Origin of the sequence: Roseobacter sp. (assembly GCF_045106495.1) — a bacterium.
Classification (GTDB): domain Bacteria; phylum Pseudomonadota; class Alphaproteobacteria; order Rhodobacterales; family Rhodobacteraceae; genus Roseobacter.
On sequence record NZ_JBGCEQ010000036.1, the window covers coordinates 1 to 42,584 of the forward strand.

Annotated in this window: 44 protein-coding genes and 1 pseudogene; 9 read left to right on the forward strand and 36 right to left on the reverse strand. The window is 53.7% G+C overall.

Annotated features, from left to right (window positions below; all coding sequences use genetic code 11):
* From AB8B75_RS18645 to AB8B75_RS18700, 12 genes are all read right to left on the reverse strand, one after another.
* A partial coding sequence (locus AB8B75_RS18645) for an IS6 family transposase (protein WP_405364326.1) occupies positions 1-327 on the reverse strand: 327 nt, incomplete at its 3' end.
* Between the two features lie 319 nt (positions 328-646).
* Positions 647-1,669, reverse strand: a complete 1,023-nt coding sequence (locus AB8B75_RS18650) for a hydroxyacid dehydrogenase (RefSeq protein WP_405364327.1) — start codon at positions 1,667-1,669, stop codon at positions 647-649.
* On the reverse strand, positions 1,666-2,538 hold the full coding sequence (locus AB8B75_RS18655) for a PfkB family carbohydrate kinase (RefSeq protein ID WP_405364328.1): 873 nt from the start codon (positions 2,536-2,538) through the stop codon (positions 1,666-1,668). The genes AB8B75_RS18650 and AB8B75_RS18655 overlap by 4 nt, the downstream gene beginning before the upstream one ends.
* Positions 2,535-3,395 carry a MurR/RpiR family transcriptional regulator gene (locus tag AB8B75_RS18660; RefSeq protein ID WP_405364329.1) on the reverse strand — a complete coding sequence of 287 codons (861 nt, stop codon included), beginning with the start codon at positions 3,393-3,395 and terminating at the stop codon, positions 2,535-2,537. Before AB8B75_RS18660 ends, AB8B75_RS18655 begins: the two co-directional genes overlap by 4 nt.
* A 3-nt stretch (positions 3,396-3,398) precedes the next feature.
* Positions 3,399-4,364, reverse strand: a complete 966-nt coding sequence (locus AB8B75_RS18665) for an ABC transporter permease (protein ID WP_405364330.1) — start codon at positions 4,362-4,364, stop codon at positions 3,399-3,401.
* Positions 4,365-4,395: 31 nt separating this feature from the next.
* Positions 4,396-5,901 carry a sugar ABC transporter ATP-binding protein gene (locus AB8B75_RS18670; protein WP_405364331.1) on the reverse strand — a complete coding sequence of 502 codons (1,506 nt, stop codon included), beginning with the start codon at positions 5,899-5,901 and terminating at the stop codon, positions 4,396-4,398.
* A gap of 78 nt (positions 5,902-5,979) precedes the next feature.
* Positions 5,980-7,026 carry a substrate-binding domain-containing protein gene (locus AB8B75_RS18675; RefSeq protein WP_405364332.1) on the reverse strand — a complete coding sequence of 349 codons (1,047 nt, stop codon included), beginning with the start codon at positions 7,024-7,026 and terminating at the stop codon, positions 5,980-5,982.
* 52 nt (positions 7,027-7,078) lie between these two features.
* The gene (locus AB8B75_RS18680) at positions 7,079-8,062 is read right to left on the reverse strand and encodes a sugar phosphate isomerase/epimerase family protein (protein ID WP_405364333.1); all 984 of its coding nucleotides are present in this window, start codon (positions 8,060-8,062) and stop codon (positions 7,079-7,081) included.
* A gap of 520 nt (positions 8,063-8,582) precedes the next feature.
* Positions 8,583-10,292 carry a hydantoinase B/oxoprolinase family protein gene (locus AB8B75_RS18685; protein WP_405364334.1) on the reverse strand — a complete coding sequence of 570 codons (1,710 nt, stop codon included), beginning with the start codon at positions 10,290-10,292 and terminating at the stop codon, positions 8,583-8,585.
* A 5-nt stretch (positions 10,293-10,297) separates the two neighbouring features.
* On the reverse strand, positions 10,298-12,376 hold the full coding sequence (locus tag AB8B75_RS18690) for a hydantoinase/oxoprolinase family protein (protein ID WP_405364335.1): 2,079 nt from the start codon (positions 12,374-12,376) through the stop codon (positions 10,298-10,300).
* A gap of 1,083 nt (positions 12,377-13,459) precedes the next feature.
* Positions 13,460-13,774 carry a hypothetical protein gene (locus tag AB8B75_RS18695; protein WP_405364336.1) on the reverse strand — a complete coding sequence of 105 codons (315 nt, stop codon included), beginning with the start codon at positions 13,772-13,774 and terminating at the stop codon, positions 13,460-13,462.
* A gap of 180 nt (positions 13,775-13,954) precedes the next feature.
* The gene (locus AB8B75_RS18700; protein ID WP_405364337.1) at positions 13,955-14,107 is read right to left on the reverse strand and encodes a helix-turn-helix domain-containing protein; all 153 of its coding nucleotides are present in this window, start codon (positions 14,105-14,107) and stop codon (positions 13,955-13,957) included.
* 218 nt (positions 14,108-14,325) lie between these two features.
* Between AB8B75_RS18700 and AB8B75_RS18705 the strand changes: the two genes are divergently transcribed.
* The 5 genes from AB8B75_RS18705 (at position 14,326) to AB8B75_RS18725 (ending at position 18,511) form a co-directional block, all read left to right on the forward strand.
* A complete protein-coding gene (locus AB8B75_RS18705; protein WP_405364338.1) occupies positions 14,326-15,234 on the forward strand; it encodes an MBL fold metallo-hydrolase in 909 nt (302 codons plus the stop codon).
* Positions 15,235-15,240: 6 nt separating this feature from the next.
* Positions 15,241-16,185, forward strand: coding sequence for an MBL fold metallo-hydrolase (locus tag AB8B75_RS18710; protein WP_405364339.1), 945 nt, complete (start codon positions 15,241-15,243; stop codon positions 16,183-16,185).
* Positions 16,182-16,811 carry a Crp/Fnr family transcriptional regulator gene (locus tag AB8B75_RS18715; RefSeq protein ID WP_405364340.1) on the forward strand — a complete coding sequence of 210 codons (630 nt, stop codon included), beginning with the start codon at positions 16,182-16,184 and terminating at the stop codon, positions 16,809-16,811. Before AB8B75_RS18710 ends, AB8B75_RS18715 begins: the two co-directional genes overlap by 4 nt.
* Before the next feature lie 68 nt (positions 16,812-16,879).
* The gene (locus AB8B75_RS18720; protein ID WP_405364341.1) at positions 16,880-17,068 is read left to right on the forward strand and encodes a DUF2892 domain-containing protein; all 189 of its coding nucleotides are present in this window, start codon (positions 16,880-16,882) and stop codon (positions 17,066-17,068) included.
* 384 nt (positions 17,069-17,452) lie between these two features.
* Complete coding sequence (locus tag AB8B75_RS18725) at positions 17,453-18,511, forward strand: YeeE/YedE family protein (RefSeq protein ID WP_405364342.1); 1,059 nt, start codon at positions 17,453-17,455, stop codon at positions 18,509-18,511.
* A gap of 96 nt (positions 18,512-18,607) precedes the next feature.
* On the opposite strand, the gene AB8B75_RS18730 is transcribed toward AB8B75_RS18725, so the two are convergent.
* The 12 genes from AB8B75_RS18730 to AB8B75_RS18785 form a co-directional block, all read right to left on the reverse strand.
* Positions 18,608-19,042, reverse strand: coding sequence for a DUF302 domain-containing protein (locus AB8B75_RS18730; protein ID WP_405364343.1), 435 nt, complete (start codon positions 19,040-19,042; stop codon positions 18,608-18,610).
* Between the two features lie 90 nt (positions 19,043-19,132).
* Positions 19,133-20,398 carry an FCSD flavin-binding domain-containing protein gene (locus AB8B75_RS18735; protein ID WP_405364344.1) on the reverse strand — a complete coding sequence of 422 codons (1,266 nt, stop codon included), beginning with the start codon at positions 20,396-20,398 and terminating at the stop codon, positions 19,133-19,135.
* Positions 20,399-20,421: 23 nt separating this feature from the next.
* The gene (locus AB8B75_RS18740) at positions 20,422-21,129 is read right to left on the reverse strand and encodes a c-type cytochrome (RefSeq protein WP_405364345.1); all 708 of its coding nucleotides are present in this window, start codon (positions 21,127-21,129) and stop codon (positions 20,422-20,424) included.
* A 3-nt stretch (positions 21,130-21,132) separates the two neighbouring features.
* Entirely contained in the window at positions 21,133-22,455 is a 1,323-nt protein-coding gene (locus tag AB8B75_RS18745; RefSeq protein WP_405364346.1) for a c-type cytochrome, read from the reverse strand.
* Positions 22,439-23,701: a sulfite dehydrogenase gene (soxC, locus tag AB8B75_RS18750; protein ID WP_405364347.1), complete on the reverse strand. Its 1,263-nt coding sequence runs from the start codon at positions 23,699-23,701 to the stop codon at positions 22,439-22,441. The genes AB8B75_RS18745 and soxC overlap by 17 nt, the downstream gene beginning before the upstream one ends.
* A gap of 24 nt (positions 23,702-23,725) precedes the next feature.
* A complete protein-coding gene (gene soxB, locus AB8B75_RS18755) occupies positions 23,726-25,423 on the reverse strand; it encodes a thiosulfohydrolase SoxB (RefSeq protein WP_405364348.1) in 1,698 nt (565 codons plus the stop codon).
* A gap of 93 nt (positions 25,424-25,516) precedes the next feature.
* Positions 25,517-26,347 carry a sulfur oxidation c-type cytochrome SoxA gene (soxA, locus tag AB8B75_RS18760; RefSeq protein WP_405364349.1) on the reverse strand — a complete coding sequence of 277 codons (831 nt, stop codon included), beginning with the start codon at positions 26,345-26,347 and terminating at the stop codon, positions 25,517-25,519.
* Between the two features lie 31 nt (positions 26,348-26,378).
* The gene (gene soxZ, locus AB8B75_RS18765; RefSeq protein WP_405364350.1) at positions 26,379-26,708 is read right to left on the reverse strand and encodes a thiosulfate oxidation carrier complex protein SoxZ; all 330 of its coding nucleotides are present in this window, start codon (positions 26,706-26,708) and stop codon (positions 26,379-26,381) included.
* A 60-nt stretch (positions 26,709-26,768) separates the two neighbouring features.
* Complete coding sequence (soxY, locus tag AB8B75_RS18770; RefSeq protein WP_405364351.1) at positions 26,769-27,191, reverse strand: thiosulfate oxidation carrier protein SoxY; 423 nt, start codon at positions 27,189-27,191, stop codon at positions 26,769-26,771.
* Positions 27,192-27,212: 21 nt separating this feature from the next.
* A complete protein-coding gene (soxX, locus tag AB8B75_RS18775) occupies positions 27,213-27,689 on the reverse strand; it encodes a sulfur oxidation c-type cytochrome SoxX (RefSeq protein ID WP_405364352.1) in 477 nt (158 codons plus the stop codon).
* A 151-nt stretch (positions 27,690-27,840) separates the two neighbouring features.
* Positions 27,841-28,401, reverse strand: coding sequence for a thioredoxin family protein (locus tag AB8B75_RS18780; RefSeq protein WP_405364353.1), 561 nt, complete (start codon positions 28,399-28,401; stop codon positions 27,841-27,843).
* A 20-nt stretch (positions 28,402-28,421) separates the two neighbouring features.
* Positions 28,422-29,162: a cytochrome c biogenesis CcdA family protein gene (locus AB8B75_RS18785; protein ID WP_405364354.1), complete on the reverse strand. Its 741-nt coding sequence runs from the start codon at positions 29,160-29,162 to the stop codon at positions 28,422-28,424.
* 85 nt (positions 29,163-29,247) lie between these two features.
* Here AB8B75_RS18785 and AB8B75_RS18790 point away from each other — a divergent pair, with 85 nt between their 5' ends.
* From AB8B75_RS18790 to AB8B75_RS18800, 3 genes are read left to right on the forward strand one after another with little or no spacing between them, the layout of a single operon-like run.
* Entirely contained in the window at positions 29,248-29,610 is a 363-nt protein-coding gene (locus AB8B75_RS18790) for a hypothetical protein (RefSeq protein ID WP_405364355.1), read from the forward strand.
* Between the two features lie 18 nt (positions 29,611-29,628).
* The gene (locus AB8B75_RS18795) at positions 29,629-30,000 is read left to right on the forward strand and encodes an ArsR/SmtB family transcription factor (protein ID WP_405364356.1); all 372 of its coding nucleotides are present in this window, start codon (positions 29,629-29,631) and stop codon (positions 29,998-30,000) included.
* 38 nt (positions 30,001-30,038) lie between these two features.
* Positions 30,039-31,091, forward strand: coding sequence for a YeeE/YedE family protein (locus tag AB8B75_RS18800; RefSeq protein ID WP_405364357.1), 1,053 nt, complete (start codon positions 30,039-30,041; stop codon positions 31,089-31,091).
* Positions 31,092-31,279: 188 nt separating this feature from the next.
* Here AB8B75_RS18800 and AB8B75_RS18805 read toward each other — a convergent pair whose 3' ends face one another.
* The 5 genes from AB8B75_RS18805 to AB8B75_RS18825 form a co-directional block, all read right to left on the reverse strand.
* Positions 31,280-32,467, reverse strand: coding sequence for a phytanoyl-CoA dioxygenase family protein (locus AB8B75_RS18805; protein ID WP_405364358.1), 1,188 nt, complete (start codon positions 32,465-32,467; stop codon positions 31,280-31,282).
* A gap of 701 nt (positions 32,468-33,168) precedes the next feature.
* A complete protein-coding gene (locus AB8B75_RS18810) occupies positions 33,169-33,420 on the reverse strand; it encodes a PepSY domain-containing protein (protein ID WP_405364359.1) in 252 nt (83 codons plus the stop codon).
* Positions 33,421-33,437: 17 nt separating this feature from the next.
* Entirely contained in the window at positions 33,438-33,875 is a 438-nt protein-coding gene (locus AB8B75_RS18815; protein WP_405364360.1) for a hypothetical protein, read from the reverse strand.
* A gap of 30 nt (positions 33,876-33,905) precedes the next feature.
* Positions 33,906-34,877: a YVTN family beta-propeller repeat protein gene (locus AB8B75_RS18820; protein ID WP_405364361.1), complete on the reverse strand. Its 972-nt coding sequence runs from the start codon at positions 34,875-34,877 to the stop codon at positions 33,906-33,908.
* 12 nt (positions 34,878-34,889) lie between these two features.
* Positions 34,890-36,077, reverse strand: a complete 1,188-nt coding sequence (locus AB8B75_RS18825; RefSeq protein WP_405364362.1) for an ABC transporter substrate-binding protein — start codon at positions 36,075-36,077, stop codon at positions 34,890-34,892.
* A gap of 447 nt (positions 36,078-36,524) precedes the next feature.
* Here AB8B75_RS18825 and AB8B75_RS18830 point away from each other — a divergent pair, with 447 nt between their 5' ends.
* The gene (locus tag AB8B75_RS18830) at positions 36,525-37,283 is read left to right on the forward strand and encodes a quinoprotein dehydrogenase-associated SoxYZ-like carrier (protein WP_405364368.1); all 759 of its coding nucleotides are present in this window, start codon (positions 36,525-36,527) and stop codon (positions 37,281-37,283) included.
* A 9-nt stretch (positions 37,284-37,292) separates the two neighbouring features.
* Here the strand turns inward: AB8B75_RS18830 and AB8B75_RS18835 are convergent, their stop codons facing one another.
* From AB8B75_RS18835 to AB8B75_RS18865, 7 genes and pseudogenes are all read right to left on the reverse strand, one after another.
* Positions 37,293-37,847: a PQQ-dependent catabolism-associated CXXCW motif protein gene (locus AB8B75_RS18835; protein ID WP_405364363.1), complete on the reverse strand. Its 555-nt coding sequence runs from the start codon at positions 37,845-37,847 to the stop codon at positions 37,293-37,295.
* Entirely contained in the window at positions 37,844-38,689 is an 846-nt protein-coding gene (locus AB8B75_RS18840) for a substrate-binding domain-containing protein (RefSeq protein ID WP_405364364.1), read from the reverse strand. Before AB8B75_RS18840 ends, AB8B75_RS18835 begins: the two co-directional genes overlap by 4 nt.
* A complete protein-coding gene (locus AB8B75_RS18845) occupies positions 38,673-39,176 on the reverse strand; it encodes a c-type cytochrome, methanol metabolism-related (protein ID WP_405364369.1) in 504 nt (167 codons plus the stop codon). The genes AB8B75_RS18840 and AB8B75_RS18845 overlap by 17 nt, the downstream gene beginning before the upstream one ends.
* A 72-nt stretch (positions 39,177-39,248) precedes the next feature.
* Positions 39,249-41,051, reverse strand: a complete 1,803-nt coding sequence (locus tag AB8B75_RS18850) for a methanol/ethanol family PQQ-dependent dehydrogenase (protein ID WP_405364365.1) — start codon at positions 41,049-41,051, stop codon at positions 39,249-39,251.
* Positions 41,052-41,178: 127 nt separating this feature from the next.
* A complete protein-coding gene (locus AB8B75_RS18855) occupies positions 41,179-41,580 on the reverse strand; it encodes a c-type cytochrome (RefSeq protein WP_405364366.1) in 402 nt (133 codons plus the stop codon).
* A 36-nt stretch (positions 41,581-41,616) separates the two neighbouring features.
* Positions 41,617-42,441 (reverse strand): S-formylglutathione hydrolase, encoded by an 825-nt coding sequence (fghA, locus tag AB8B75_RS18860; protein WP_405364367.1) that lies wholly within the window; start codon positions 42,439-42,441, stop codon positions 41,617-41,619.
* 5 nt (positions 42,442-42,446) lie between these two features.
* Positions 42,447-42,584, reverse strand: a pseudogene (locus tag AB8B75_RS18865) (S-(hydroxymethyl)glutathione dehydrogenase); the annotation flags it as partial.

The window sequence follows — 42,584 nt, forward strand, 5'->3', positions numbered from 1 at the left end:
GCGGCGCTCTGACAGCATAAAATCAAGGGTTTGCCCGTCCCGATCTACAGCACGATACAGATAGGTCCACTTGCCGCGAACCTTGATGTATGTCTCGTCCATCCGCCAAGAGACGGCTGTCGGCTTCTTTCTGGCCTGCGCACTTGCAGCGATCAGAGGCGGGAATTTCACTACCCAGCGGTTCAGCGTGGCATGATCGATTTCAACGCCGCGTTCGGGCATGATCTCCTCAAGATCCCGATACGAGACACCGTAGCGGACATAGAAAAACACAGCGTAAAGGATCACGCTCTTAGGGAAATGGTTCCCTTTGAAATCAATCGTCACGGGTAGGCGCTCGCTTTCAAACTCAAAAGCCCGGACCTAACATGTGCGAGCCAGTCCAACCAACCGAGAAAACTTTGCGACAGAACCAGGCAAAGCGGGGACGACCGTGAGTAGGCGAGCCAGTACATCGGGAGACAACGTCCACCTTCCATCGAAATTGGATTCCTTCCAATCTGAAGACTTCCCGACAAACTTAGGGATGGGCAACAGCAACCTGTCAGCCTGAATTGTTACATCTGCCGACTGATTTGCAAAATGAGACGTTTTTGAGCCAGTGGAGTTTTACAAGATCCACGTCAAAAAATTTGCGATGACGACTTTAATTTGTCGTGACCGGCTTGGATCGCAGTCGAAATACGGTTTCGCGTTCGGCCCTTTTGCAGCGCATTGGTGGAAGATCTTGATCTATTAGAGACATGTCTTCCAGAACCATGTCGCCCATTCGCTTGAAGGCGCTGTCGAGGGCACCGGCCCTATGTGCTGATCGTAGAAAACCTTTCAGACCACGCACCGGGTGATCGGATGGTAATGGCTCTTCAGGAAAGACATCGCTTGCCGCCAGAATGTGACCAGAGCGCACAGCAGCCATCAAATCTGCGAAATCGACAACATCTGCGCGGCTGAGCAAGATCAACCGAGCGCCTTTGCGCATCTGCTTAAACGATACGGCATTCAGGAACCCCTGATTTTCCGCTGTCACGGAGGCCACTACAAAAATAGTGTCACTGGACTGGAGAACGGTATCAAGAGTTGCGGGATTAACGCCCGCATCTGTCAGCATGGAGGGCGGAATCCAGGGATCATAAACAGAGATCTCTGCTCGAAATCCGACCAGCAGGCGTGCAAGCGCTCGCCCGAGGTCGCCAAAACCAATGATCCCGATGTTCGAATGCGAAAGCAATTGCGATGATTGGTTGCCTGCACCGCCCCAAAGCTCGCTGCCTTCTCGAAAGGCAAGATCAGCCTCCAACACGTCACGGGCAAGGCAAAGCGCCATGGCGATGCCCAATTCGGCGACCGGTTCTGCAAAAACCGCACCGGTTGTGACCACGTGTATGCCACGTGCAAACAGATCATCGTAAGGCATGTTATCGATAAGGTTGCTCTCTACGTTAAAGATGCAACGCAGTCCGGTCATTTCCGCCAGAGTGGCGCGAGATAACGCAGGCTGGCCGATAATGTAGCGTGCATCTGCAAGATTCTCTTCATGGATACTGTCGATATCCTTGGGTGCGACGTCGAGCACGTCATAGCGGTCATGCAGCTCGTCGCGCGCGGTCTGTGAAAAAATGAGATCGAGTGATCTGGGTTCTGGGGCAGAAAGAACAAGGGGTCTTGTCATGATAATTTGTGTGAGGTTGAGATATGTTTGGCTGCGGCTTCGTTGGCTTGTGCAATCGCCATTGGCAGGGCGCGTCCTTTAGCCAATTCATAGCACAGCGTGCCAATGAACATGTCACCAGCACCATGGGTGCTGACGACAGACACAGGAAGGCTTTGCAATGCACCGGAGCCCGAGACCTGATCTGCCCACGCCACTCCGGCGGCACCTGCCGTGACAATCACGGTTGGAATTCCTTTGCTCAATGCGAGTGCGGCGCTTCTGGCGCTGGCAAGATCCGTGACGGGACGTGCTCCCATGTCTTCGGCCTCCAATGCGTTTACAACGGCAATATCGATGCAGGCAATCAACGAGGGAGGTAACGCGCGCCAGGGCGCGGCGTTGATGCAAACCTGCACGCCATGATCCCGCGCCGCCTGAGCAGCTGCCAAATTAACCGCCTCGGGCACCTCGTTCTGAAGGATCAGAACCTGCATGCCCTGCCAAAGGGCCTGTGCTCCGAATTGCGCGGTGTCTATATGCAAATTCGCACCTGACACGATGACGGCCCCGTAATCCCCCTCGGCGTCAATGATGGCGACGCTCATACCGGTGCCACAATTTGGAATGGTGGCCACATGATCTGTCAGGATACCTGCCACCTGCAAGGACGACAGCATCAGGTCTGCAAAATCATCAGCCCCCACTGCGCCAACAAAACGAACCTGAGCGCCGGCTTTTACTGCGGCTATTGCCTGATTGCCGCCTTTGCCGCCGAACTTTGGATACCACGCCTGCCCAGTGACCGTTTCACCCTTGCGCGGACGGTGGGGCGCTTCGACCATGAGGTCGTGGTGCAGGCTGCCAACAACGATGATGCCGGGAGTCATCCTTCACGTTTCGCGGCGACCGCGTTCATGGTTTTGCCAAGGTTTACTTCCGCTGATTTGAAGTCACGCTGGGCAATTGACACGTAAAGCGCATCCAGAATGTTGAGTTGCGCGATGCGAGCGGCGGCATTTTCGCCGAGCAATGGCGACCCTTGTGCGGTTGAGCACAAGACAACATCGGCTACTTCTGCCACCGGACTTTCGGCGTAGTTTGTGACCGCGATCGTGCGAGCGCCTTGTTTTCGCGCCAGTTTCATCGGCTCCAGCACTGTTGTGGTTGCCCCTGAATGGCTAAAAACCATCACCGCATCATCGGGTTTCAAGACCGAAGCCGACATCAACATCATATGGGCATCGTCGTATACATTCGCCCGCATTCCTATGCGGAGAAATTTATGAGCTACGTCGCGGGCGATTTGAGCCGATCCGCCAATACCATAGAAATCGCGGTTGTCGGCTCGGTACATGATATCCGCCGCGCGATCAAAGGCCTCGATATCAAGAATTGCAATTGTTTCTTCAAGTGCCTGCATTGAAGTCCGGAAAACCTTCTGGATGATGCTGGCTGAACTGTCGTCTGGGGAAATTTCGCTATAAAGGTTCGCTACATCAGATTGCTTGTATTCCACCAGGCCACCACGCAGGGCACGAAAGCCGCTAAAACCCAGTTTTTTGGCGATCTTGACGATCATCGCTTCTGAGACGGAGGCATCCTTCGCGACCTGTTTGATCGACGTCTCTTTGGTCAGGTCCTCGCGCGAAGTGATCGTGTCGACCACACGTAGTTCGAGCGGCGTCAATTGTGGCAATCGCATTCGGATTTGTGCACCAACAGCCCGAGCGTCTTGCCCACTCATAATCTATCTCCCTCTTGTGGCCCGGTCGATCAACATTGCGACGATGATAATGATACCAGTCGCTAGAAGCTGATAGAAAGCCTGAACATTCATCAGTGTCAAACCATTGCGCAGCGCACCCAGAATGATAGCTCCGATCAAGGTTCCAACAACGCTACCTTTCCCGCCCATCAGAGACGCACCTCCAATGGCAGCCGCGGCGATCGCGTCAAGTTCCCAAAGGTTTCCAATTGTGGGCTCGGCCGCGCCCAGGCGGCCGACAAGAATGAGGGCTGCAATGGACGCTAAAACTCCGGAAATAACGAAAGTGGCGACTTTGGTGCGTGCGACCGGCACACCTGCGATGCGGGCAGCCTCTTCATTGCCGCCGACCGCCAGAATATATTCGCCAAGTGGTGTTTTGTTAAGGACGAACCACAGGATCAAGGCGATGATCCCTACCACAATCACCGAGTTCGGAACCCCCATCACATTGCCGTTGGTCAACGCCCGGAACTCGGGCGGGATCCCGAAAATCGGGTTGCCACCGGTGTAAATAAGCGAAAGCGCCCTAAAGAGAGAAAGGCCGCCCAACGTTACGATAAAGGGCTGAAGTCCGGCATATGCCACAAGCACACCGTTGAAGAGGCCACACATGACCCCAACCCCAAGCGATGCCATGACGGCCAATGGAACTGGTATTCCAGCGACCATCAAACTGGCACCAATGACCGCTGAGAGGGCTGCGGTAGGTCCCACCGATAAATCGATCCCGCCAGAAATGATCACTAAAGTCATCCCAAGCGCGATCGCCGCGTTGATAGAGGATTGCTGCAAGATATTGATCAGGTTGGGTGCTGTCAGGAAAACCGGCGACAGCGAAGCAAAAACCACGACGATCAAGGCGAGCCCCAGCAGGGTTCCCGCGTCCCGCAGGTTGAATTTCAGTTTGAAGGCAGACGCCGTTGTGGCGGATGGTCCTTCGGTCATAGGTCGTCCTTTTTTTCTTGCCGGTCTGTGATCAGGCCGTGACTTGGTCAGTGCGGGGTATCGCATGATAGGCAATCTGCTCTTCAGAAATCTGGTCAGACGAAAGATCGGCCACGATCCGGCCTTCGCGCATCACCAACACGCGGTCTGACAAGCGCATGATTTCTGGCATTTCGGAGGATACAACAAGTATCGCGTTACCTGCGTCAGCCAGTTTCTCAATGAGGCCGTAAATCTCCGATTTTGCACCGACGTCAATCCCACGCGTGGGTTCATCAAACAGGAATATCTGCGTTGATGCTGCAAGCCATCTGCCGATGATGGCCTTTTGCTGGTTGCCGCCGCTGAAAGTGCCAACCGGCTGGCGGACGTTCAAAGGCCGCAAGCGCAGATCGGACATTACAGCCTCCGATCGTCTATGAAGGTTGGCGTGGCGCAAGAGGCCCGCACGCGTGTAGCTGCGCATTTTTGGCAATGCCATGTTGGAGGCGACGGATCTGGCATGAACTATGCCTTCTTTCTTGCGCTCCTCAGGGACGAGGCCGATCCCTGCGCGGATGGCGGCCCGGGGATCATTTTGACGGACGGGTTGATCGTTGACCCGCACCTCGCCCGATGTCGGGCGATCGATGCCCGCGATCAGCCGTAACAGTTCGGTTCGTCCAGCTCCTACAAGACCTGAAATGCCCAGCACCTCGCCTTGATGCAACGTCAGAGTCGCGTCGATGACAGCCGTGCCTCGGCTGAGCCCTTTGACGGTCAGGACCGGTTTGTCGGTAGCGTGGGATACATGGGCGGCATGCAACACTTCGCGACCGACCATCTTGGCAACAATGCTATCTTGAGTTTCATCCTTGATGTTGACAACCGCGACCAACTTGCCGTCTCGCAGGATTGTCGCCCGCTCACAGACCCGAAAAACCTCGTCCATCTTGTGAGAGACATAGATCACCGAGACCCCGCGGGCCGACAAGTCGTTGATCAATGCTGCCAGGTTTTCAAATTCAGCGGGGGTCAGGCTTGACGTCGGTTCGTCCATGGCGATGACCTTCGCCTCGTCGATCAGAGCGCGGGCAATCTCAACGATCTGTTGCTGGGCTACTTTAAGCGTGTTGATCTTTACCGAAGGGTCAATCGTCGGATCCAGATCAGCCAGAACTGTGCGGGCCTGGTGTTCCTGTTCGCGGCGTTTGACGACCGCACCGCCAAAACCGGTCAGGGGACGCCCCAGGAAGATGTTCTGCGCTACCGTCAATTCAGGCACCAATTGCAATTCCTGGTGGATCATCGCGATGCCTGCGGCACGGGCATCAAGCGGTGTGCGAATGGCGAGGGTCGTACCATCGACGGCCATCTCCCCTTTTTCGCCCGGGCGCACCCCCGATAGAATGTTGAGCATGGTAGATTTGCCCGCACCATTCTCGCCAAGCAAACCGTGCACCTCTCCTGGTGCAACTGAGAATGTCACATCATCAAGTGCAACAATACCCGGGTAGGTTTTCGTCGCGCCGGTGATGCTAAGGCGGTCAGGGGGCATAAAAGGGACATCCAGGTTAATAATCAGAACCTGCACGCATCCAGCCGGATGCGTGCAGATTTCGTAAGGACGCGGATGCTACTGCGCCAAAAGGACGCTGCGCAAGGCACCCATGTCGGAAGTCGCATATTGATCGACGTTGTCGGCTGTGATCAACGCTTGCGGTGTCGCCACAACACGTGGCAAATCTTGACCATCCAGCATGCGCAAAACAACTTCCATTGCGATCTCACCCGTCAGAACAGGGAAGCTGTCTACCGTTCCCGTCAAATCACCAGCGCGGATCGAGGCGTAGGCATCCGAGATACCATCTGTCCCAAAGACGGCTGTCTGCTCTTGCAACCCGGCCGCCTTGACCGCCTCCATCACACCAAGCGCCATGCCATCGTTGTTGGCGTAAAAGCCGATCAGGTCCGGGTGCTGCTGCAAGATCGTTGAGGCTGCATTGAATGCTTGTTCGCGGCTCCAATTTGCAGGCACGGAAGCCACCACTTCGAACCCATCGGCACCCTCTACCGTTTCGGTAAAGCCGGCGGTGCGCTGTCCTGCAGCAAAAACACCTGGTTGCCCTTCGATCACGGCAACTTTGCCGCCGTCCGTGTTGTCAACAAACCATTGCGCAACGCGGACACCGTTGTCCTTTTGAACATTGCCCACGTAGTTGGCGACGGATGGGATCACCGCATCATTGACGTTTAAAACAGGAACCCCCTGTGCGATCGCGGTTTCATAGGCAGGCAGCAAATTGGCGTCCGTTTGCGGCGACAAAAGCAACGCGTCGAAACCCTGAGTGATGAGTGTTTCTGCAATTGAGAGTTGACCAAGTTGATCGCCCTCGTTTGCGGCGGCTTGATAGACAAACTCTACGCCATGAGCGTCAGCCATGGAGGCGTAGCCTTCACCCAAAGACCTCCAGTATTCATTGGTCAGCGTTTTTGACACCCCACCCACACGGGTGCCCTCTGGCACGTCCGGGAAAGCGCCAAACTTTGCTTCCAGCTCGGACCAGTCCATGCGGTCTGGCTCACTGTCAGAATTGAGCGGCGCAAGATCTTGCGCCGGTACTGTGCCGGCTGTCAGTGCCAGCGCACCTGCTGTCAGTAACGCTTTGATTGAAATGTTCATGGTTTCCTCCCTTAGAACTTTTGATGGCGCGAAATTGCGTTGATCGTCTTTTTTATCGGCCTTCGAGGGCCGCGTTGACGATTTGCTGCGATGTGACTGCATCCTGGTGGCCGATTGCATCGTTCAGCCGGTTGTCTGCAGTCAGGCGGGCTGCTACGCGCAACAACCCTTCAACCGTTGCGATGTTCGCTTCACATTCCGCGACCGGGTCAAGCCCGCTCGCATCTGGAAAAGTGTCGAAATAGATCGCGCCTTCGTAGCCGTCTTTCTTGATCTGGACGAGCAGCTCCAGCGTCGCCTTGGTGTTCACCGAAGCCACCATCAAGCCGTCGTCCCGCTTGCCGTAGCCGTCGTTGAGGTGCACCCCCAACAGTTTGGAATGCCTGTTGATCATCGCCGCTGCGAAGGCTGGAACCTCATCCGCATAGAGCACGTGGGCAAAATCGAGCGTGACACCAAGGTTCGGCGACCCAGCCTCATTAATTGCCAGCAGTGTCGTGGCCATGTCGGGCAAAAGGCTGAAGGCGCGCGGTTCGTTGGGTTTGTATTCGATGCTAATCTGGCAGGCCGGGTCATGATCTGCGACCTCGCGGATCGCTTCGACCTCATCTGCCCACATGCGATTGTAGTCAGCCTGAAACGAGTAGTCGAACCCATCCTGCCCCAACCAGATTGTCATCAAGTCCGATCCAGTTTCGCGGGCTGCGTCAATTCCCCGTTTGGTTAGATCGATCGCTTCTTGCCGCACCTGGGGATCGGGGTGGGTGAATGCGCCCAACTTGAAACCCGGGTTGGTATAGTACCGCATTGCCAGGCCATTCACGCCAAGGCCCATATCGGCAAGGCGGCGGGTCTGCGCCTTTACGTCGTTTTCCGCGTGATCGGGATAGTTCAAATCCAGATCCGTGAGCCCTTTCGCTGTCGCTGCTCGTTCCGCCATTTGCATAGGTGTTGGCTTACCTTGCAACTCCGGCCAGTACGCATGCGCGTTCGACGCAAACGAGTTTAGCCTGGTCGCATATCTGTTCGATGTCATAGTTGCACTCCAGTAATTCACAGCTTCATATATTTTCGTAAAGTTTACAAGGTACGAATTTTATTACCCCAAGAAAACTCATTAGTGTTTTACAACATATACTTATCTTTTTTGGGAATCTCTTCCTGACGACCTTTGGACAATAGAGATGATCGTCAGACCACCGGTTTTCCAACCAAATCGCATACAGCGAACTTCATCATCAATGTGATTCTTGAATGTGCTCGGCTCAGGCATCTGCTCCAAGCGTCATGCTGGACCTGTCTCCGCTCACATTGAACAAAGGATCGACAAAGAAAGTTCGATGCGAAGCTTTTGACTCTGGGGTTACTCCGGGAGCACGCCACCCCGACTTAGATTTCAAGGCAAGCGATTTTCATCGAAGTGCGGTCCTGATCCGCTCGAGGCATCGACGAAATTATCTAGACCACAGCACTTTGGAACTCTCCTGTAACACTTACGCCGTCGTCAATAATCATGTGACAGTATAACGGCGTGGGTGCACGCGTTTGACAGGAAGTTATTTTGCCTCTCCTTTGCGCACAGCAGTTTCTACCGCTACAATGTCTTCAGATGTCAGCCCGTATTCGCCGGCTGCGGTTTCCGCACTGATATAGCCGCGCGCGAGATCACGCTTTACCAGTTCGACAGATCGCTTAGACGGATCACCGTAGCCGGCACCACCGGGTAAGGCCATGATCACCCGCGCACCGTGGGGAACGAACTGTTTGCCTTTCACACGCATTTTAACTTTGTCACTGCGCACGATGGTTGTGTTGGCCCCGTTCCGACCGCCGCGACGACCCCGGGCGGGATGATCCGCACGGTCGAACATCGCTTGAAAGTCAAACTCGTGGCCCTCTTGTGCACCAACTTCCATGTATTGACCCAAACCGCCCCGGGTTTTGCCCGCGCCGCCGCTGTCGGGCCGCAATTCCTTGCGCCAGATGATGACAGGGCCCGCGTGCTCAGTCGCCTCAATGGGCATGGTCATTACGCCCGAGGGAAAGGCAGTAGCATTGAGGCCATCGTGTTCGGGTCGCGCACCAGAGCCACCGGAATTAAAGGTCAACACCTCGGATCGCCGCGCTTCTTCGGGGGCCGGTACATCTGTACGAGGACGCAAGGAGACTTGGAAGTTGCACAGGCACCCTGCCCCTTCGGCTGGCACCAGGTCGGGCACGATCTTGTCAAACGCGTCATAAACTGCATCGGGAACGAAGTGGCCCACAATATGTCGCAGCGCCACCGGAGCGGGGTGAAGCGCGTTGACGATAGAATTCTCGGGCGCGATAATCTCAAACGGCGCCAGCGAGGCCGCGTTATTTGGAATTTCGGGTGCAATGGCGACTTTGAGCGCATAACAAGCGTAGGCCTTGGCATAGACCAACGGGCAGTTGATGCCCTTCTTGTCCAAACCAGAGGACCCAGTGAAATCAGAGACAATCTTGTCGCCTTCAACGCTGACTTTGACCCTTAGCGTAATAGGTCGATCGTAACCGTCCATTGTCATTTCACCCGTCGCCGCCTGCTGCGGCAGTGCCGCGATGCGCTCGATCGTGGCGCGGCGGGAATTGTCGAGGATGAACTTGGAAATCTCGTTGAGATCGGTGAGGTCAAATTCTTTCATCATGTCAATCAAACGGCGGTGTCCGATTTCATTACAGGTGGCCAGGGCATAGACATCGCCGATGAGTTGATCTGGTTCACGCACATTTCCGCGGATGATGCGGATGAGCGTGGCGTCTACATCGCCCCTGTCGGCAAATTTCATTATTGGGATATAGAGACCCTCTTCGTAGACGCTGTGCGCATCCGCCCCGAAACCACGGCCGCCAATGTCCACAATATGGGCGGTACAAGCGAAAAAACCGACCATTACACCGTCTTTGAAAGACGGCGTAACCATGGTGATGTCATGCAGGTGACCTGTCCCCTCCCAGGGATCATTGGTAATGTAGACGTCACCCTCAAACATGTTCTGGCGACCAATGCGGCGGATAAAGTGAGCAACAGCGTCTGCCATGGCATTCACATGGCCAGGTGTGCCGGTCACCGCTTGCGCCAGCATGTTGCCATGGGTGTCATAAACTCCCGCTGACAAGTCCCCGGCCTCACGGACAGAAGTGGAAAAAGCGGTGCGCACCAGCGCCTGCGCTTGTTCTTCTACAATCGAGATCAGGCGATTCCACATGACTTGATGGGCAACGTTGGATTGCTTTTGTGCCAAATTGCTCACTCCTTCGTGACAACATCGATGCAGCCATCAGGCTGGCGGATCGCATTCCGGCTCGCGGGCACGATGATGGTTGTTTCTTCTTCGGTAATCACAGCAGGTCCTGCGGTACGCTGGCCTTCCTCCATCTCATCGCGGGGCACAACCTGGGCGTCGACAAATTTGGCTGTAGCAGGGTCATAAAGCTGGCGCGCACCATTGACCACCAAGGTGTCCGCACCATCGGTGGCTGCAACCGGCTCCACTTTTTCAGACGGTGTGGTGGCGTTCACTGACCAGACGGTGATTTCTACATCCATGCCTGCCACCGGGCGTCCAAAAAGCTTGGTATAGTCATCTTCAAACCGCACCTGAAATGCGACTGCATCGGGGTTCATGGCCTGCTCTTCGGTCAGCTCAACCGGGATTTCCCATCCTTGCCCAGAATACCGCATGTAAACCTTGAACTCGGAGAGAATCTCGCTGAATTCATCACATGTGCGCACAAATCCCGCGGCTTCCCTCTTGAGATCACAGAGCAGGGTCTTGACTTTTTGCGAATCAAAATCGCTGAGCTTCATATAGACTGAACGGTTGGCTTCAAAGCTGAACGGCGCGCGCAGGAAACCAATGGCAGAACCTACGCCAGCCCCAGGTGGCACCAACAAGCGTTCGATCCCGAGCTTCTCGCAAAGCCGCCCGGCATGCAGCGGGGCCGCACCGCCGAAAGCGATCATGGAGTATTCGCTCAGATCTTCGCCGTTTTCCACCGCGTGGACGCGCGCAGCATTGGCCATGTTTTCATCGACAACCTCGGCTACGCCAAATGCGGCTTCGACCGGGTCCATTTCCAGTGCTTGCCCCACATGGGCCATCAGAGCAGATTTGGATTTTTCTCCATGCAACGTGATCGACCCACCAGCAAAATTTTTCGGGTCAAGTTTACCGAGAACAAGGTCGGCATCGGTCACGCCAGGTCGTTCGCCACCACGCCCATAGCAAGCTGGGCCTGGCTCAGAACCGGCACTTTCCGGCCCGACACGAATCTGCCGCATAGTGTCTACATAGGCAAGCGACCCGCCGCCGGCACCGATTTCGACCATGTCGATGACCGGGATCGAGATCGGCATGCCGGACCCCTTTTTAAACCGATAAGTGCGAGCTACTTCGAATACCCGCGAGGTTTTGGGAGTTTGGTTCTTGATCAAGCAAATCTTGGCAGTTGTGCCCCCCATGTCGAAGGACAGAACCTTGTCCAACTTATGGCGCGCGGCAATATGGGCGGCAAATACCGCACCGCCAGCCGGGCCAGATTCGACTAACCGGACAGGGAAATCGGCCGCATTCTGGATAGAAATGATGCCACCACCGGAGTGCATGAGGAAGATGCGGCATCGGACACCTTCTTCGCACAAACGGTCTTCGAGTCGGCCAAGGTACGAGGCCATTAGCGGTTTGATGTAAGCATTGGCCACAACCGTGTTGAACCGCTCGTATTCACGCATCTGCGGCGACACTTCAGACGAAATCGACACGTTAACGTCAGGAAGCTTTTTTGCCAAAACGTCACGCACAAGTTGTTCATGAGCTGGGTTCAGATAAGAGTGGATCAATCCCACGGCAACACTTTCAAAGCCCGCTTCGGCAATTTGATCCACAACGGTTTCGACTTCGGACTTGTCAATTTCGACAAGCACATTGCCATTGGCATCCACCCGACCTTTGACGGTGAAACGCATCTGACGCGGCAAGAGCGGTTCGGGGAGGTTCAGATTCAAGTCATATTGTTCAAACCGCGACTCGGTTCGCATTTCGATGACATCGCGAAAACCTTCGGTTGTAATCAACGCCGTTTTGGCGCCACGCCGTTCAATCAAGGCATTGGTGGCAAGCGTCGTGCCGTGAATGATCTGATCAATCGCACCCGGTTCGATCTCTGCTTTCGCGCAAACCTGATGCATACCTTGGATGATCGCGTTTTCCGGGGCTGCGTAGGTCGTCAGAACCTTGGTCGAAAAACTTGATCCATTTTTTTCCAGCACAACATCGGTGAATGTCCCGCCGATATCCACACCAAGTCGAATTAAATTGGCCTTCATTATAACCCTCTGGTTCGTTGTACTTCGAATAACCATGTCGGAAACCACACGCGGTTGCGGAGATCCCTACCGGGAACTCGGCAATACCCGCTTGTGGATCGCCAGAGCGATCATGTCAGCATTCACTTCTTTGGCAATATGAATTGCCCAAGAACTTGTGCACTGGCTTGGTGGAAATGCATTGCCAATCCATTCTGGACGAACACGGTGCGGAAATGCCTTTGAGTTTGCTCAAGGCGTTTTCATGTGACAGTTCTGCACCGCAAAATGATCAACCAATGCATTGTCGAAGTCTACATTCACCACCTGCGACAGAATGAGCATCGCTGCCATGTTCGGCGGTAAGGGCAAACACTCTTTCAACGGAAGAACTCGTTTAATTTCTTAGCACAGATCGCGGAGACCAAAACAGCTTCTCACCTGTTTTGGCTTTTTGGCCACGTCATCCACCGGCTTCTTGAATACAAAACCTCGGCCGATCATGAACAATGTCAAAGGGTAGTTACGCAAATTTTTGCCACACACTAAACGAAGCACCTATGCTCCAGAGGACCCGTGTTTTTCTATAGGTAAATATGGCTCGCAAAATCCATTTTGGTTTTATAGAAGATATAGTCTAGTCAAACTCTTCACTCGCTTTTTTCTGCTGTTCGCACCTGCATGCGAATAGGCGGAAAGCTGGCCCTTGTCCAAAAACCAAAAGCAGTTGGCAAAACAATTTGTGGCATAGCGACGACGGCGCCGATAATCTGTTTACGTCAATGACCGCTAACGGATTCAGTAAAGTGTCACTCGATCCGAGCACAGCTGCTGCAAAAGCGACAATGTCATTATCATACTTTCGCCTCGACACAGAATTATGTAGTTGGATTTGCTGGTGAAAAATTTGGCGGCTTGAGATGACTGTCATCACAAAGGTCATTTTGGACTTAAAGATACTTTAGCGCGCCAACATTCTAAACAAATCCAAGAAGTGCCCAGACAAGTCCGAGTGGAACAATGCTGTCTTGAGAACAACATTGTCCTACCAGTGCTGGAATCGTAACGTTCCGATCGCTTCGCCTGAGCCGGGATCAACAATCGTCAGGGATTTTGACCTTGGTAAGTAATGGTTGAATCATCGAATTCGATTTCGCTAAAATGAACGGCGTCTGCACCGCGAACATAGGTTTCCGAGTATTTTGCCTCATCACCTTGCCAATTGTCAGATGTCAGGGAAATGGCTGCTACATTCAATCCTTGTGCGTCCATGATAAAAACCTGCCTGATACGGCCTCCGGCGGCTTCTACTTGTTGATGCAGAAAATCAGCAGCATCGCCGTTCAGTAATGGTAAAATCATTGTGGTATCACTACCGCCAACTTCTAAGAGCCAGCGTGAATCCAACTCGTTGGTCATTGCCTTATCATAGTCCGAAGTGGAGGCGTTCTGGGCTTTGATTGTGCGACAATTTATTCAGAATTTGCCGATGACCGGATCTCTGTATCCAAACAACTCTGCATCGCTGGCGCAAATGCATTCGCGTGTGCCGAAGAAGGGATCGCAAAGTAACCCACATATTTCTTCGGGAAGGCATCATCAGCCCAGAAATTGCGTTTTGATCTCTCTGAAGATCGTCGATTTGTGCCGTTTCAGGACACGCGCCAAATCGGCGACAGGGACCTTTGCGAGCCACGGGTCTTCGATCCTGCGGCGTTCCTGAAGTGAAAGTCGCGAGTAAACGGCTCCCATGCGATATTTTTCCTATTAGATAACTCATTGTTTTCTAATAGGCGTTGCGCTTCAAAGTAGCACGCACCGGTCTGGAACAGGCGAGGCCTTCAACGCGCACTTGATCCTGCGCCATAAGATTCAAAACCGATTTGTGTGAGCCTTTCGTTTCTGCATTTTCTTGCCAAGTTGGAAAAATACATTCATATTCGCATACAAGAATTTATTGGAGGAAGAAAATGAATCCGACACGCCGAGCGATCCTGCAAAGTGTTGTCACTCTTCCGCTCCTGGGTTCCTTTTCTCATCGTGTCAGTGCGGAGCTGGCTTTGGGGTCTGCAACACTTGAAACCGTTAGTGACGGCAATCTTCAACTTCCCGGCAGCTTCATATTTGGGCCAATGCCTCCAGACGAGCTTGCGCCAATCCTGGCCGAGTATGGCATTTCAAAGGAACGCATAACTCCAGAATGCAATCTGGCTCTCTATCGCGATGAAACCAACACCGTTTTGTTCGATGTTGGCTCGGGTCCGGACTTTGTCCCTTCGGCTGGCAGGATCGTCGGGAGTTTGGATACTTTGGGCCTCGCACCCGAAGACGTGACACAGGTTGTTTTCACCCATGCGCATCCAGATCATATCTGGGGTCTGCTTGATGAATTCGACGAACCGCTTTTCTATAACGCAACCTATATGATGGGCCGCGCTGAATGGGACTATTGGTGGGATCCTGAAACAGTGAATACGATCGGGGACGCACGGGTCGCATTCGCTGTTGGTGCAAAACGGCGCATGGTGGCAATTGAAGGCTCGGTCGAATTCTTTGACGATGGTGATGAAGTGCTGCCTGGGATCGCCGCGATCTCCACACCCGGTCACACACCTGGTCATATGGCTTTCGAAGTGCGTCAGGGCTCACAAGCCGCATTAATCGTCGGGGACGCGATTGGCAATCACCACGTGGCATTCCACGAACCCAGCTGGGAAAGCGGCTCTGATCAGGACGCGCAAACAGCGGTGGCAACACGCAAGATGCTGTTGGATCGTCTATCATCGGAGAATATGACCGTCATTGGGTTTCACCTGCCAAATGGCGGTATCGGTCGCGCGGAAAAGGTCGATGACGGCTATCGGTTCGTAGGAAGGTAAGAAAGCATGCGTTTGATTTTTTTGCTGTCGCTTTTGGCCGCATCACCTGTGCTGGCCAGTGAAGATATTCCTGACCAGTATCCCGGCTCACCGCTCTATTCTAAGCCCATCGAGGTCATCCCCAATGTGTGGGCTGCAATCGGTGCTACGGCCCCGCCCACCTATGAAAACTCAGGGCATAACAACAACTTGAGCTTCATTGTTACAGGTGACGGTGTTGTGGTGATCAATGGGGGCGCAGCTTACATCCTCGCGGAAGCACTGCATGCGGAAATCAAAGCGATCACGGATCAACCTGTCAGACTTGTCGTCGACGAGAACGGTCAGGGCCACGCAATGCTCGGCAATTCCTACTGGGCAGAACAAGGGGTTCCGATCCTCGCACATGTCGATGCGGCCCGCGAGATTGAAGAGCGCGGCAATCGAATACTGGAAGGCATGCAACGCTACAATCGTGACAAAGCCGAAGGCACATTTGTTGCGCCGCCCACAGAGACATTCGAAGACAAACAGATGATCGAAATGGGCGATGTCAGGATCGAGGTCCTGCATCTTGGCCCCGCGCACGGCCCTGGCGACACGCAGGTCTGGTTGCCAGAGCAAGGTTTGGTGATCGCGGGCGATATGGCATTTCACCAAAGGATGCTGCCCATCTTTGAGGACACCATTGTCATTGATTGGATCGAAACCTGGGAAAATGAATTTGAAAAGCTGAATGCAACTTATGTCATTCCGGGCCACGGAACCCCGACCAACATGGCGCAGGTCCGCCGCTACACACGCGACTATCTTGTCTACCTGCGACAAAAAGTTGGTGAACATCTGGATGCGGGTGGTGACCTGGCGGACGCGTATTATGTCGATCAGAGTCCATATTCGCATTTGGACACCTTCGAGGAACTTGCGGCCAAAAACGCCGGTCGCGTTTATGAGCAAATGGAATTCGAGTGAGCCGCCTGCCATCTCAAGATCTGATTGAGTATATTGAACAGGGCGATACGCTCGAAGCATCCGATGGCGCATGTTTGTTCCGCCCTGGAGACGAAGGGCGTGCTTTTCTGATCGTGAAATCCGGGACTGTGCGCGTCGAACAAACCAATAGCGCCGGGCGAACGGTTGTACTCTATCGCGTCGAAGCTGGGGACAGCTGCGTTTTGACAACAACCTGCTTACTCTCTGGCAAACCCTACTCCGGTTACGGATACGCCGAAGGTCATGTATCAGCATCGGCAATTTCTGCGGACCGTTTCCGCAGTCTCTTGAGTTCAGATCCGCGGTTCCAGGAGCTGGTTTTTCGCGGTTTTGCCGACCGTGTTGGTGAACTGACAGACGTGATTGATGACCTGCTGGAGCATCGTACCGATTTTCGCCTTGCGCGGTGGTTGGCTGCGCGCGGCGTGGCCGATGTTCGAATGACACAGCAAGAAATGGCGCAAGAATTGGGCACAGCCCGCGAAGTGGTATCGCGCACGCTGAAGTTATTTGAAAGTCGTGGATGGATCTCCTTGCGGCGCGGTGCGATCACAATCACGAACCCGGCCGCTCTCGCGGTGTACGGAAGTGATCACACATTGTGACTTAGTCACTGACGATACGTCCGAATCCGATTTTGTTGTGGGTCATGCAAGCAGTGGAGGCATTGATCATGACGCGTAATCTTGGACAAATCGACCGTATCGCCCGTTTGGCTTTGGGCGCTCTTCTCATTGTTTTGGCGGTCACGGGTGTGATTGGCCTATGGGGTTACCTGGGTATCATTTTAGTCGGCACGGGGTTTGTCAACTTTTGTCCCATCTATCGGGTGTTTGGCATTAAAACGTGCCAGGACTGCTAATCCGAAGGCTCATTTGGGTCCTCGGGTTTCTAACCGCCGCAGGCATCTGTTTTCTGGCAGCTACTGCAACTGTTTTCGCTTAAATACCGCGCCTTTTGCCACTGGAGGAACCAAGTTGCTTTGCGTTCGGTGGGCGCTGTCGTTTCGGCGTCTCATCGCCGTAGGAGTGCGTCGTGAACATGGTTGCTGACGCAGCATGGTGTGGATGTCAAAAATCAAATCCTGAGGAATGGTATGCGTTCATTTCGTTTTGAATCCTTTGGGCCAAACCAACCGGTTCACTCTGATCTGAGAACCCGGATACAGCTAACACTCTTGACCCAAATCAAAGCAGCCAATTTCGTTAGCCAGTATTGACAAAAAAACGTCAAAGGATGGCTGCGGTTGGAAGCTCTTTTGGACCAGTTTGGTGCAAACTCGTTGATGCTCGTTTCGGGCTTTGGAATCGGGGGGGCTTTTGGCCTTGCCGCCTACCGATCAAAATTCTGTCTGAGAGCGGCAACTGTTGAACTATCCGAGGGCCGTTTTGGCCGCCAATTGTCCGTTTGGCTGATAGCTTTCCTTTCCGCGTTGATTTCGGTGCAAGCTGCGATCTGGGGTGGCTTTCTGGATGTCAGCATGTCCCGGCAACTGTCCACCACCGGTTCTGTCTCCGGGGCGATACTCGGCGGCCTGCTCTTTGGCATTGGCATGATCCTTGCGCGTGGCTGCGCCAGTCGGCTGCTTGTTCTGTCTGCCTCTGGGAATTTGCGGGCGATCGTCACTGGGCTGGTTCTGACCTTGACGGCTCAGGCGTCGCTGCGTGGTGTGCTGGCACCCCTACGCGAAACGCTCGCAACGATCTGGACGATTGATGGCGGCGCGGCAAGGTATTTGATCCACCTCAATAGTGAGCTTGCAACTCCTTTCTTGGTGGTCTGTGGGCTTGCTTTAACTGCTGTGCTCAAAATTGGATACCGCAAAGGATTATCGCGGGCAGAGCTGCTGACGGCAAGCTGTGTCGGCATTGCCGTTTTCGCTGGATGGCAACTGACTTATTTGATTGCGCAATCCTCGTTCGAAGTTGTTTCCGTCCAGTCTGTAACGTTTACGGGGCCCGCTACGGACACTTTGATGGGTCTGGTCAATGAAAGACACCTTCCCGCGGGCTTTGGGCTGGGTCTTGTTCCAGGGGTATTTGCCGGTGCCATGGTTATGGCCGTTTTAAAAGGCGAAGCACGGTTGCAACGCTTTGGGCCTGACATCCCCATGGAACGTTATCTTTTTGGCGGCATTCTTATGGGTTTTGGATCAATGCTTGCCGGTGGGTGTGCGGTCGGTGCCGGATTGACCGGTGGATCCGTTTTGGCGATGACAGCTTGGGTTGCTGTTTTCTTCATGTGGGTTGGTGCGATGAGCACAAATTGGGTGCTTCAACGGGTTGCGACCCTTGAACTTGCTTGACGTCAGCAATTGTACTCTGGGCTATATTGGAACGCGGTAATACCCGCCTTAAGACAGTTGTTCGATGTTCCGCCACCGAACCCAGAAAAGCGTTGATCAGTTGCCAATGGCCTCCGCAACGATCTGTTGCATCAGATTTTCCACCGCCTGCATTGACCCATCAGGATAGTCTTGGTGACCCAAAGTGACGCCGTCATCAGATTCCAAGACAAAGATGCCGTATGGACAATGGGTGATGTTCATCGGGTCCTGTTCCATGACTTGACGTGAAATGACTGCAGAGCAAAAGAGGAAGATGTCAGCGTTTTTGAATATCACTGTGTCGCTGCCGACATCCACGCCGGTACGATTGAGCATATCTCCCACATGGCTAACATAATCAATGACCAGCCCTTGATCGACAATTGCACTTTCGACAGCAAAGGTAGCGTCTTCAAACGAACCCTCAAAAGGGTAAACGAAAGCGTCTTCGGCCATAACAGACGTTGCGCTCACAAGACCAAGCAAGCCACTAAAAACCACAGCTTTCATTGTATCACCTCCCGATTATGCGACGATTTTTGCATATTTCCGCACCCCGGACATTGCGCTACATCAAGTCCGGGGCGCGTTTGTTCCAGTTTAGCCCAACATGTCCGTGGTAATGCCGGTGTACCAGCCTTCAGACTCCTCATAGGTTGCCTTGCGCACATCCGCACTCTCGCCTGTTTGCGAGATGAAGCCATCAACCTTGGCAATCTTTTCGGGTGTCGCTTCGTACGTGGCACCCACCTTCACGCCATCATTCGCGGCAATCAGTGACCAGCATGTGTTTGCAAATTTAGCTGGGAATACCTTGGATCCAGTCAGCGCGCCACGCACAGCATTGGCACAGACTTTCGCTTGACTGTTGGCCGAGAATCCGGACTTGGGCATATCACCTTGGCTCGACGCATCCCCCAAAACGTATATGTCCGCATCGGCTTTTGTGGACATGTCCGCCGCATTGACCGGTGCCCAGTTGCCCTCGGTGACGCCCGCAAGCTCTGCAATCCGGCCTGCTTTCATTGCAGGGATTACATTGCAAACATCGACGTTTGTGACTTCTCCATCGATTGTGACGGTCATCGCACCTGGATCAACGGACACCTCGCCGCCGCCAAAGTCCTCACCAATCCAGTCGATCATACCTTCATAGTGATCCCCCCATCCTTCCTGGAAAAGTGCCATTTTGGAGAACTTCGGTTTCGGATCCGCCACAATAATTTTCGCCGTTGGATTATTTTGTTTGAGGAAATGGGCCACCATTGAGACACGCTCGTAGGGTCCGGGCGGACAACGATACGGGTTAGGCGGTGCGACCATTGCAAACGTGCCGCCTTCGGGCATCGCCATAAGTTGCGCTTTGAGCAGCTCGGATTGTGACCCGGCCTTGTAGGCATGCGGCATGGCATTTTGCGCGCTGACGTCCCAGCCTTCGACCGCACCCTCCACAAAATCAATGCCCGGGCTCAGAATGAGCTTGTCGTAAGGGACAGAACCACCTCCAGCAAGGGCCACTGTCTTGGCATCCCGGTCAACGCCAACAGCCCAGTCATGCACGACATTCACGCCGCCAGCAGCGAGTCCTCCATAGGTATGCCCGATATCGTCGATTTCCTTGAAGCCACCCAGATAGAGGTTGGAGAAAAAGCAGGTGTAATAGGTACGCGTTGGTTCGATCAACATGACGTCGATCTCGCCTTTGCTGTCTTTTGCTATATAGCGGGCCGCTGTCGCGCCGCCTGCGCCTCCGCCCACGACAACAACGCGGGGTTTGGCATGACCGTCTGCTTTTACTGTAGGCGCGGATAAAACTGCCGCTGCCGCTGCCGTTGTGCGAATGAATTTACGTCTGTTCAGTGTCATAGTCTTCCTCCCTGAAAACACTCTTATTCTTCTAATGTCGCAAAATATGCAGCCAGCGCTGCGATCTCCTCCTCGTTCAGCCTGCCTGCCATCATCTGCATCACAGGATTGGAGCGGTTCTTGTTCTTGTAAGCATGCATGGCGATCACAAAGTCTTCTTCCGGCCATAGCACGATCGACGGAATACCGTCGTCCCCGCCACCGGTTTGATGACAGGTGGTACAATCACCGCTGAGATATTCACCATATTCCGGGTCACCGACCAGTGCCAATATCGCCGGGTCCAAATCATGGTCCGTCGGGGTCGCTGTTGGATCGGCTTCAGGAATATTGGCGGGATCGTCCGAAAACGTCCGCAGATAGGCAATGAGGTTCAAGCGGTCTTCTGATTTCTTGAGACCTTTGAAACTCATCCTCGTACCACTGGCCATGGCACGCGGGTTTTCCAGAAAAACGTCCAGAGTGTCTGCATGCCATTCCAGTCCAGCCGCACCCGCCTGGACGAGCGCTTTGGAGTATCTGAAATCGTCATGGCTTGCAGCTTTACGGCCGAAAATACCATTCAGATGTGGCCCGATCCTATGTGTTGCCTCTCCGCCAATCTGGTGGCAGTTTTTACATTGTTTGTAGACTTTTTCGCCCGCGCTCGGATCACCAAATTCATCAGCAGCCGCAGTCGCACAAAACATTGCCACGGCAGCCGAAAGGGAGAAACGAATAACGCGCTTCACCCACTAGTCCCCAAACGACTTGAGATAAGCAGCAATCGCGGCCTGATCTTGCTCTTTTTTGAGGCCGGAGAATGCCATTTTGGTGCCCTTCATATAGGACTTCGGTTTGGCCAGAAATTCCGACAGAGAGGCCTCATCCCAGACCCGACCTTCTTCCATTGCCGTTTCAAAAGCGCTGGAGTAGGCAAAACCTGCAACCGATCCCATCGGTCTTCCAATCACGCCATTTAATTGCGGGCCAGACTTGTTTTTGGCGCCTTCACCTATCGCGTGACATGCTTTGCACTTCTTGAATACCTTTTCGCCTGCCACGACAAGCTCCTCTCCCGCATCAGCCTCTTGCACCGCTTCTGTTACAGGCGTTTCGTTTGCATCCCTCTCAGGCTTCGGCGCCACGACAGGAATAAACGAAGGACCATTCGCAGAGAATGTCGGCAACCCTTCCGTCGTGGCGGGGTTCATCACGGATTCGCTACCGCTGTCTTCCGGCGTGTCCACCAGAAACACAGAACGCATGGTGATTTCTACTTCGTCCTTGCAGTTTTCCATGCAGGGATCGCTGCGCCAGGCCGAATACTCCAGTTCCGGGCGATCATCGACGACGAAACCATCCCTATTGTACATCTCGAATGCACCGAGGTTTTCATGTGTGAGCTCGAACTCGTCGTCGATTAGATCGTTGGAATATAGAATGTAAGCCACGATTGCGTAGGTTTCGTCCGGCGTAAGCGTTCCAGCTTCACCAAAGGGCATCGAACGGTAGACATAGTCATAGGCCGTCGACAAATGCGGCCAGTAGGACCCAACTGTCTTGACCGGATCCTTGTCTGCCAAGGTATCAAATCCACCCGCCAACACCGGCCAGTTATCGACACCTTCGGCAAAATCTCCGTGGCAGGCAGCGCATTTGTCCGCAAAGATTTCTTCGCCGTCATAAGCGTTCCCCGTCCCTTCCGGCAATCCTCGACCATCGGGCAACACGTCAACGTCCCAGGCGGCGATCTCCTCTGGATGCGCCTTGCGTCCAAGGCTATATCTGTCGTCTGCGAGCGGTGCCGGGGCCGTGAGCGATACAGCATCGGACGCACGTTCCGCGGCAGCGGCTTGAACTTCCGCAATCTGAAGCTCCATTTCGGCCGCTCGACCCGCTTCTGCGGTGGCTTTCTCGCTGGCCGCTGCGGCGCGCGCCTCAACTTGAGCGATCCGCGTTTCCAGAGAGTCAATCTTGCTCGCACCATAGTCGCGCGATGCTATTCCGTAGGCCAACCCCAGAACCAATGCGGTACCGCCGAGCGCTGGAACCAAGATGTTAGGAGACTTCGACATTCTCAGCGATCCCTTCCGCGTTCACGTACCATGTCTGGATACAGTTGTTGTGGTAAACGGCATTCTCGCCACGCTGCTCGCGTAACTGGCCTTTTGTCGGTTGCACGTATCCGGTGTCGTCCATCGCACGGGCCTGCAACAGCATCGGCGCGCCATCCCAGGTGGTATCGAGGTAAAAGCGGGTAAGCGCTTTGGTGTCACCCTGTTTACCCAGACGCGCGATTTCCCAGCTAATGCCACCGTCTTTGGAAACATCGACCCGTGTAATCTGGCCATGACCCGACCACGCAAGACCGGAAATAACCATCGGCCCGGGCCCATGTTTAATCGGCATTTGAGGGCTGGGAGACGTGATGACGGATTTGGCGTCCATGACCCAAGTCCATTTGCGGGCCGTGCCGTCTTCATAGACGTCTGTGTATTTGGAAGTTTCCTCGCGGCTGCCAACAGCCATATCGGTTATTTCGATCCGACGCAGCCATTTTACCCACATGTTGCCCTCCCATCCAGGCACCACGAGGCGAACCGGGTAACCATGCTCCATGCGCAAAGCTTCGCCATTGGCCTTGAAGGCCACAAGCACGTCGTCCAACGCCTTTTCCATCGGAATTGAGCGACCATTCGAAGAGGCATCAGCTCCTTCCACGTAAACCCATTTGTCCGGGGCAATATCCGCGCCTGCTTCCTTAAGGAGGGTTCGCAGCGGCACGCCCGTGTATTCCATATTGTGGATCATGCCATGTGTGAACTGCACACCGTTGAGCTGCGCGCCAGCCCATTCCATGCCGGTATTGGCTGCACACTCACAGAAATACACATGGTTTTCACGTGGGAAACGTTCCAAGTCATCATAGGTGAAAACAAGCGGCTGATCGACCAGCCCGTTGATCATCAGGCGGTAGTCTTCTTTGCGCAACTCAATCGCGCCGGAATGGTGACGTTCAAAGGCGCAGCCTTGCGGCGTGATCGTCCCGTCAAGTGCATGTATGGGCGTAAAATTAATCGAGGATATCGGCGAGGCGGTTAACCATTCGACATTGCGTCGCACCACGTGGGATTCAAAACTGATCGGCAAACCGTAGGGTGTTTCGTCCACCCCGGCACCAGTGTAAGACGTCCAGTCCTGAAGCTCAGTGATCAGTGGGTCAGGACCTTCTGCGGCGGCGGCACCGGCAACGGATCCCGCAGCCATTGCGGCACTGCCTCTCAGAAAGGTCCGGCGGGAGGGTTTGAACACTTCATCCATGTCTCAAGGTCTCCAAGTTTCCTTTTAAACGCCGACGACTTCGACGCTGTTGTTTTGCTGCACGGTGACAGTGCCAAGCTTGCGTATATGGCTTTCGACCACGTCCCAAATCTGCGGTCCTTCTGTGTCCTCGTTGACGCTGGCCCAGCCCGCCACCACATAGGCACGTGCCGGGTCGATTGGTTCACCTGTGCTCAAAAGGGTCATGTTGGAAATCCGTGCACCTTGCGGTTTGGTTACGTCCACCCGGTAGCCAAGACCCCCTGTGCGGACCATATCGCCGCCCTGTTGATAATAAGGATCTGGATTGAAGATGTTGTCGGCAACGTCTTCCAGGACGACTTTCAGAAATTCGCCGGTCATTTCCGTGCGGTAAGCTTCTCCATAGGACATGGATGTGACGCCAAAGATATCTTCACGGGTGATGTCTTGTCCGGGGATCAAAGAAGGCCCCCAGCGCACACCAGGGCTCAAGGCAATTTCCGCGTCACGCTCTCTGATCAGCGCGTCACAGATCAGGTCGTCCCATGTGCCGTTGAAGTTTCCGCGACGATACAAAAGACTGTCCGTTTGGCCGATAACTTCGGTCATTTCATCGAGGTACGGCGCCCGCTCCGCGTCAATCAAAGCGGCAACTTCCGCATCCGGTTCAATCACGTCCGAAAAGATGGGTATGAGTTTCGTGCGGTATCCTTGCATGCGACCGTCTCTGATATCCAAATCCACCCGCGACACGAATTTTCCGTTTGAGCCGGATGGCAAGATGATCGTATCGCCAACCACAACCGGTTCCGGCAAAGCATCATGGGTATGGCCCGATAAAATAACATCAATGCCCGGTACGACACCCGCCATTTTCTTGTCCACATCAAAGCCGTTGTGGCTCAGGAGGACGACGCATTCTGCGCCCGCTGCGCGTACTTCCTCAACCATGGAAGCCATGTTTTCATCGCGAATGCCAAAGGAAAACTCGGGAAACATCCAACGCGGATTTGCAATCGGCATGTAAGGAAACGCCTGCCCGATCACGGCGATTTTTGTGCCGCCGCGCTCAAACATTTTGTACGGTGGAAAGAGCTCCGTCGGCTCATCCCATTCAGCATCGAAAATATTTTGACCAAGTGCCGCAAATGGCAACTCCTCCACCAGTTCAGTGACGCGGTCACTGCCGAGCGTGAATTCCCAGTGGAATGTCATTGCATCAGGTCTAAGCGCATTCATCACATTGACCATGTCCTGCGCTTGGGTTTTCCAACAGGTGTATGAACCGTGCCAAGTGTCACCGCCATCGAGCAAAATCGCGTCCGGACGGTCCGCGCGGATTGCATTGATGACCGTGGCCATGCGGTCCAAACCACCGACACGTCCGTACGACTGCGCAAGCGCTGAAAAATCTCCAGAGCTCAGTGCATAGTGATTTGGACCGCCATCCGCGATCCCATAAAGTTTGCGGAAATCGGCCCCGGTGACATGGGGCACGGCGCCCTTGTTGTCACCCACCCCAATGTTGACAGAAGGTTCCCTGAAATAAATCGGCTTAAGCTGACCATGAATGTCAGTGATATGGATCAGAGAGACATTGCCAAAGGTGTCAAATTGCAAAAGCTGATCCTGTGTCAGCGCCTGTTGCGCCGCCAAGCGGGCCCAATTCCCGAAACCCGACGCGCCGATAATGGCCGAGGTCGCCATGCTCACCTGTAGAAAATCGCGACGCGAAATCATGTTCTTTCAGCTCCTCTTATATATGCGCATGTTTGAATGTAGTTGATTCAAAAAAAAGCCCCGACGCACTGCGGGGCTTTTCTGGTTTTTGCGCTATTGGCGGACTGCGGGCGTCTCCACATGCAGGCCATTGGAGCGGCTTGCAACGTAAAGTTCCAACGCACGGAACTCGTCAGACCCTTCTGCGAAGGTTTCCGCGCGTGTATCGCGAATGCAACCCCGGAACCGGTTGTGCTTGGAGATCAGCTTGGCCTGCTTTAGCCGGTAAGTTGGGAACCCATTTACCTGGCCTTGGCTAAGATGGTCCGCCCGGATCCTGTTGCCATAGTTGTCTTCGTGGCAATTGGCACAACTCAGTTCGAGCTGGCCGTATCGGGTGTAGTACATCTCCTTGCCCTGCTCCCAGTACGGCGTTGCATCACCATCGATGGCAACGTTCATTGGCATTCCGCGGGATTGAAGACCAATCAGAGCAATCATAGACTGCATCTCGCCGCCGGACCATTTCCAAGGCTCCGCGCCCATAACATCAGCACGGTGGCCGTTGATCAGGTCTTCCATAGTCGTCAACTTGCCGTCGATCACCTTTGGCATCGATGCAGTGAGACCGGCAAAGTCTTCAACGTTTTCATGGCAGGATGCGCAGGATTTTCCCTCAGACCCATCCACAGTTTCCCAAAGATCGCGCGCCTGGTCGACAAACACCATTGCAGGATTGTCGAAATCGTCAGTCTGCAGCGCTTGCGTCTCAGGTGTACGGAAACGCCAACCAGAATAGATCGTGCTAACGTTCTCCAAATGCGCAGGAGCCGCCGTCTCTGTGAGAATGGGCTCGCCTTCGACCGTCAGGGAATTGTTGTCCTGAGCCCAAGCGGCACCGGACACCCCTATGATCGTCGCTGCCATCCACGGTATGATCTTCATTCTAGTCCCTCCCTGGCCAATCCGCGTCTTCTCAGGAGACGGTGATTTTCTTGCTTGTTTCGTAGACGTCTCCGTCGTCGTCGTACCATGTGAATGTGAACTCGCCGGATTCAGGTACAACAGCCTCAAATTGGAAATACGGATTCGTTGAGATCGCAGGCTCAAGCGTTACGTCGATTACATTCTGACCGTTAAAGTCTGCAGTGAAGCGGTTGATAATCGAACGTGGAATGACGTTGCCATCATCATCTTTGCGCTGACCGCTTTCCATCTTGTGACTGATCAACGTCTTGATCGTGATCGTTTCACCAGCAGCGGCTGACTTTGGGACTTTGACCCGGGGTTTTACACCAGATGCCATGATGTCTCTCCTATGTGTTTGCCCTGACCGCAATGCGGTTTTGGAGCAATGATCCTAAAATCAGCCGCCGCAGCCGCCGATAGTAACTTTCACGTTCGCTTTTGCCATTTGAAAAGAACCATCTTCCATCTTGGCAACTGCAACGACATTCTGGGTCGTCGCCAGTCGAATGCGGGTCGACGCACTACGCGACGCGCTCAACGGTCCGAATTTAAAAGTCGCAACGTTGGGAACCGGGTTACCATCCGCGTAAAGCGTGATTTCGACAGCGCCAGGCGCGTCCACTTCGATCGGAACGGTGTTACCATTTTCGGCAATCTCTGGCGCGGTCAGAGTGATCACACCCTCTCCAATATCCGCACCACCGGTCAGAGCAGCGATCGCGTCATCAGTCAGACTAGCAAATGCCGGCAGACCGGCAAAACCCGCCAAAACCAGCGTGCTGGCTCCTGTGGCAAGCATTTTTCTTCGTGTCAGTTGCATAGATATCTCCATTTTGTCCTGTCACCCGTCTTTCAGTGTCATGAGGAACGCCACCAAATCCTCGACTTCTTCGGCAGTCAGCAGAGGCTGTACCTCGCCATCCGCGTGAGCCTTGCCAGTATAGGCGTCGCCCAGCCGAATGAACCCTTCGGCCTTGTAAAACGAGGGCATGACTGTGCCGTCGAACATCATCTTGGCGTTCGCCACAATGCCGCGCAGTTCCGCCTCAGTCCAGCGGTCTGCGGCGCCATCAAGCGACGGCCCAACTTCTCCGTGGAAAGGAAGATCAGACAAAGCAGAAACCGCATGGCATGCGATACAGTTGCCCGATCCTTTATTCATCAAGATGGCACCGTTCTCGGCATCGCCGAGACTTCCCGTGAGTGACACGCTTACAGCGCCGTCCTCAAAGACGATTTCCGTCGGTTTGACTGCCTCCGCAAACGCGACGCCCGCCCCAAGTGCAACAAGCAAACCGAGTCCAATGGCTTTTTTCATGGTTCCTCCCGAGAACGATTCCTGTCCGTCGTTTCCGGTACACTAATGCACACCGGCGATTTGACGCAACAACAAATTCAACTACGTGAATTTTATAATTTGTTCGCAGCTGCGGCAAAATAGATGGGATTGTTTCGCGCTCGCAGCATTTTCAGCCGTTTTGTTCCTCAAACTTACGAGCGTGGTATTTCTGAAAAGGCTCGTCTTCTTCATACCCTTTCTCAACCACCCATGTGAGCATATTCAGCGTTGTCCATCGACCGAACGCGCCAGGCATGTTGGCGACAGCCGCCTGGGTCGCCATCAGCCCCTCATCCACATCCTCTGGGAAAAAGTAGATGCTTGGTGTGAAGAGCGCGCCCCAACGTTTGACCATATCCTTTTCCGGCAGCACCGTCCCATCAAAGTCAGTGACCTCGACATCGCCAAACATATTGATCTGAATAACAAAATAATTGTCTTCAATGTATTGCTCAATTTCGGGGATCACAAAGACCTCCTCATGCATCTTCTTGCAATATATGCAGCCACGCTGTTCGACGAGGACCATAAGGCGCTTGTCTTCTGCCGTCGCTTCATCAAGGTCTTCGCCAAGGTCTTTAAATGTGTCCCGCATCCAAGGCGCTTTGTGCAACCCGTCATCACCAACTTCTGCAAGGGCCATGTTTGAGGCAAACAGGATGTAGGCTAGCAAAGCCAATATTCGTTTCATGGTTTTTTCCTCCCTTTTGATTACCCGATGGTGCTGAACCAGGGGATGTAGTCCAGCATCCATTGGGCAATTACGTTGATTGAATTGGTCGCTATGAGCACACCGAACAAGATCAGCAGCGCACCCATCAGCTTCTCGATGAGACTCAGGTGCTTTCGAAATCGGGCCATCCAGGACATGAACGGTCCAATGAACAGGGCCGCTGCAATAAAAGGCAAGGTCATGCCCAGACCGTAGGTAAATAGGAGCAGACTTCCCTGCCCCGCAGTTTCTTGACCTGCAGCGGTAAAGAGAATGGCTGCCAAGACCGGACCCACACAAGGGGTCCAGCCAAAGGCAAAGGCCAGCCCGATCACGTAAGCGCCGATCAAACCCACATTGGACGTATTGCCAGTCTCTGCGCGAAACTGGCGATAGAGAAAACCAATGCGGAAGACGCCGAGAAAATGCAGTCCCATGACTATGATTAGGGCGGCGGCGAACCAGCGCAGAATGTCAAAATTCGCACGAACGAGAGATCCGAACACCGTAGCAGTTGCGCCAAGCCCGACAAACACCGTGATCACCCCGAGTGCAAAGCAGCATGCCGCAAGGAATGCGCGTATCCGCACGGCGGTTGAAATCTCGGACTCCGCCGAGATCTGGTTCATCCCCACACCGGCAAGGTAGCTCAGATAAAACGGAACCATCGGCAATATGCACGGTGACAAAAAAGACAGCAAACCCGCAACCAATGCGCCGAAAAAAGTGACATCGAACATGTCTTGGTCGCCTCGTCTCTTGAGATATTCACGAATTAGATTATGATCAAGTGAAGGCATACGTCAATGAGAGGACCCCGCCGCAATGCTAAAAGCACTGGCTGTTTCGATGTTGGGACTCTGGCCCATTGCTGGCGTTGCGAACCCTTTTTTGCTAATGGCAGAAGAAGATGGCTGTTACTGGTGCGCCAAGTGGAATGAAGAAATCGCGCACATTTATCCAAAGACGGTTGAAGGACGCACGGCGCCCCTGCATCGTTATGACTTGCACAGCGACACACCAGATGTCGAATTTACCAAGCGTGTGCATTTTACTCCGACATTCGTACTCGTTGTTGATAATAAAGAGGTCGGCCGGATCGAAGGATATCCCGGCGAAGACTTTTTCTGGGGCCTGCTCGGTATGATGTTTGAGCGCGCGGAAATCCCCTTGGAAAATGGGAGTTAACTCAATATGACGCTTGATATGACAACTGAAGTTGACACATCCAAAGAGAACGTTTCCCGGCTTCCTGTGTTCGACAAAGACATGTGCGCCGAAGATATGGAACGGATGATGGAGAATGCACAGCGCGCCTCCAACTTCCTGAAAGCGATCAGCCATGAGGGTCGGTTGATGATCCTTTGTCATCTCGCATCGGGCGAAAAGTCGGTTACGGAACTCGAAGAACTGTTATCTGCGCGCCAGGCAGCCGTGTCCCAGCAGTTGTCACGCTTGCGTCTGGAGGGGCTTGTCACACCGCGCCGGGACGGCAAGGCAATTTACTACAGCTTGACAGACGACCGCCCAAAGCAAATCATGGAAGTGGTCTACGACCTGTTCTGCAGGACAGACTGATCAAACGCCTCGCCAGCGTTTGATGCTGGGAGGACTAAATGCTGGAAGCACTCGGAGACGCGAATACAGTTGCGCTCATCGGATTTACGGGTGGGATCGCACTTGGCCTAGCCGCAAGGATTGGCAGGTTTTGCACCCTAGGTGCGATAGAAGATGTTCTTTATGGTGCCGATGATCTTCGGTTGCGGATGTGGGCCATAGCCATCGGCGTCGCCATCCTTGGTGTACACGTGTCAATCGGTGCGGGCCTGTTTGAAAGTGTCGAAACCGCCTATCTGACGCGTGTGTGGAACCCGTTTGGGACTGTCATTGGTGGTCTTTTGTTTGGCTACGGGATGGCCTTAAGTGGAAACTGCGGATACGGCGCATTGGCGCGCCTTGGTGGTGGTGATCTGCGCTCCTTCGTGATTGTGCTGGTAATGGGTTTGTCTGCCTATTTCGTGATGTCAGGGCCGCTGGCGCATGCCCGTGTTTGGCTTTTCCCTGTCGAAGAAAATGCAACATCGCCGCAAGGTTTCACGCAGCTTCTTGAGCTATATGGGGTGTCGCCTATGGTGACCGGTCTCGCCTTTGCCAGCGCACTCCTTGTGTTGGCTCTCTCGAAAGCAGAGATGCGCAAATCTTTCCGTCATATTGCTTGGGGAATTGTTGTTGGGCTTGCGGTCGTTTCTGGTTGGCTCGGCACTTATTGGGTTGCAACAACTGGTTTTGATGCTGAACCCATTGAAACGCACACATTTGCCGCACCAATTGGGGACACCATTTTCTACAGCATGACCGCTTCCGCCACAGCGCTTTCCTTTAGTGTTGGTTCGGTGCTGGGGGTCGTCGTTGGCGCAGCAGTTGGGTCCTATTCCAAAGGCCACTTCCGCTGGGAAGCATGCGAGGATCCCCGCGAGCTCCGCCGGCAAATTTTGGGCGCCGCGATCATGGGGCCCGGCGCCATTCTTGCTGTCGGGTGCAGTGTCGGCCAAGGCATTTCGGCTTTTTCTGTTCTGGCCTATAGCGCCCCGGTTGCTTTTATCTCGATTTTCGCTGGAGCCGCATTTGGCTTGAAGCAGTTGATTACCGGGTTTGCACCAGCGGAGTAATGTTTCGGCTGGTTGGCAATACAAAAAGTTCGCGAATGTCTTTGCGTTGTTGAGAAGTTTAGCATTCAAACTGGTGCATTGCGGCTACAGAAATTATAAGAATCCCCATTTTGAAACAGGGCTTATTGTAGACCGAAGTCTAGGATTGAGGATCATCGATGCTTAGGCCTTAGAACAAGGTCTATTCTTCAGTGTGACCGTTTGCAGTGTTGTTGTTCACACAGGGCTTTTTCGAATTTTTCTGCCTCCCAATTGCCATCCAAAGCCCGTTGCATCAATTCTTGTTGGCTTTCAGGTGCCATCCCACTCAGCGGCGAATCCAAATCAAGGTTGGCTGGAAATGGGTAGCCCTCGGCGCAGGCCGCGACAACACAGGCGACCTCGTTCTGGTCCAACGCACCTTCGGCCACCATTTGCTTTAGCACGGGATACAAAACACTGCTCATGCGTGCTCTGTCGACGATTTCAATAGAGCGCCCATAGCTCGAACCAACCTGCATCAGATTGGCCATACGGTCGATGTCTTTCGTATTGTTATCACCCGCCGCGTGAAACACTGCCGGATTGAAATAGAGTGTATCCCCCTTTTTCAGCGGCAACTGCTCCGCGTTCGCCTCAAAGTATTCGCGGAATTCCGGCAACTGTGCAGCAAGATAGCCCGGAAGATAGGTCTGTGAAAAAGGCAGCAACTTAGTGGGACCGGACTCCAGCGGCATATCGCAATGCGCAATCGCACCTTGTAGTGTCAGAGTAGCAGAAAGGCCGTGAACACGTGCTGGATAGCGAGTCAAAACCTCTGGAGACTGGAAGCCCATATGGTAGTCGCGGTGGCACGTTTGAGCTTTGCCACCTGGGCGCACCACATTGACCTGGGTCGTGATCTGATAAAACGGCCCCAACCAGGATTGGCTCACCTTGGAGACAATCGAATTGGCATTATAGAGCGCAAACAAGTCTGGAGCCGCCATACACAGCTTCTCATGCGCGTTCCAAACGCGGCTATTGGCCCCAGCGGCAGCGAAATGATCGCCCGCACCGTCTCCGCTCTTGCGTTCTTGTTCAATTATTTGGTTCAAGACCTCTGAAACTTCATCAATCAATTCAAGGTTCGTATATGTATTGCGCACGACCATGATGCCGGCGCCAGTCGCCAGAACATCATTCCATTCCGCCATGTATTGGTGAGTTTGCGCATCACTCAAGAATGCTCTGCGAACATCATCGCCCTCGTAGATTGGAATGTTTTTAACGATCTCCGCGGCATATGGCACGGATGCGGCAGAGGTTTCGCGTTCCACATGCGTCCGGAAATCTTCGAGCGAACAGGAGTCTGCGGATAACCATACGGTGCTGTCTGTGTGGGATTGTTTTGACATGAGTTTGCATTTCTTTTTTGAGTAAAGCGCCCAACCCTCCGTGAGGTCAATTCGGGCGGGTGCCAACGTCTAATCCAGGGTATATCCCACGTCAAAGACCTGTTAGGAAATCCCTTGGACCTTCTATTCCATAGCATTAAGTTGCTATTGTTTGAATGCGTCGCTCTTCTTGCAGCGCTGATCCATAAACCCACCGCGACAACCTCTTGTACCATGTCGCAGACAGGCAGCGCGAATTCCACTGGACGTGGGGATATCGCTTATCCCATTGCTCATAGGGCTGGCATGCGGCGCAACATTCGACACAGGTCAAGGCGCGCGCATAACGCGGAAGATTCGTTGCGCCACCGTGCCATGCGATTTGCACGAAACCATGGCGGTGCACGCAGGAGCCGGACATACCGGTCTCGCGATTTTGGCAGCCGGCAAGTTTCCGATGACATCAATTCTGTAAATAGATCGCCGAAGCGATCCGAAACTTCGGCTTCCCAATCAGGCAGTGCCAGAGACTTACTTTTCTTGCAACGGGCCAGATATCGTCCGAATAAAGGCGGCACAGTAAATTGCAGCAGATTTCACCCCGATCGTATTCCAGCCAATAGTTTGTCGGGCAAACACCGCAGAAGATGTCACAGAGGTTTCTGCCGCGCTCACTCGCCCAACACCGAGGGCCAGTTTTGAACTTCGCTCACATCTGGTGATTACTCTGCGCGACGACTCACCTCGTTAAACTCTTTGTCCAATTTGATGTCGAATTGATTGCCACCCTTGCAGATAACGTCGTCGAGGTCATAACCGTCTTCTTCGACTTCGATGTCATCTGAATCCATTTGACATTCCATCGCTGCCAGTGTGGCTTCAATCTTTTCCACAGTCGCCGCGTCCGGCCCGTCTTCCGCGAAGGCTGGAGCTGAAATCAAAGCGACCAATGCCAAAACCGTTGCATGTTTCATTATCATGGTTCCTTAGCTTACTGAATTGAGATTGTGATGGATTGAGCATCGCCGGTCGAACCCGGAATGCGCAGGGTGTGGCTGCCAGGCTTGATGGCAACAAACGACAATTCGGCGACACCGGCTTTGTCAAACTCAATGCTATCAATGGCCATAGGGCGTATTTCTATGCTGTTGATAACAATCTCATTCATCCAGATGGCCCGGAAAAAACTCGCTCCTTCTACCGCCAATTCAGCTGATCCGTCGGCGGTGATCTCCATCTTGTAGTAAGCGCCGGACTGCAATTGCACATCCCGCCCCAGAGGTTGACCGGAGGCCAGCAACACCTTGATGGTTTCGCCTCGATTACATTTTGCCAGTAGGCCAGCAAATCCCAAATCGTCGCACAGTGGCGCGGCGACAACCGGACTGCTCAATATGGCCACTGCAGCGGCCGCCAAAAGTTTTTTCATTTTCTCACTCCCATGATCTTTTGTCTTGTTTCAATCGATCACCACCACGCCCCAGGGCTGTTGGCCAACTTGAATCGATTTGATCGCCTTTTCCTTTGCCACGTCGATGATGGTGATGTCGTTTGAATTACCATTCGTCGTAAGCAGAAATTTTTCATCAGGTGTGAAGTCAAGCTGCCAGACACGTTGACCCACAAGAATGTAGTCAAGCACTTCCAGGCTTTGTGCATCAACAACCACCACGCGATTAGACGGTCCAAGTGCGACAAACAGGCGCTTGCCATCACTGGTCACCCGCGCTCCCACAGGTTGCAGCCACTCCGGTTGAATACCGGAAACTTCAAAAGATATTTTGCCCACGACGGTCGGTGCGCCATCTTCTGCAATGTCCATCACGGTGACCGTGCCGCCTATTTCAGACGTTACAAACAAACGCTTTCCGTCAGCCGTGTAATGCGCATAGCGCGGCCGTTGGTCGACCAGAATATTGTATTTGATCTCATAGTCTTCTGTGGAAATAAAATGCGCCATGTTTGTGGTCTCTGAGGTATTGACCACAAATTTCGCATCTGGGCTCATGCCCATTCCTTCAGGTTCCACACCAACTGGGATCTCGGCCAAAACCGTGCGGGTTTCTGTATCGGTAACAGTGACCAGATTGTCGTCTTCGTTGGCGATATAAAGGCGTTTGCCCGACGGCTCCAGGATGAAAAGCTCCGGGTCGGGACCGGAAGGTAGGCTGGGCAGTTCCTCGTAGGTTTTCGCGTCAAACACCCGGACAAGGTTGTCGTCAGAAGCGCAGACATAGATTACGCTGCCGTCCGGACTGGCTGTAATCCCACGCGGGCGATTGCCCGCGAAAAACTCGGTTTCTACTTCCCAGGTCTCTGTGTCAATAACGGTGATCGTATTGCCACGTTCATTCGAAACAAAGGCTTTGCCAGCGTAGGCAGGCGCCGCCAAAAGAGCTGCGCAGCAGGAGGCAAGGATTACCGATTTCATTTCTATCTCCATTTATTCAAATGCCGTGCAACCGGACTCAGGGCGATCAAGCCCCATTGTATCCAACAACGAGTTTTGGTGCAGGAACCCATCTTGCGGACTGACACTCACGGTTATGGTCCCATCGTAAAGTAAAATCGGCTGGCGCAACTGGCCATTCCAGTTACGGAACGTCACTTTCTGCCCCTTGAAGGCAGCCAATTCAAACGCGTCCGAGATCGCGTAGTTGCGAACGCCAAGTGGTTCAGCAGTATTCGCACGGGTGACGGCCTCGCCGATGACGCGCAACGCCAACCAAACATTGTAATCCTCAGGTTTTGCATATCTGCCCGTCAGAGCCTCAAACCGGGTCTGGTACTGCGTCGCACCGTAGGCCTCATGCGCGCCGTGAAAGGTTGTTGGCACCAATCCGCCAGAACCCATTACAGGACGTGGGGTCCAGAGGTGATAGCTGAGATAGCGCGCGAAGTAATCGGTGGCGTCCGCCGCAATCACCACATCATGATCTTCCGCATCCTGGGTAAAGGTTGGCAACTGACGCTGCACCAGAACATGCCCTGAGTCTGTGCGCCGCGATCCACCCGTGTCTTCAAAAGACCGGTCCTCTACGATTTTCGCACCATACTTTCGGGCCGAATTCCGATAGGCTTCCGCCAGCGCAACATCACTTGGATTGGATCCCGCGATCAAGAACCAATCCGTCCACTTTTTCCAAACCGCAAATTGCGCCACGGCATCTGCCATCATCGCGTTTGACGGGACCGTGTGGAGCAAATTTCCCCGACAGGACTCATCACGGAGGTCGATGTCTGGCGCACGCGCATTAAACACCAATGCATCCGATGCGGCGGCCTGATCGGTCAGCAGCTCCAATTCATCCCTGCGCGCCTGGATAACGACAAGCTTGATGCCATCGGACAAGATCTGCGTCAAAGCAGCTTCTGCCTCTTCCGGGGTCGCGGCAATGGTCACTGTTTCATAAGTGTGGCCCAAGAAACCACCTGTGGTGCCGTTGTCCTCATCTGCCAAGGCAGCACCTGCAAACCCCAGATCGTCTGGGGGAAGATCATATCTGCTAATCGGCAGCAGCGTTGGATAATCAACGCGCAAGACAGCTGCTTTCACCTCGATCGCGAAAGCAGCACCTGTGGATGCAAAGAAAGTAACCGCCGCCAGCAGCGACGCGCATAATCTTGTCACCTAATCCTCCCTCGCTCGGCTTTGGTGCCGAGCCTCCCACTTACCTGCCGAAACCAGTGCGGCGTAAACCGATACTTTTGGCCGGGTTGTTTGTCCAAGCCTAGCAGCGGCACGTTGAAGCACGATTCTTATTTTTTAAGAATGGCGTTATGCAACTGACCAGAATTGCCTTCTCGCAGCGATGCGAGGACATAACCGAGAACAAACTACATTGAAATTCTTGCGTGAATAGCAGGAATTCGCACCAAGTGAGTTGTGATCGTTTATCCGGACCGAGGGACCGATGCGCCTTTTCGCATCGAATTTCGACCGGAGGACAATTTTCGTGATACAGTTTGCAGGAACCAATAAGGTCCCACGTCGTGTCGGGGTCCAGCTATCGGGAGATCTTGTGTGAAGCACCTAGCACTATCGGCGTCATTACTTCTGATTACCGCTCTGCCAGCAATGTCCAGCACCGAAGCCTGGGATTCGGTGAAAGCACAGCTTTTCGGGGATCGGACCCTGTTGAACGGTGACGGTGTCATTGCCATTGATGCGCCTTACCGCACACCTGATGATGCGCGCACGGATCTTGCGGCGCAGATCAAAGCCCCAGACGGCGCGCAGATTGCAAAGGTTACCGTCGTCCTGGACGAAAATCCAATGCCGGTTTCTGCGGTCTTCGAGCTTGAGCAGCCGCAACCGGGTTTCTACTTTGACATCACGATGCGGGTCGACGGCCCGACCCCGTTGCATGTGATTGCAGAAACGTCAGATGGCAGGGTGTTCGTGTCAGAGACATTTGTGAAAACCTCGGGCACCGGAGCCTGCGCAGCGCCGCCCGGAACAGACCCAGAGCTTGCGCTGGCCACGCTCGGGCGCATGAACATCGATGTTCTGGGTGCTGTGCCGGGCACAAACTCCGGAAAAATAGCCAATCTTGCATCGCGGTTGAGTAAGATGGATGTGGATATCTCGCATCCGTCCCACTCCGGTATGCAAATGGATCAGATATCGCTGCTTTTCATTCCCATGCGCTATGTCGAGAACGTTGAGATTGATCTAGATGGCGCTGGGTACGTTGATGTGACCGGCTCGATCTCGCTATCGGAAAACCCGCGTCTGGGTTTAGCCGTGCCGCAAAGCACGCAATCGGTAGATGTCACAATGACCGACACAGACGGGACGATCAGCCACGCACATAAAGATCTACCTGGGTTCTGATACAACCGTTTACTGGGTCTGAGGCTGGCCCTCTTCTGGTTCAATCCGTTCCAATGGATAGTCCCAGAGCTGCCAACCATCTGTGCCCTCAGGCATCCAATAGACAGACGTGTACCCCCACTCAACGGCGCGTTTGGCTGCGTTCCAACTCATCCAGCAATCTTCCAGGCAAAAGATCACGACTGCATGGGTTTGATCACTGCGCGTTATCTTTTCAAGTCCAGCGCGGAAATAATCAGCCGTCACATCGGCAATGGCGCCATATCCTACATTGGGCAACCAGATTGCACCCGGTATGGAGTTGCGCGGTTTGTCACGCCAGATTGTACCTTTGGGTAAATTCGCAGGCTTGGGCGGTTGCGGAAGCACATCGATAAACGCAGCCTCGCCGTCCGACCAAATTGCATGTGCTTGTTCGGCGCCAATCACCGTCGCGCCCTGGAGCGTCGCCGGTACCGGGTTTCGATAGTGGTCCATCCGATAGTCATCTGGTTCGGGAACAGTTTGCGCCCAGCCAGCCGTGTGGAGAACGCAAAGCGCCGCCGCTAGCAGAGCTTTGGTCAATTGGAAATGTCCATGACTTCGGTCCCAAGGTCGGTCACCAGCGGAACACCAACGTCGTCCAGAAGCGCGTTGATCTCATCCTGATTTCGCCGGATCAAAGAATTGAGCTTGCGTTGCCAAACCTTCTCGCCTTGACGCACGCCCATTGTGATGCGGTAAAACAATCTAGGTGGCAATTCTTCCTTGATCAACGGAATGACCTTGAGATCTGAAAAATCCGTTTTCACCAAAGGTCCACCCAGAGGCCCCCAAAGGATTGCGGCATCGATCTCGCCTGAAGAGAGATCATTGAGCATGTCGACAGCGGGGCTTTCATGACGTCGGTCCACCACTAGGTTGTAAGCCTTTGCCTTGCCGATCAGCCCGTTGCGCGCAAGATGCGCGGAGGGTGGTGTTCCGGCGATGATACCAATTTTACGGCCCTTCAAGTCCGGGTCCGAAAGCGATTCTACATCTGCCAAATCGCCGTCATTTGATACGATCAAAGTATAGACCGATGTAAAGTAATGGTTGGTGTTCAACACCAGCTCATGCCCTTGCGCGTAACCCATGATTACATCGCATTGCTTGGCATTCAGCGTATTGCGCACAAAACCGGTCGCCATAGGGTACCAAGTATATTGCACAGGCAGTTCTAACTTTGATCCAACCAGTTCGGCGAGCTTGTTCTCAAACCCGGTTTCGTCGCGGGAGGACATTGGAAAATTCGCGGGATCCGCACAAACACGCAAAGCACTGTTCGAGACCAGGTCTGATGTCTGTGCACCTGCGGATCCCGCGAGGGAGACCCCTAACACTAGGGGTAACAGCAGGGCACAAATTCTATTAGCCCATGCAGGCATCTTCATCCTCACGGATTATGTCTGATTTGGCTTCCTTCTTGGCAGGGCGTCCGCGTGGGACAATTTCGGTGCCACGGGCTTTCATGTAGACGTAGATATCGTCCAGATAGCACATGACGTTCGGGTTGCTGCCAAAGGCAGGCATGACCGAGTTATGCGATGCGTCTACCTTTTTGCGGCCATTGGTCACCACATCCACAAAATCATAGTAATCCATGTCTATGGCTGATGTTTTCAATGCGGGTGCGTATGTTGATCCTTCGCCTTCGGGTCCATGGCAGACGTGGCATTCGGCGTGGTACCGGCGAAAGCCGGAGAACGTCAACCAATCAACCGTGCCATCTTCGGCGACGTTGAAAGTTGGTATATCATCTTCTGTAAAGTAACGACCGTCCTCCGAATAGGCGACCGTTACGTTGTCGGCTGATGCGGCGATCGGAAACACGACGATCAAGCCGACAGCGAAAAGACGTGCTGCTATTTTCATGTTCACTCCCTGTGTCACATTGCTGGCACGACCGAAAAGTCGCGCCAGCATTTTAAGTCACCACATAGGTGATCAGTTTGGCAGTGCGAAGACTGTCAGTTGACCCCCGAGCGCGGTGTAGTCGCTGAGTGCGGCATAACCGCCAACAGCGCCCAAACCGTCGTTGGGATTGGTCAGACCAGCCGCAAGACCGATGCCAGCCCAGCCGCCAACACCCGAAAGAATGCCGACATACTGTTTGCCGTCGGATTCGTAGGTCATGACGTTACCGATAATGCCAGAGGGCGTTTTGAAGCTGTAAAGCTCCTCTCCGGTATCAGCGTGCACGGCTTTCAAGTGGCCTTCCAGTGTGCCGTAGAAGACGATATCGCCTGCTGTGGCGAGAGCACCGGACCAGACAGAGAACTTCTCAGGAATGGACCACTTGATCTCACCAGCGATGTTGTCCCACGCAATGAAGTTACCCATGCCACCATGGCTTTCAGGTGCCGGATACATGGCCAGCGTCGCTCCGACGTAGGGTTGACCAGCAGTATATGACACACGGAAGGGCTCATAATCCATGCAAACATGGTTCGTCGGCACATAGAACATTTCCGTTTTCGGCGAGTAGGCTGCTGGCTGTTGGTCCTTGGTGCCCAAAGCCGCCGGACAAATACCGGTGGAGTTCACGTCTTCCCCGTTCTGCTCGGTGGAGTATTGAGCCACAACTTCCGGACGCCCATAGGTTTCGCTGTCCGGATCCATATCCACACCGGTTGTCCAGTTCACAACTGGGTCGAACTTTTCAGCGACCAGCAGCTCACCCGAAACGCGGTCCATGGTGTAGGCCAAGCCATTGCGGTCAAAGTGCGTCAGAAGTTTGCGCTCTGCACCGTCAATTTCCTGTTCTGACAGGATCATTTCGTTGACACCATCGTAATCCCACTCGTCATGTGGGGTCATCTGGTAGAACCATTTGGCTACACCGGTATCAATGTCCCGTGCCATCACGGTCATGGACCAACGGTTGTCGCCAGGTCGCTGCGCCGGGTTCCAGGTCGATGGGTTACCGGTGCCATAGTAGAACAGGTTCTCGTCAAGATCTGCCGAATACCAACCCCATGTGGTACCGCCGCCGATCATCCACTGATCGCCTTCCCAGGTATTCGTACCTGAATCAACACCAACAGGTTTGCCCAGATGCGTTGTATTTTCCGGATCTACGAGGATGTCGGAGTCCGGTCCCATGGAATAAGCGCGCCAGACTTGCTCGCCGGTGTTGATGTCGTAAGCCGTTGTGTGGCCACGCACGCCAAACTCACCACCAGATATGCCAACGATGATCTTATCTTTGACTGGCAGAACGGTTGCAGTGTTGGTTTCGCCAATCGCGGCATCGCCGTTCTGGGCTTCCCAGACCACGTCACCTGTTGCAGCGTCCAGTGCGACAACCTTGGTATCCGCCTGATGCAGGAATATCTTGCCTTCCGCATAGGCGACACCGCGGTTAACAGTGTCACAGCACATGACCGGAATGACATCCGGATCCTGCTTGGGTTCGTATTTCCAAACAATCTTACCCTCATTGGCAAGATCAAGCGCGTAAACGATGTTCGGGAACGGTGTATGTACATACATCATGTCACCGATTACCAGCGGCGAACCCTCATGCCCGCGAAGAACTCCGGTCGAGAATGTCCAGGCCACCTGAAGATCACCAACGTTTTCCGCGTTGATCGTATCGAGTTCAGAATAACGCTGGTTTTTGTAGTCGCCAGTTTGGATTGCCCATTGGCTTGCGTTGTCCATTTGTGCCACGAGATCGTCATTTGCATAGGCCATACTGGCAGCGCAAAGAGCGATTCCGGACGTCAAAAGCGTTAGCTTTTTCATCAAAGTACCTCCCTAGTATGCGGCAGGATTGCCGCGAAAATGACACCCTCGCCCGGTTCTGGGCTTGGCATCAGATCTTTTCTGCGCGGCTGGTCTCTCCTGTCAGCCGCATAGAAAATCTTTGCTCTTACGAACCTTCCCCTGAGAAGGACGCAAGATATGCGATTACGTTTTTGCGGTCGTCTTCTTTACGCAGACCTGCAAAAGACATCTTGGTGCCCTTCGCGTAGTTCCGCGGCTTTTCCAAAAAGGCGTCAAGCTCTTCAGGCGTCCAGGTTTTCCCTTCGCCCCCCAACCCCACCAAGACATCAGAATAGCCGAAGCCTTCGCCCGAAGCGATGGCACGACCCACGACACCATTCAAAGCAGGTCCAACTTTGTTTTCTGCGCCCTCACCTACGGCGTGGCAGGCCTTGCACTTGCGAAACACTTTCTCGCCGGCCTCTGCATCCCCAGTAACGTGGCTATCCGCGAAAGCGAAAACGGGGACCAACGCAAAACAGGTTACACTTAAAAACGTCTTTAGCATTTGGAGCCTTCCATGCTGTGATCTTGTATTTTCATATCAATGCAAACGCGCCGCGTGCCATTTCACGTGATCGCGGGCAAAACTGTTCACGAAGAAGTACGAATGGTCGTATCCTTCCTGTATCCTCACCTGACCAGGCTGGCGGCGACGCGCCATCGCATCTGCAAGAGCTTCGGGCTTCAGCAAGTCCAGAAACTGATCTCCGGCGCCCTGATCTACCAGCAAGTCGCCCTTCCAGCCGTGTTCCTGCAGCAAAAGCGTCGCGTCATGTTCCGCCCAACTGCTTTCATCATCACCCAGATAAGCACTCAGTTGTTTGCGTCCCCAATCGGATTGGGTCGGGTTGGAAATTGGCGCGAAAGCCGACAATGAATCAAAGAGGCCTGCGTTCCGGATTGCGATTGTAATCGCACCATGCCCACCCATCGAATGTCCAGTAATGCCATGTTTGTCCTGCACCGGCAGATTATCAATCACGATCGAACGCAATTCGCTAACGATGTAATCATACATCCTGTAGTTGGTTTTCCAAGGATTGCGCGTGGCATTCAGATAGAAACCGGCACCTTGCCCCAGATCGTAGGCGTCATCGTCTTTTACACCCGCACCTCGTGGCGACGTATCGGGGAAGATGACTGCCAGTCCATGCTCGGATGCATGTTCCTGAAATCCACCCTTGGTCATGGCGTTTTCATGAGTGCAGGTCAGCCCGCTGAGATACCATAAGACTGGAACTGGCGCTGTTTCCGCCTGCGGTGGCAAGTAAGCCGCAAAAGTCATTTCGCATCCGCAGGTATTAGAAGGGTGCTTGAAAACTTTCTGGCGACCACCAAAGCTTCTGTTTTCCGAGACCAGCTCCATAGCCCTCAAAACTCCACGACGGCGCGGATGGACTTTCCCTGGTGCATCAGGTCGAAGCCGTGGTTGATCTCGTCCAGCGTCAGTTTGTGGGTGATCATCGGGTCGATCTCGATCTTGCCGTCCATGTACCAATCGACGATCTT

Excerpts from the sequence above, each read along its gene's own strand:
- AB8B75_RS18650 (WP_405364327.1), bottom strand. The coding sequence starts at position 1,669 with ATGACAAGACCCCTTGTTCTTTCTGCCCCAGAACCCAGATCACTCGAT.
- AB8B75_RS18655 (WP_405364328.1), bottom strand. The coding sequence starts at position 2,538 with ATGACTCCCGGCATCATCGTTGTTGGCAGCCTGCACCACGACCTCATG.
- AB8B75_RS18660 (WP_405364329.1), bottom strand. The coding sequence starts at position 3,395 with ATGAGTGGGCAAGACGCTCGGGCTGTTGGTGCACAAATCCGAATGCGA.
- AB8B75_RS18665 (WP_405364330.1), bottom strand. The coding sequence starts at position 4,364 with ATGACCGAAGGACCATCCGCCACAACGGCGTCTGCCTTCAAACTGAAA.
- AB8B75_RS18670 (WP_405364331.1), bottom strand. The coding sequence starts at position 5,901 with ATGCCCCCTGACCGCCTTAGCATCACCGGCGCGACGAAAACCTACCCG.
- AB8B75_RS18675 (WP_405364332.1), bottom strand. The coding sequence starts at position 7,026 with ATGAACATTTCAATCAAAGCGTTACTGACAGCAGGTGCGCTGGCACTG.
- AB8B75_RS18680 (WP_405364333.1), bottom strand. The coding sequence starts at position 8,062 with ATGACATCGAACAGATATGCGACCAGGCTAAACTCGTTTGCGTCGAAC.
- AB8B75_RS18690 (WP_405364335.1), bottom strand. The coding sequence starts at position 12,376 with ATGAAGGCCAATTTAATTCGACTTGGTGTGGATATCGGCGGGACATTC.
- AB8B75_RS18695 (WP_405364336.1), bottom strand. The coding sequence starts at position 13,774 with ATGACCAACGAGTTGGATTCACGCTGGCTCTTAGAAGTTGGCGGTAGT.
- AB8B75_RS18700 (WP_405364337.1), bottom strand. The coding sequence starts at position 14,107 with ATGGGAGCCGTTTACTCGCGACTTTCACTTCAGGAACGCCGCAGGATC.
- AB8B75_RS18705 (WP_405364338.1), top strand. The coding sequence starts at position 14,326 with ATGAATCCGACACGCCGAGCGATCCTGCAAAGTGTTGTCACTCTTCCG.
- AB8B75_RS18710 (WP_405364339.1), top strand. The coding sequence starts at position 15,241 with ATGCGTTTGATTTTTTTGCTGTCGCTTTTGGCCGCATCACCTGTGCTG.
- AB8B75_RS18720 (WP_405364341.1), top strand. The coding sequence starts at position 16,880 with ATGACGCGTAATCTTGGACAAATCGACCGTATCGCCCGTTTGGCTTTG.
- AB8B75_RS18730 (WP_405364343.1), bottom strand. The coding sequence starts at position 19,042 with ATGAAAGCTGTGGTTTTTAGTGGCTTGCTTGGTCTTGTGAGCGCAACG.
- AB8B75_RS18735 (WP_405364344.1), bottom strand. The coding sequence starts at position 20,398 with ATGACACTGAACAGACGTAAATTCATTCGCACAACGGCAGCGGCAGCG.
- AB8B75_RS18745 (WP_405364346.1), bottom strand. The coding sequence starts at position 22,455 with ATGTCGAAGTCTCCTAACATCTTGGTTCCAGCGCTCGGCGGTACCGCA.
- soxC (WP_405364347.1), bottom strand. The coding sequence starts at position 23,701 with ATGGATGAAGTGTTCAAACCCTCCCGCCGGACCTTTCTGAGAGGCAGT.
- soxB (WP_405364348.1), bottom strand. The coding sequence starts at position 25,423 with ATGATTTCGCGTCGCGATTTTCTACAGGTGAGCATGGCGACCTCGGCC.
- soxA (WP_405364349.1), bottom strand. The coding sequence starts at position 26,347 with ATGAAGATCATACCGTGGATGGCAGCGACGATCATAGGGGTGTCCGGT.
- soxZ (WP_405364350.1), bottom strand. The coding sequence starts at position 26,708 with ATGGCATCTGGTGTAAAACCCCGGGTCAAAGTCCCAAAGTCAGCCGCT.
- soxY (WP_405364351.1), bottom strand. The coding sequence starts at position 27,191 with ATGCAACTGACACGAAGAAAAATGCTTGCCACAGGAGCCAGCACGCTG.
- soxX (WP_405364352.1), bottom strand. The coding sequence starts at position 27,689 with ATGAAAAAAGCCATTGGACTCGGTTTGCTTGTTGCACTTGGGGCGGGC.
- AB8B75_RS18780 (WP_405364353.1), bottom strand. The coding sequence starts at position 28,401 with ATGAAACGAATATTGGCTTTGCTAGCCTACATCCTGTTTGCCTCAAAC.
- AB8B75_RS18785 (WP_405364354.1), bottom strand. The coding sequence starts at position 29,162 with ATGTTCGATGTCACTTTTTTCGGCGCATTGGTTGCGGGTTTGCTGTCT.
- AB8B75_RS18790 (WP_405364355.1), top strand. The coding sequence starts at position 29,248 with ATGCTAAAAGCACTGGCTGTTTCGATGTTGGGACTCTGGCCCATTGCT.
- AB8B75_RS18795 (WP_405364356.1), top strand. The coding sequence starts at position 29,629 with ATGACAACTGAAGTTGACACATCCAAAGAGAACGTTTCCCGGCTTCCT.
- AB8B75_RS18800 (WP_405364357.1), top strand. The coding sequence starts at position 30,039 with ATGCTGGAAGCACTCGGAGACGCGAATACAGTTGCGCTCATCGGATTT.
- AB8B75_RS18805 (WP_405364358.1), bottom strand. The coding sequence starts at position 32,467 with ATGTCAAAACAATCCCACACAGACAGCACCGTATGGTTATCCGCAGAC.
- AB8B75_RS18810 (WP_405364359.1), bottom strand. The coding sequence starts at position 33,420 with ATGAAACATGCAACGGTTTTGGCATTGGTCGCTTTGATTTCAGCTCCA.
- AB8B75_RS18815 (WP_405364360.1), bottom strand. The coding sequence starts at position 33,875 with ATGAAAAAACTTTTGGCGGCCGCTGCAGTGGCCATATTGAGCAGTCCG.
- AB8B75_RS18820 (WP_405364361.1), bottom strand. The coding sequence starts at position 34,877 with ATGAAATCGGTAATCCTTGCCTCCTGCTGCGCAGCTCTTTTGGCGGCG.
- AB8B75_RS18830 (WP_405364368.1), top strand. The coding sequence starts at position 36,525 with ATGTCCAGCACCGAAGCCTGGGATTCGGTGAAAGCACAGCTTTTCGGG.
- AB8B75_RS18840 (WP_405364364.1), bottom strand. The coding sequence starts at position 38,689 with ATGCCTGCATGGGCTAATAGAATTTGTGCCCTGCTGTTACCCCTAGTG.
- AB8B75_RS18845 (WP_405364369.1), bottom strand. The coding sequence starts at position 39,176 with ATGAAAATAGCAGCACGTCTTTTCGCTGTCGGCTTGATCGTCGTGTTT.
- AB8B75_RS18850 (WP_405364365.1), bottom strand. The coding sequence starts at position 41,051 with ATGAAAAAGCTAACGCTTTTGACGTCCGGAATCGCTCTTTGCGCTGCC.
- AB8B75_RS18855 (WP_405364366.1), bottom strand. The coding sequence starts at position 41,580 with ATGCTAAAGACGTTTTTAAGTGTAACCTGTTTTGCGTTGGTCCCCGTT.
- fghA (WP_405364367.1), bottom strand. The coding sequence starts at position 42,441 with ATGGAGCTGGTCTCGGAAAACAGAAGCTTTGGTGGTCGCCAGAAAGTT.